The organism is Streptomyces lushanensis (assembly GCF_001700515.1).
Lineage (GTDB): Bacteria > Actinomycetota > Actinomycetes > Streptomycetales > Streptomycetaceae > Streptomyces > Streptomyces lushanensis.
In genome coordinates, this window is sequence record NZ_MAUD01000020.1 from 1 (window position 1) to 57,671 (window position 57,671).

Genomic DNA, 57,671 nt, shown 5'->3' on the forward strand with positions numbered 1-57,671 from the left:
GCCGGGGAGCTTGTACCCGGCGCGCAGCACTTCCAGCGCGCCCCAGCCGGAGCCCTCCGCGAGCCGCTCGCCCGGTTCGGCGTCGGCGTACGGCAGCCATGCCGTGTACGCGGCGTCGACGTCCGCGCGCGGGAGCGCCGCTTCGAGCCGGTCCGCGACCTCGCTCCTGGCCCTGCCCCAGTCGTCCGCGTGGACGGCCTCCGGATCCGCCGCGAGCGGTCCGTACGCCTCCAGCCAGCTCAGCTCGCCCTCGGCTTCGAGAGGGATGTGTTCGAGCTGGGTACGGGCGAGGCCGGCCTGGATCTCCGCGTATNNTCCACTTCCGTGCGCCGGCGGGCACCTCGTAGAAGTAGTCGGCCGGGAATTGGGCGCGCGTGGAGTACGTGTGGTCCGCGCCGCCGGACTCCGCCACCGGCACCGGCACCTCGCGCAGCCTGCGCTCGTACCCGAAGTGCCAGGCCGACTCCGCCGGCGCGAGCACCCGGGTGCCCTCGCTCTCCTCGACCGCGATGTTGGACCACCAGTAGACGGGCGCGGTCCGCTCGTGGGGATTGCGGATCCGTACGCCTGCGTAGAGGAAGTCGGAGCCGTCGGGCAGCCACAGATCGACCTGGAACGGCAGATCGCGCAGCCGCTCCCACTCCCAGAGCCTGAGCATCTCGCCGCCGTCGGGTGCCGGGACGAGCGCGGCGTGCACCGGCGCGCAGGAGAGGGTGGTGTGGCCGGTGGCGCCGATGTTCCACTCGACACCGCCGGAGAACCACGCCCCGTTGAGCGCGAAACAGGCGGGCTGCGACACCGGGTTGCGGTAGACCAGCTCACGCCCGGTCGGCTTGTGGTGGAGCGAGTGGATCCGGCCGCCGAGACCGGGCAGCACGGTGGCCCGCAGCCGGTCGTTCTCGATCACGATCACGTCGAGACCGGTCTTCTGGCGCTCCCGTCCGTAACCGTCCAGGATGCGGACGGGCAATGGCGTGCGCAGCGGCTCGTAGCCGATCTGCCGTGCCATGTCGCCCGGCAGTCTCCTTCTGTCGCGTTCGTCGACGGTGTGCGCCTCGTCGAGGGTCCGCAGGGCCGGCAGCGGATTCTCCGGCCCCAGGGGGGCGGCGGGCAGGGTCAGTACGGCACGTCGCACGGTCGTGGCCACGGCAACCTCGCTTCGTTCACACGGGCGGCCGACAGCTCCTTCGGCCGACGGCCCGATGACCATGGAACACGGCGAACGCCCGACTGACCAGGGTGACTCGGCGTGTCAGGCGTCGGGTCAGCCGTCGCTCCCGTGGCCGGGGTGGTCCCCGGAGCAGTCGTCGCCGAAGGCGCCGAGCCGCTGGACGATCCGCTGTTCACGCAGGGCGCCCGCGAGCTTGTGGCAGCCCGGCACCGCGCCGGGCGCCGGGGGGGCGCAGGCCCGGGTTGGAGGGGGCGTCGATCACCACGATATTCCGCATACGGACCATCCTCGCCGCCGTATTCTCCCTCTCCGACAGGTTTCGGCGAGCCGAGAGGTTTCGCCAAGAACGGAAGGCGGGCGGCGGGATGACCACACGGCACACCTACCGGGTGATCGTGCGAGGGACGTTCGAGGGGCTGACGGACGGGGCGAGGGCCCGGCTGGTCGGCGAGGTGGACCGGCACGGTCTCACGGAGATGCGGTTCACGCCGGAGGGCTCCCTCACCTATGACCGGACGCTCAGGCACTTCAGCTACCGGTACGTGGTCGTCTCGGACGCGGCGGACGGCGACGAGATGGCGGGAGCGCTCGCCGAGGACCGCGCCGAGACGGCGCTCAGGACATTGGGATACGGCCATGGCGAGCTCCGGTCCACCGTGACCGACATGGACACCATGAAGATCAACCGCAAGGGCCGCTGACCCACCGGGCGCGGGCACGGCGGGCGGCGGCCCGGCTCGTGGTCAGGTCAGCGCGGGTACCTCCAGGGTGAGGGTGCCGCTCTTCGCGTCCAGGACCGCCGGCACGCCCAGCGGCACGGTCAGCGCCGACTCCCCGTGGCCGAAGCCCAGTTCCTCCACGACCGGTACACCCAGCCCGCCCAGCCGGTCGAGGAACAGCGTCCGCACGGCGTCGTACGGTCCGCACTCCGTCCAGGATCCGAGCGCGACGCCCGCGACGCCGTCCAGCCAGCCGGAGCGTACGAGCTGGGTGAGGATGCGGTCGAGGCGGTACGGCTCCTCGCCCACGTCCTCGATCAGCAGCAGGCCCCCGGCCGCGGAGGGACGCCCGTGCGGAGTGCCGAGATCGGCGGCGAGCAGGCTGACGCAGCCGCCGAGCGTGACGCCCCCGGCCCGGCCGGGGACGAGCGAGCGGGCCGTGTCCCGGCCGAGGGTCCGTACCGACTCGGGCTCGAAGAGCGTGGCGCGCAGCGACTCCTGGGTGAGGGCGTCCTTCAGGAAGGCCACGGTGGCGACCATCGGACCGTGCAGGGTGACCAGGCCCATCCGCCGCGCGAACGCCTCGTGCAGCGCGGTGATGTCGCTGTAGCCGACGAAGACCTTGGGGCCCGCCGCCCGCATCGCCGTCCAGTCGAGCAGATCGGCCATGCGCTGGACTCCGTAGCCGCCGCGTGCGCAGAGCACCGCGGAGACGGACGGATCGCACCACGCCTCCTGGAGATCGCGGGCACGGTCCTCGTCCGTGCCCGCGAGATAGCCGAGCCGGGGATGGACGTCCAGGACATGCGGGGCGACGACGGGATCGAGGTCCCAGCCGCGCAGGATGTCGAGCCCCGCTTCGAGCCGGTCCGGCGCGACGGGCCCGCTGGGCGCCACCACCGCGACCCTGGCCCCCGGACGCAGCCGCGCGGGCCGGGTCAGCGGCAGCAGGCGCGTGAGCGGTGCCGGCGGGGCCGGTGTCGCGTGCGAGGGCGCCGGCGGCCGGGGGGTGGCGCTCACTTCATCAGCTCCAGCCTCGGGACGTCGGTTCGGTCGATGCCGAAGGTCCGCGCGTACAGCGACAGTTCGGCCTCCAGCGCGCGGATCATGGTGTCGGCCCTGCGGAAGCCATGACCCTCGCCCTCGAAGGTCAGGTACGCGTGCGGGATTCCCCGGCCGGCCGTCCGCTCCAGGAACCGCTCGCACTGCGCGGGCGGGCAGACCACATCGTCGAGCCCCTGGAGCAGCAGGAACGGCGCGGTGAGCCGGTCGACATTGTGCAGCGGCGAACGCTCGCGGTAGCGGTCGGGAACCTCGGCGAGCGGCCCGATCAGCGAGTCCAGATACCGCGACTCGAAGTCATGGGTCCCGTCGGTGACCCAGCCGAGCAGATCGAGGACGGGATAGATGATCGTGCCGCAGGCGTAGACATCCGTGGTGGTGAGCGAGGCAGCCGCCGTCCAGCCGCCCGCGCTGCCGCCGCGCACGGCGAGTCTGGCCCGGTCCGCGGTGCCCTCCGCGGCCAGCGCCTCGGCGACGGCCGCGCAGTCCTCGACATCGACCACTCCCCACTGCTCGCGCAGCCGCTCGCGGTAGGCCCTGCCGTAGCCGGTGGAGCCGCCGTAGTTGACCTCGGCGACACCGATGCCCCGCGAGGTGAAGTAGGCGATCTCCAGGTCGAGGACGAGCGGCACCTGGCTGGTGGGGCCGCCATGGGCCCGGATCACGTAGGGCGGCAGCTCGCCGTCGGGCGCGCGGTGGCCCGGATGGTGCGGCGGATAGATCTGGGCGTGGATCTCACGGCCGCCGGGCCCGGTGAAGGTACGGGCCTCGGGCTCGGGGCAGTACGCGGGATCCACCGCGTCCCGGTGCTCCGCGCCGATCACCCGGGCGCGGCCGGTGGCGGTGTCCAGCTCCACGATCTCGTAGGCGCTGCGCGGACTCGCGGCGACCCCGGTCACCCGGTCGCCCTGGACGGCCAGGGTCGGCGCCCACGCGGTCCAGGGGCCGGCGGCGTCGGCCAGTTCACCGGTCGACGGGTCGAGTATGCCGAGCGCGGTGGTGCCTCTGCCGTGCAGGACGGCGATCAGCCCGTTGTCCAGGGGATGGAACCACTGGAGGCCGATCTTCCAGAGCGGTCCGCCGAACTCCTCCCGCCGGCCGGGGCAGAGGCTGGTGCTCGGGATGACGTCCGGCGGGCCGTCCGGGCCCTGTACGAGCGCGTCGGGGCGGATGCGCCGAAGCTCCCACCAGCCGCTGGTGTCGGAGACGAAGAGCAGCGAGCCGTCCGGCGCCCAGTCGGCCTGCGCGACCGATTCGTCCGTGTCCCCGGCCACCGCCCTGATCCGCGTGAACGGGCCGGTCTCCGTCACCTCGCCCAGCATCACCACCGTGCCGTCCCAGGGCATCCTCGGATGGTCCCAGGCGAGCCAGGCGGCGAGGTGTCCGTCGGGCGAGAGCCGGGGTCCTGTGACGAAACGGTGCCGGTCGTCGGACAGCTCCCGTACGGCGGAGCGGTCCTCGGCGGCCGAGCCGTCCAGCGGAACGGCCGCGATCACCCGCCGTACGTCGCCGGGCCCTTCACCGGTGAACTCCTCCAGCACGCACCAGACTTCGTCCCGGTCCAGGAGCAGCCGCGGATCGGCCCAGCGCAGTCCGCCGCCGGTCGCCGACACGGGCGTGAGCGGCCGGGGCTCACCGGCGCCGTCCGGCTCGTACGCGTAGAGCCGCTGATCGGGGAGATGGACGAAGACGACCAGCGGGCCACGGCCCGGCCGGACGGCAGCGGCCCAGGGCAGACCGCCGTACTCGATCACGCGGCTGCGCACGTCCCAGGGAGCGGGCAGCACCGGCTCCTCGCGGCCGTCCGCCCGCCGCCGCACCAGCGCGCGCCGGCCCTCCTCCGCCGGACGCGGCTCCGTCCACCACACCTCGTCGCCGACGGCTCCCACGAACTCGGGGCGCCCGTCGTGCGAGGCGGCGAGCGTGGCGTCGATGGGGGACGGCCACGTCCCGTAGGGATCCACGGACCATGTGATCGGCATCGTCGGGCTCCTAAGCGGATTTCAGGTAGTGGTCGAGGACACGGACGCCGAAGTGCAGCGCCGAGACGGGCACCCGCTCGTCCACTCCGTGGAAGAGCGCCTGGTAGTCGAAGCCGGGAGGCAGCTTGAGCGGCGAGAAGCCGTAGCCGGTGATCCCGAGCCGGGAGAACTGCTTGGCGTCGGTGCCGCCCGACATGCAGTACGGCACGACATGCCCGTCCGGATCGAAGCGCTCGACGGCGGCGCGCAGCTTGGCGAAGGTCGGTGAGTCCACCGGCGCCTGGAGCGCGACCTCACGATGGTGGAACTCCCACTCCACATCCGGACCGGTGAGCTGGTCCAGGGTGGTGCGGAACTCCTCCTCACCGCCGGGCACCATCCGCCCGTCGACATAGGCGATGGCCTGACCCGGAATCACATTGACCTTGTAACCGGCCTCCAGGACGGTCGGATTGGTGCTGTTCCTCATCGTCGGCTCGACCAGTGCGGCGGCCGGGCCGAGCTTGCCCAGCAGCCCGTCCGGGTCGAAGCCCTCGGCATGGACGTCGACATGTATCCCGTACAGCGCGGCGAGTTCGGCGAGAGCCGCCCGCACCGTGGGGGTGAGCCTGACGGGCCAGGGGTGTTCGCTGATCCTGGCGACGGCGGCGGCGAGCCTGCTGACCGCGTTGGCCCGGTTCACCTTGGAGCCGTGGCCGGCCTTGCCATGGGCGGTGAGCTTCAGCCAGCCGGTGCCCCGCTCCCCCGCGGCGATCGGGTAGAGCGCCATGCCGGGCCCCGCGTGGAAGGTGAAGGCCCCCGACTCGCTGATGCCCTCCGTGCAGCCCTCGAACAGCTCGGCGTGCCGCTCGGCGAGGAAGCCCGAGCCGTCGGCGGCGCTGGCCTCCTCGTCGGCGGTGTAGGCGATCACGATGTCCCTGCGCGGCCGGACCCCCGACCGGGCCCAGGCCCGCACGACGGACAGGACCATCGCGTCCATGTTCTTCATGTCGACCGCGCCACGGCCCCACACCACACCGTCCCTGACCTCCCCGGAGAAGGGATGCGAGGTCCAGTCGGCGGGCTCCGCGGGCACGACGTCGAGATGGCCGTGGACCAGGAGCGCGTCGGCGGACGGGTCCGTGCCCTCGATCCTGGCGACCACATTGGTGCGTCCGGGAGTCCGCTCCAGCAGCGTCGGTTCGATTCCCGCGTCGGCGAGGCGCTCGGCGACATACTCGGCCGCGGGCCGCTCCCGGCAGTCCCCACCGCCTCTGTTGGTGGTGTCGATACGGATGAGTTCCGAGGTGAAGGTGACCACCTCGTCGAACGCCGCCGTATCAGGAACCACACTCGTGTCGATGGGCGTCATGTCAGCCATACTGCTCCTCCACCGCGGCCGAGACGATCGTCGTGACCGCTTTGAAGGTACGAATGGCCTCATACATCGTCCCGCTGGTGTACGTCACACGCCGCTCACCGCTCGGCGCCACTCCCGGCACGACCGTGGCGGCATCGGACAGGTGCGCGGCGTCGAACTCCAGCTCCAGGGTGAAGGGACCGCCCACGACCGGCGCGTACCGCCCGGCGAGCGTCGCGGCCTCCTTGGCGGCGGCGCGGATGTCGGCGGCCGTACGCGCCGGGGTCCGGCACACCGCCGCGTACCGCGAGACGTGGTCCTTCACGGCGACCTTGCGCGCCCGCGGCGCGTATCCGTCGGCGTCCGCGCAGGTCAGATCGTCACCGGTGACCAGCACCACCGGAACGCCGTACTCCGCGACCACTCGCGCGTTCAGCAGTCCCTCGCTCGCCCGTGCGCCGTTCAGCCATACACCGGTGAGCGAATTGGCCAGATAGGTGTGCGCCAGCACGCCCTCCGTACCGGCACCGGTGTGATAGCCGACAAAGGCGATCCCGTCCACGTCACCGTGCTGGACGCCCTCGACCATGGAGAGCGACTTGTGCCGCCCGGTGATCATCTGCGCGCGCTCGTCCAGCCGCTCCAGCAGCAGATTGCGCATGCTCCAGTGCGCCTCGTTGATCAGCACCTCGTCGGCGCCGCCGTCGAGAAAGCCGAGCACCGCCGCGTTGACATCGGATGTGAACAGGGAGCGGCACCGCTCCCACTGCGGTGTGCCCGGCAGGACGTCCGCCGGCCAGGTCACACCGGTGGCGCCCTCCATGTCGGCGCTGATCAAGATCTTCATGGCGAGAAACCGTACGCGTCCTCACGGCCCCCTGCCAGCCCTGTGGACAACCACCCGGCGGTCCCGGCCACCGAAGCGTGTCATACGCGCCATGCGCCCGCCGCGGCCTCCGTGCGCGCGAACTCCGCGAAGTCGCGCGGCGGCCGGCCCAGCGCGCGTACGACACCGTCGCGTACGGGCGCCTCCTGGTTCGTCCTGATCGGCTTCAGCGCGTCGACCCAGGTCGCCGTGTCGTCCTCGGCCACTCCCCGGGAGATCAGGCGGGCGCGGTACGCGGCCTCGTCCAGCGGGACATAGCGTGCCCGGTGGCCCGTGGCCCTCCCGATCTCGGCCAGGCAGTCGTCGACGGTCAGGGCGCGCGGCCCGGACAGTTCGTAGACCTGCCCCTCGTGGCCGGGTCCGGTGAGCGCGGCGACCGCCACCTCGGCGATGTCCTCGGCGTCCACGAAGGACGCCGCGCCGTCCCCGGCGAACAGCGCCAGTTCACCGGCGAGCACCTCGTCGCGGAACGCGCCCTCGCTGAAGTTCTGCGCGAACCAGCCCGGTCGAAGGATCGTCCAGGCCGCGCGCGAGGCGCGTACCGCCCGCTCGCCCTCGATGTGGGGTCCGCCGTCGAAGGCGGGGCCGAAGTAGCCGGGAACGTCGGCTCCCCGGGCCGAGAGGAGCACCAGCCGCATGACCCCGCCCGCCACGGCCTGCTCCACCAGGGCGGGCGTCCGGGACGGCGCGGTGTCCAGCGGGACGATGTACACGGCTCCCACGCCGTCCAGCGCGGCCTTCCAGGTGGCGCGGTCCTCCCAGTCGAACGGTGTCTCCCCGGAACGCGAGGCGGCGCGCGTGGGTACGCCCCGCTCGCGCAGCCGGGCCACGACCCGGCGGCCCGTCTTGCCGGAGCCGCCGATGACGAGTGTCGGTTGAGGTGTCATGACGGAAGTCTCACCCGCGACACCGCAGATCTCACTCCCGGCACCCGCCCGTCCACCCCGGCGACCACCTGTCCACCCCGAGGACCCACCCGTCCAACCGGGCGGCCTGCCCGCCCGCCCGTGTCACGGCGAGGGACCGCGCCCGGCGCCGGCGCTCACCCCCCGGCCAGCACGAACCATCTGGCCGGCAGGTCGATACGGCTCCCGTCCGGCATCCTCTCCGTCTGGGCGAGCGCGGTGTCGCCCGTCGCCAGGATCGTCAGACCCGCCGCCCTCAGCAGCGTGGGCACCTCCTCGTCCGTGGCGCTCGCCGGCTTGAGACCGTGGTCGAAGACCCGCCGCAGCTTCGCGGGCGGACCGTCCGGCCCCGACGCGGCCTGCTGGAGCACCGCCTTCGACGCCGGAGTCAGCTCCACCACGAAGGCCCTGCCCCGCTCGCCGAGCAGCTCCGCCACCGCTCCCGCGACCACCGGCCGGTCCCGGGGCTCACTCTGGTGGATCACCGCCCGCATATAGACATTGGTGTCGCCGATCCGGTCCCGCAGCGCCCGCACCGCGTCCCGGTCGACCAGATCGAGCTGTTCGAACTCGGCGCTCTTCGCGGTGTCCGCGCGGCGCGCGTGCTCGATCGCCGCATGGGACAGGTCGACTCCGATCGCACGGGCGAACCGGGTGGCCAGATAGCGGGTCTGGGTGCCGTTGCCGCACCCGAGGTCGACGACGGGCAGCGACAGATCCGCGTACGGCAGCAGCAGCTCGCTGTGGGGTCTCGCGGTCAGCGACGGATCGGAGTCCCAGATCGCCTCACCGGGCGTGTCCGAGGTCTCCCGCCAGTAACCTTCCCATGCCTCGCGATAGCGCTGTGACACGTCCATACGGTCCTCCCCGGGTCCGGCCCGCCGACGGCGGTGCCGCAGCGTCCGGACTACCGTCCGCGCAGGTCGGCGGGCAAGGGGACGGGAGATTTCTTTCATCAACCGTGGTAGCGGGTGGGCACCTTCCGCGTCAGGGACTGCTCGAACCAGACCGTCTTCCCCCGTGCCGTACTGCTCGTTCCCCACTCCCGCGCGAGGCTGCTCACCACGCGCAGACCACGTCCGGACTCGTCGCCCTGGCCCGCGTTCAGCAGGGTCGCGGGCGCCGGCTCGTCGTCGGTGACCTCGCACAGGAGGGCGTCCGTACGGACCAGGCGCAGCCCGACCCGATGGGAGTGCGCGTGGTTCATGGCGTTGGTGACCAGCTCACTGACCATCAGCTCGGCCACCTCCACCGCGTCCGGCAGCGACCAGCCGAGCAGCCGCTCGCGCACCATCCGTCGCGCCCTGCCCACCTCCCGTGGGTCCAGGGCGAGTTCGTACTCGGCCACATCACCGTCCGGGATGCCGTTCAGCCGGGCCATCAGCAGCGCCACGTCGTCCTTGCGGCCGTCACGGGTGTTCAGCGCGCGGATGATGGTGTCGCAGGCGTCGTCCATCGAGGCGGCGGGATGCGCGGCGGACGCGCAGAGCGCGGCCAGACCGTCGCCGATGTCCTCGCCGCGCACCTCGACCAGCCCGTCGGTGCACAGCACCAGCCGGTCGCCCGGCCCGACCCGTACCGTCAGCGTCTCGAAGGCCACGCCGCCCACTCCGACGGGCGCGCCGGTCGGGATGTCCAGCAGTTCGGCACTGCCGTCCTCGGCGCGTACGAGTACGGGCGGGATATGACCGGCGTTGGCGATCTGGAGCTGGGATCTGATCGGGTCGTACACCGCGTACAGACAGGTCGCCAGATACTGCTCACCGAGCCGCTGCGCCAAGTCGTCCAGACCGCGCAGCAGTTGGGCGGGCGGCATCTCCATGGCCGCCATCGTCTGGACGGCGGTACGCAACTGGCCCATCATCGCGGCCGAGTTGAGCCCATGTCCCATCACGTCGCCGACGACCAGCGCGGTACGCGATCCGGGCAGTTTGACCGCGTCGAACCAGTCGCCGCCGATACGGCCGAGCCGGGTGCCCGGCAGATAGCGGGTGGCGATGTCACAGCCGGCCATGTGCGGCGCGACCTGTGGCAGCATGCTGTCCTGGAGCGTCTCCGCGACATTCTCCTGGTACGTGTACATCCGCGCGTTGTCGAGTACGAGCCCGGCCCGCGCGGCGAGTTCGGCGCCGGTCGTCCGGTCCATCTCGTCGAACGGCTCACGGTCGGGCCGCCGCATCAGCACCATGAAACCGAGCACCACGTCCCGTGCCTTCAGCGGTACGAGCAGCATGGAGCGGTGGTTGATCAGCGGACGCAGGTCCCGTTTCTCGAACTCACCGGAGATACGATTCCCCATCTCCTCGCTCAGCCGGGGGATGAGCACGGGCTCTCCGGTGACCATGCACTGGAAGAACGGAGTGTGTTCCGGAAAGGCGATGGCCTCGCCGACCGGCACGGTGTCGTCCCACCGGCCCGGCTCGTCGTTGTGCTCGACCCACACCCGGTGCCAGATGGTGGTCACATCGGGCGGTCCGTCCGGGAATCCCTCACCGGCCAGGACCGCGGCCCGCAGATGCGTCCCCGCGAAGTCGGTGAAGCGGGGCACGGCGGCGCTGGTGACCTCGCGGATCGTCCGGGCCAGATCGAGCGACGAGCCGATACGGCCGCTGACGTCGTTCAGGAACTCCAGCCGCTCGCGCACCGCCGCGTATTCGAGGTCGAGTTCGGGACGGGGCACCGGGCCCCTTCCCGGCCGCGGCGCGTCCCGTGCCCCTTGTGCCGGTCCCGCCGTCGCCGGATCGGGCTCCGGACCGCCGAGCTGTCCCGGGGCCCTTCTGGGCACGCCCCAGTCGGGAGTGACCGGCACCCGGTCATGGCGGCTGAACTCCAGTACCGGATAGCCCAGTTCGAGGACCTGTGCGATGATCCGGCTGGACTCGGCCGGGCCCATGTTCGGCAGGATGTCCGGCAGCCGCCGGGCCAGTGCGTCCGACTGGGCGAACTCCGTGTGATGGGCGAAGCCCGGAGCGATCCGGAGGAAGTCCGCCTCGCTCGCGCCGTCCTCCGAGAGCCCGGGACGCAACTGGCCCGCGTCCGCGGCGAGCACGAGATGACGTCCCGGTCCCGGACCGATCAGCGGATAGGCCCACCAGAGAACATCGAGCCTGCCGCGCTCGGGATGGGAGACCTTCGCGCGGCCCGCGGTGGGATAGGAGCCACGGGCGTGCAGCTCGGGGCCCAGTTCGTCGTAGCCGTCGTACGTGCCGTGCGCCACCCCGTACTCTTCCTCGGCGAGCGCTCCGGCGACCGGCATCAGATCGTCCGCGTGCCGGCCGACGGCCTCTTCCTTGGGATGGCCGAAAAGCCGCCGTGCGCCCGACGACCAGTGCGATACGAGGCCGTCACCGTCCACGACGACCACGGCGAGCGGAATCCGGCCGGCCGCGGCGAACTGCCCCGGCAGTCCCGGCGGAACACCACTGTCCATGGGTGGAAGGCTCCTTCCCTGCCGCCAGGATCCGCGGCTCCGCCCTCCACGGTACGGCCCCTCACAGGGGTTGCGCCGGTCAATGAACTAATAGGTCGTGCGCCCGCGCACAACCTTCTATTGACTGAAATTCAGTCAATCTTCATGACCGAGCTGGAGATCGCGTTCGGTACGTCCGCCGCCCGCCACCTGGAGCACGGTGGCCACCGGCGGATACCCGGCCGCGATCACCGTGTACTCACCGGAGGAGAGATCCACGAACCGGAAGGTGCCGTCGGATCCTGTCGTCAGGGTGTCCACCACATTGCCCGCGGCGTCGAGCAGGGTGACCCGCGCGTCCTCGACCGGGCGGCCGCCGCCCGCACGCACCGTACCGCGCAGCACCGCTCCGCCGGCCAGCTCGATGTCCTGCCGTGTCTCGCGCGAGGCCTGCACACTGACCGGCAGCGCCGCGGGCCGGAAGGCGGGCGCGCTCGCGGCGAGGGTGTACTCCCCGGCGACCAGCTCCGAGATGACATAGGCACCCTCGCGTCCGCTGCGGGTGGACGCCACCACGTCTCCCCGTACGTCCGTGAGCGTCACGGCGGCGTCGCGCACCGGAGTGCCGTCGGCGGTGAGCACGGCCCCGGCCAGCCGGCCCGCGCCGCCGAGGACCACATCCAGCTCGACGGGCCGCTCGCCCACGGTCACCGTGACCGCCTGCGGCTGATGTCCCGGGGCCGCCGCGATCATCACGTACGAGCCCGCGCCCGGCACACTCAGCGCGTACCGCCCGTCGCTCCCGCTCGCTCCGCGCCCGATCTGCTGTCCGTGGACATCGATGAGGGTGAGCGCGGCGCGGGGCACGGTGGAGCCGTCGTGGTGGCGCACCGTGCCGCAGACGGCCACTCCCGAGATGTACGGGGCCGGCGCGGGCGCGGCGGCCGGGCCGCCGTCCGGTGCGGTCCGCGCGCCGGGGACGACCGGGGACTCGGCGGCTGAGGCGTTCTGGGACACCAGTGGTTTCTCCTTGAGGAAGAAGGCGATCAACAGGCCGAGGACGAGCACCGGCACGAGACAGAGGAAGATCCGCGGCATGGCGTCCGCGTACGCCTGGACATAGCCGTCACGGACGGCCGGCGGCAGCGCGTGGACCGCCTGCGGGGTGATGGACTCGGCGTCGGGCAGGCCCGCTCCGGCGGGAACGCGGTCGGCGAGGGCGTCGGTGAGCCGGTCGGCGAAGAGGGTGCCGAAGACGGCGGCGCCCACGCTGCCGCCGATCTGCCGGAAGTAGTTGTTGGCGCTGGTGGCGGTGCCGAGGTCGGCGGGCGGTACGGCGTTCTGCACGGCCAGGATGAGCACCGGCATCACCAGGCCCATGCCCAGACCCAGTACCGCCTGCGCGAATCCGCACTCGGCCATGGACGTGTCGGTCTCCAGCCGCGACAGCAGCCACATGCCCGCCACCGAGAGCGCGCTGCCGAGCACCGGATAGATCTTGTAGCGGCCGGTACGGCTGATGAGCTGTCCGGAGACGAGCGAGGCGACGACGATGCCGCCCATCATGGGCAGCGTCAGCAGCCCGGACTCGGTGGCGCTGGCTCCCTCGACCATCTGGAGGAAGGTCGGCAGATAGCTGGCCGCGCCGAACAGCGCCACACCGACGACCGCGCCGACCAGACTGGTGATGTTGAAGACGGAGTCGCGGAACAGCCGCAGCGGAATGATCGGTTCGGCCGCGAAGTGCTCGACGACGAGGAACAGCAGGGTCGTTGCGACGGTGCCGGCGGCGAGTCCGAGGACGACCCGGGAGTCCCAGGCGTACTCCGTCCCGCCCCAACTGGTCAGCAGGACCAGACAGGTGGACGCGGCGGTGAGCGTCAGCGCGCCGAGGATGTCGAGCCGCGCGCGAGCGGCGGGCCTGGGAAGTCTGAGCACCACGGTGACGACGGCGAGGGTGATCAGGCCGAAGGGGACATTGAAGTAGAAGCACCAGCGCCAGGAGACATGGTCCGTGAAGAAGCCGCCGAGCAGCGGTCCCGCCACCGAGGCGAGCCCGAACGCGGCGCCGATGAGTCCCATGAAGCGGGCGCGCTCACGGGCGGGCACGATGTCCGCGATGATCGCCTGGACGCCGATCATGAGTCCGCCGGCGCCGATGCCCTGGATGGCGCGGAAGGCGATGAGCTGGTCCATGGTGCGGGACCAGCCGGCCAGCGCGGAGCCGATCACGAAGACGACGATCGCGAACTGGAAGACGCCCTTGCGGCCGAAGAGATCCCCGAGCTTGCCGTAGATCGGCAGCCCGATGGTGGCGGTGAGCAGATACGCGGTGATCGCCCAGGACATCCGGTCCAGGCCCTGGAGTTCACCGACGATCTTCGGCAGCGCGGTGGCCACGATCATCTGTTCCAGCGCGGCCAGCAGCAGGGCGAGCATCAGCCCGAGGAAGACCAGCCGGACCCGGCGAGGGCTGAGAGGTTCGCCGGAGGCCGTGCCGCCGGCGGGCGGTGGTGGCGGAGGACCGGCGGTGGCGGACGGCGCCGTCGCCATGGCCGGCGCGGCGCCCTGTTCGTTCCCGGTGGCCCGCTCGCCGCCCTTGACCAGAGTGGTCCCGCCCACGTACTGCTCCCCTCGTCGCACCTGCGCGGCGTCATTCTTCACATTGCACGCCAAGCAGGAGCAAGCGGAAGGCTTTCCCTCCGAACGGGGTGGTGACGGGGGCGGGTTGAGCGGCAGAGCCTGCGCCATGGCGCTCATCAGGGGCTTTCCCGCGACGTGTCGCGCGGGGGGCGCGCAACGGCGTCGCGGGGAAACCACTCGAAACGGTGACCTCGGCGATGACGCGCCGGGACGGTCCGGGACGAGTCGTGCTGACGGTCGACCGGCTTCGGGAGGACCCGGAGAACCGGAAGGATCCGGAGAACCGGCGGAACCCGGAAAACCGGTAGGACCGGCAGGACCGGCAGGACCGGCAGGACCGGCAGGACGAGTACGGGAGGGCCGAGCGCTACTTCCCGGTTCCCGCGCCGTTCCCGGACCGCGGGGTCTCCGTCTCGGCGGCGAGCCGTTCCAGGATCACGTCGTAGATACGCCCCAGGCCCTTGGGCGCGAAGGTCCGCTCGAAGAAGCCGCCGATGCCGCCGGCGCCGTCCCAGACGGTGGTGACGACGGCCTTCGAACGGCCCTCTCCGGCCGGGGTCACGGTCCAGGTGGTGACCATCGAGGAATTGCGGTCCTTCTCCACGAGCCGCCCGTCGCTCGGCTCCGTCACCTCCAGCAGACAGTCACGTACCCGCTTGCTCGTGGCCTGGAGCTTCCAGTGGACCAGGCTGCCCTCGCCGTCGCCGCCCTCCCGCACCTCGTACTCGCTGAACTGCGAGGGCAGCAGCTTCGCGCGGGTGTTCTCGTAGTCGGCCAGCGCATCGAACACTGTCTCCGGGTCCGCCGCGATGATTCGCTCCGTCGTGGCCTCGACCTGCGCCATGGCTGTTCCTCCAGCACTCGATTTTCGGTGGGGTGCGGCCACCCAACCACCCTCCGGTCCACCTGCCCAAATCCAGGTCACATGCGATCAAGGGAACATGTGTTCTATTCTGAGACCAGTGCTACCGAGGAGGTACCCATGCGCTGGGACAATCTGGTCGAGAACACCTCAAGGCCGGGGGCGAACGGGGACATCGCGCTCTTCGGTACGGACGCGGTGACCACCCGGACCTTCGACACCCCCGAATTCCGCGGGATCACCTTTCACGAGGTCCGTGCCCGTTCGATCGTGAACAAGGTCCCGGGCGCGTCCCGTATGCCGTTCGAATGGACGGTGAATCCGTACCGGGGCTGTACACACGCCTGCGTCTACTGCTTCGCCCGCAAGACCCACAGCTATCTGGACCTCGACACCGGCCTGGGCTTCGACTCCCAGATCGTGGTCAAGATCAACGCACCGGAGCTGGTCCGCCGGCAGCTCGCCTCGCGCCGCTGGCAGGGCGCGCACATCGCGATGGGGACGAATGTCGACTGCTACCAGCGCGCGGAAGGGCGCTACCGGCTGATGCCCGGCATCATCACGGCCCTGCGCGATCACGCCAACCCGTTCTCCATCCTCACCAAGGGCACGCTGATCCTCCGCGATCTGGACCTGCTGCGGGAGGCGGCCTCCGTGACCGAGGTGGGCGTCTCGGTCTCGGTCGGCTTCATGGACCAGGAGCTGTGGCGCACGGTCGAACCCGGCACGCCCTCGCCCGAGCGCCGGCTCGATGTCGTGCGCGCGATGGCCGGCAACGGCATCGGCTGCGGAGTGCTGATGGCGCCGGTCATCCCCTTCCTGGGCGACCGGCCGGACCAGCTGCGGGCGACGGTACGGGCGATCGCCGCGGCCGGCGCCACCTCCGTGACGCCACTCGTACTGCATCTGCGACCGGGCGCGCGCGAGTGGTTCATGGCCTGGCTGGAGCGGCACCATCCGTATCTGGTGGCGCGGTACGAGCGGCTGTACGCGGAGGGCGCCTACGCGCCCAAGTGGTACCAGCGCCGGATCACCCGGCAGGTGCACGAACTGGCCGACGAGTTCGGGATCGGACCGACGAGCCGGGGCGGGGCCCGGCGCATCACTCCCGCCGGGGACGCGGACCGGCCCGCGGTGCCCCCTCTGCCGGTCAGGCCGGGCACCACCCAGCTCACACTGCTGTGACGGATCGGACGCGACGGACGGGTCGGTCGCGACGGACGGGTCGGTCGCGACGGACGTGGCGGACGGGTCGGTCGCGGAACCCGCTCGGCCGGCTGTCGGTGGCATGGGCAAGGATGGGCGCATGAGTGAACTCACGCATCTGCACGCTCCGGACGGTGTCGCTCCCGGGCACGGCTACAGCCAAGTCGTCTGGGGCACGGGCCGCTTCGTCGCCGTCTCCGGCCAGTGTGCCTTCGACACGGACGGCAAGGTGGTGGGCGAGGGCGATCCGGCAGCCCAGGCCCGTCAGGTCTTCGAGAATCTGCGCCGCTGCCTCGCCGCCGCCGGCGCCGGCTTCGACGATGTGGTCAAGCTGACGTACTTCGTGACGGATGTGGCCCATCTGCCGGCGGTCCGGGAGGCACGGGACGCGGTGATCGACACGACCCGCCCGCCGGCGAGCTCCGCGGTCCAGGTCGCGGCGCTGTTCCGGCCCGAACTGCTGGTGGAGATAGAGGCGTTCGCGATCGTCCGGGAGAGCGACGGCGGGACGGACTGAGCCCACGGCCTCCGGGTCCCGGGCGGCGCCCGCCGCGGCGCGCTACGCGAGGGCGCGGAGCGCGGCCTCGGCGGCGGCGCCGAGCCTCGGACGGTCGCGGGCCGCTTCCAGCACGGCGCGGGCCCGGCCGTCCCCGAGCCGGCCGAGGCCCTCGACACAGGCGAGGGCCACACGCCAGTGCGGCTCGTCGGGAGCCAGCAGCCGCTCCAGCGTGGCGATCAGCGCGGGTACGGACTCGACGGCCCGTAACTCGGTGAGCAGCCGCACGGAAGCGAGCGCGTAGGCCGTACGGAGCGCGTTGGTGGCGAGCGCGGCGGCTGCCCGGGGAGTCCGAGGATCACCGAGCCCGGCGAGGGCGTGGGAGGCGGAGACACAGCGCTCGGGGTCACGGTGGTTGAGCAGCAGCACCAGCGTCTCGAAGGCCCGCCGGTCACCGGCGCGACCGAGCCGGAACGCGGCGATCTCCCGTGCCCACAGCGGCCGTTCACGCTCGGTGAGGACGGCGGCCAGCTCTTCCCGGTCCTCGGTGGCGATGAGCCGCTCGCACGCCTCGGATCCACCGGACTCTTCCCGCACCCGGTCCACCAGCGAGCGGAAGTCCTCATCCATACGGCCCAGCGTATCGACGCCCGCGAGGCTCCACCGACCTCGCCGTAACGGCCCGTCCCCCCGCCACCGTCCGGCCCGCCACCGTGACGCAGCGCACAGGGGCCCAGCTATGGCGCGCTCGTTACCCGTCGGTTAATCTCAAATGAGCGGGAAACCCCCGTGGCTCCCGACGGCCTGGTGACGCAGCCGTCGTGAGCGCTGTCGGTTCAGCACCCTCGCGGTCCGGCCCGTCCGGACCGTCCGTACGGCGCGGCTCCGGAACAGGGTCCGCCGGCACCACCGCGATCCGCCTCGGCGTGAGCGCGCTCGCCGCGCTCCGGCGCCGCCCTCCGCGTGCCTCGCCGCCCGTGAGCCCTCGTGCCTCTCCTCAGTCGTCACTCATCCTCTGGAGTCCCGTGATGGACATCCCTCTCTCCACCATCGCCGTCGTCGGTCTCGGCACCATGGGGACCGGTATCGCCGAGACACTCGCCCGCGCCGGCCGTGAGGTCGTCGGCATCGACATCAGCGACACGGCCGCCGCCCACGCCGTGGCCTCGCTCGAAGCGTCCACCGCGCGGGCCGTGGAGCGCGGGCGGCTCACCGACGAGGAGCGGCGCACGGTCCTCGCGCGGTTCCGTACCTTCTCCGATCCGCACGCCGCCGCCGGCGCCGATCTGGTGATCGAGGTGGTCCCGGAGTCGTACGAGACGAAGCGGGAGGTCTTCCGCGCGCTGGACGGCATCGTCGGCCCCTCGACGATCCTCGCGACCGGCACCAACGCGCTGTCGGTGACCCGGCTGGCCGCGGACTCCGCGCGTCCCGAGCGCGTGCTCGGGATGCACTTCTTCAATCCGGCCCCGGCGATGAGGCTGGTCGAGGTGGTCTCCTCGGTCCTCACCGCGCCGCGTGCCGTGGCGGCGGTCACCGCGCTGGCGCGGGAGCTGGGCAAGGAGCCGGTCGCGGTGGGTGACCGGCCGGGCTTCGTCGCGGACGGTCTGCTCTTCGGCTATCTCAACCAGGCCGCCTCGATGTACGAGGCCAAGTACGCCTCCCGCGAGGACATCGACGCGGCGATGAGGCTGGGCTGCGGGCTGCCGATGGGCCCGCTCGCGCTGCTCGACCTGATCGGCGTGGACACGGCCCGTACGGTGCTGGACGCGATGTACGCGGCCTCGCGCGACCGGCTGCACGCCCCGGCGCCGGTCCTGAGACAGCTCGGCGAGGCCGGGCTGACCGGCCGTAAGTCCGGGCGCGGCTTCTACACGTACGAGGGTCCCGGCAGCGGCACGGTGGTGCCGGACGCGCTGACTCCAAAGGACGCGCCCGCCTCGCGGGACGCCACCCGGTCCGGCCGCCCCGCGAGCCCGGCCCGGCCCGTCCGCTCCGTGGGTGTCGCGGGCTCCGGCACCATGGCGAGCGGGATCGCGGAGGTCTTCGCCAAGGGCGGTTTCGACGTGGTGCTCGCGGCCCGCACCCCGGAGAAGGCCGCGGACGCCACGGCCCGGGTCGCGAAGTCCCTGGCCCGCTCCGTGGACAAGGGCAGGCTGACCGCCGAGGCGCGTGAGCGGGCCCTGGCGCGGATCACCCCGGCGGACTCCCTGGACGCCCTCGCCGAGGTGGATCTCGCCGTCGAGGCCGTGGCCGAGGACCTGGAGACCAAGCGGCGGCTCTTCGCCGCACTCGACAAGGTCTGCCGGCCGGGCGCGGTCCTGGCCACCACCACCTCCTCACTCCCGGTGGTCGCCTGTGCCCGCGCGACCTCCCGCCCGCGGGACGTGATCGGGATGCACTTCTTCAACCCGGCCCCGGCGATGAAGCTGGTCGAGGTGGTCCGTACGGTCCTGACCGCCGACGATGTCCACGCCACCGCCCGCGCGGTGGCCACGGCCGTGGGCAAGCACCCGGTGGACTGCGGCGACCGGGCCGGGTTCATCGTGAACGCGCTGCTCTTCCCGTATCTGAACAACGCGATCAAGATGGTCCAGGAGCACTACGCCACGCTCGACGACATCGACGCCGCCATGAAGCTGGGCGGCGGATATCCGATGGGCCCCTTCGAACTGCTCGACGTGGTCGGTCTCGATGTGTCACTGGCCATCGAGCGGGTGCTGCACCGCGAGTTCCGTGATCCGGGCCTGGCACCGGCACCGCTGCTCGAACATCTTGTGGCCGCGGGCTGTCTCGGCCGCAAGACCGGGCGTGGTTTCCGCGAATACGCACGGCGTTGATCATGTTCCCTGCGCCGGGAAGCGCTCTCCCGCGCCGATGCAGTACGTTCACCTCATGTCCCAGCCCGCCAAGTCCTCCCGTACGAGCACCAGGTCCGACGTTCCGGAGAGTGCCGCGGGCACCCGCGCCGCCGCCCAGCGGCTGAAGATGCGCCGGGAGCTGGCGGCGGCGGCGATGGAACTGTTCGCGACCAAGGGGTACGAGGCGACGACCGTCGACGAGATCGCCGCCGCGGCCGGGGTCGCCCGCCGCACCTTCTTCCGGCACTTCCGCTCCAAGGAAGAGGCGATCTTCCCGGACCACGACGACACGCTCGTACGGGCGGAGGCGGTGCTCAACGCCGCTCCGGCGCACGAGCATCCGCTGGACACGGTCTGCCGGGGCATCAAGGAGGTCATGCGGATGTACGCGGCCTCCCCGGCGGTGTCCGTGGAACGCTACCGCCTCACCCGTGAGGTGCCCACGCTCCGTGAGCGCGAGATCGCCTCGGTGGCCCGCTACGAGCGGCTGTTCACCCGCTATCTGCTGGGCCACTTCGACGAGCGCGACCACACCGACGGCAACGACGACCCGCTGCTGGCGGAGGTGGCCGCGTCCGCGGTCGTCACCGCGCACAACCATGTGCTGCGCCGCTGGCTGCGGGCCGGCGGCCGGGGCGATGTGGAGGCGCAGCTCGACCATGCCTTCGCCATCGTGCGCGAGACCTTCGGCGCGGGTATCGGCGCGGGCCGGACCATCGGCGGCAAGCCGCGGCACGCCGCGGCCTCCGCCCGTACCAGCGGGGATGTCCTGGTGACGGTGGCGCGCACGGACGCCCCGCTGGACGAGGTCATGCGCACCATCAAGCAGGCGCTCAGAGACGCGTAGCCGCGCCGCCGTCGCGCCGGAGTCCCGCCATGACCGTTCCTCGGCACACCATGCGCCCATATGGTCACATGAGGTGATACTCCCTGCCGAGGGAGCGGTAGACATTGCTCATGCGTGTCGCACCGATGACAAGTGAGAGAGATTTCTGGCACCCAGTGCCTTGTCATGTGTCACGGCGTGCCATACCGTGAGGTTGTCCGGCTGTTCCCGCAAGCCAGCCCGCTTGTGCGCCCGACGCCTGCGTCACAGGCAACCTCCGCGCCCACCCCGGCGCAGCACCCGCCGAACCGACGGCACCTCCACCGCACATCAGCAAGCAGCGAGCGGCCCTCGCGCATCTCGCTCCCTCAGCTTCGCCGGAGGCTCCACCGTGAAGGAAATCCTGGACGCGATCCAATCGCCGGACACCACGTCCGCGGACTTCGCCGCACTGCCCGTCCCCGGTTCGTACCGCGCGGTGACCGTGCACAAGGACGAGACGGAGATGTTCGCCGGTCTCCCCACCCGTGAGAAGGATCCCCGTACGTCGCTCCATCTCGACGAGGTACCGGTGCCCGAACTCGGCCCCGGCGAGGCCCTCGTGGCCGTCATGGCCAGCTCGGTGAACTACAACTCGGTCTGGACGTCGATCTTCGAGCCGCTGCCGACCTTCGGTTTCCTGGAGCGGTACGGCAAGGTCAGCGAACTCGCCAAGCGGCACGATCTGCCGTACCACGTCATCGGCTCCGACCTGTCCGGTGTCGTGCTGCGCACCGGACCCGGCGTCAACGCCTGGCGGCCGGGCGACGAGGTCGTCGCCCACTGTCTCTCCGTCGAGCTGGAGTCCTCCGACGGCCACAACGACACGATGCTCGATCCCGAGCAGCGGATCTGGGGCTTCGAGACCAACTTCGGCGGTCTGGCGGAGCTGGCGCTCGTGAAGTCCAACCAGCTCATGCCCAAGCCCCAGCATCTGACCTGGGAGGAGGCGGCGGCGCCGGGCCTCGTCAACTCCACCGCCTACCGCCAGCTCGTCTCCCGCAACGGCGCCGGGATGAAGCAGGGCGACAATGTGCTGATCTGGGGCGCGAGCGGCGGACTCGGCTCGTACGCGACGCAGTTCGCGCTCTCCGGCGGCGCCAACCCGGTCTGTGTGGTCTCCAGCGACAAGAAGGCGGAACTCTGCCGTCGGATGGGCGCCGAGGCGATCATCGACCGCACCGCCGAGGGCTACCGGTTCTGGAAGGACGAACACCATCAGGATCCGCGTGAGTGGAAGCGCTTCGGCAAGCGCATCCGCGAACTGACCGGCGGCGAGGACGTGGACATCGTCTTCGAGCACCCGGGACGCGAGACCTTCGGCGCGAGTGTGTACGTCACCCGCAAGGGCGGCACGATCGTGACCTGCGCGTCGACCTCCGGATACACCCACGAGTACGACAACCGCTATCTGTGGATGTCCCTGAAGCGGATCGTGGGCTCGCACTTCGCCAACTACCGCGAGGCGTGGGAGGCCAACCGGCTGGTGGCCAAGGGCCGGATCCACCCGACCCTGTCGAAGGTGTACGCCCTGGAGGACACCGGCCAGGCCGCGTACGACGTGCACAGCAACCGTCACCAGGGCAAGGTCGGTGTGCTGGCGCTGGCGCCGCGCGAGGGCCTGGGCGTACGCGACGAGGAGCTGCGCGCGCGGCACGTCGACGCCATCAACCTGTTCCGCGACGCGCCCGCCGAGCGGGACGGACACGCGGGGCAGGACGGACACGCGGGGCAGGACGGGCACGCCGGGCAGGACGGGCACGCGCGCGCCCAGGGCCGCCCGCGCGCCGTCTCCTCCTCCCCCGCGCCAACCGAGGCCTGAGGGCGGTGCCATGACAGACCGTCACAAGGACCGGCCCTGGCTCATGCGGACCTACGCCGGTCATTCGACCGCCGAGGCGTCCAACGAGCTGTACCGGCGCAATCTCGCCAAGGGACAGACGGGCCTGTCCGTCGCGTTCGATCTCCCGACACAGACCGGCTACGACCCGGATCATCCGCTCGCCCGCGGCGAGGTCGGCCGGGTCGGCGTGCCGGTCTCCCATCTCGGTGACATGCGGCGGCTGTTCCAGGACATCCCGCTGGAGCGTACGAACACCTCGATGACCATCAACGCCACCGCGATGTGGCTGCTGGCGCTCTACCAGGCGGTCGCGGAGGAACAGGGCGCGGACATCGCCGCCCTCCTGGGAACGACGCAGAACGACATCGTCAAGGAGTACCTCTCGCGCGGGACGTATGTCTTCCCGCCGGCCCCGAGTCTGCGGCTGACCACCGACACGATCATTTACACGGTGAACCACATGCCCAGGTGGAACCCGATCAACATCTGCAGTTACCACCTCCAGGAGGCGGGCGCGACCCCGGTGCAGGAGATCGCGTACGCGATGTCCACCGCGACCGCCGTGCTCGACGCGGTGTTCGCGTCCGGGCGGATCCCCGAGGAGCGCAGGGGAGACGTGGTCGGCCGGATCTCGTTCTTCGTCAACGCCGGTGTGCGCTTCATCGAGGAGATGTGCAAGATGCGGGCGTTCTCCCGTATCTGGGACACGCTCACCAGGGAGCGGTACGGCGTCGAGGACGCCAGGCAGCGCCGCTTCCGCTACGGGGTCCAGGTCAACTCGCTCGGACTGACCGAGGCCCAGCCGGAGAACAACGTCCAGCGGATCGTCCTGGAGATGCTGGCGGTGACCCTCTCCAAGGACGCCCGCGCCCGCGCCGTACAGCTCCCGGCCTGGAACGAGGCGCTGGGACTGCCCCGGCCGTGGGACCAGCAGTGGTCGCTGCGGATACAGCAGGTGCTGGCGCACGAGAGCGATCTGCTGGAGTACGAGGACATCTTCGAGGGCTCCCGTGTCGTCGAGGACAAGGTGGTGGCCCTGGTCACGGAGAGCCTGGCGGAGATCGGCCGTATCCAGGAGATGGGCGGCGCGCTGGCGGCCGTCGAGTCCGGCTATCTCAAGTCGCGGCTGGTCTCCTCGCACGCCGACCACCGGGCGCGGATCGAGTCGGGCGAGGACAGGATCGTCGGTGTCAACTGCTACGAGTCCACCGAGCCCAATCCGCTCACCGCCGATCTGGACACCGCGATCATGACGGTCGACCCGGCCGACGAGGCACGGGTGGTGGCGGCGCTGCACACCTGGCGGGACGAGCGCGACGAGGCCCGGGCCACCGAGGCGCTGGCCGCGCTGAAGAGGGCCGCGGCCGGCACCGCCGATCTGATGCCCCCGACCCTGGAGTGCGCACGGGCCGGAGTGACGACCGGTGAGTGGTCCTGGGCGCTGCGGGACGTCTTCGGCGAGTTCCGCGCGCCGACGGGGGTCGGCGGCGCGCCGGTCACGGTCGGCGCGGAGGCGGGCACCCCGCTCGCCGCCGTACGGGAGAAGGTGGCCCGCACCGCGGATGAACTGCGCTCGGGGCGGCTGCGGCTGCTGGTCGGCAAGCCCGGTCTGGACGGGCACTCCAACGGCGCCGAGCAGATCGCCGTCCGCGCGCGCGACGCCGGCTTCGAGGTGGTCTACCAGGGCATCAGACTGACACCGGAGCAGATCGTCGGTGCCGCGCTCGCCGAGGACGTGCACTGTGTGGGCCTGTCGATCCTGTCCGGGTCGCATGCCGCGCTGGTGCCCGACGTGCTGGCGCGGCTGCGCGAGGCGGGCGCGGGCGACATCCCGGTGATCGTCGGCGGGATCATCCCGAACGGCGACGCCGAGGAGCTGCGGGCGGCCGGAGTGGCCGCCGTCTTCACACCGAAGGACTTCGGAATCACCGAGATCGTCGGCCGTATCGTCGACGAGATCAGGAAAGCGAACAAGCTCGATCCCCTGGAGGTCCACGCATGACCGCGCCCGCCACGCACGCCTCGTCCGGCACGCCCGCCGCGTCCCCCACCCCGTCCGCCGCGCCGGGGACGGACGGAGCCGCCGCGAACCGGCTGCGTCCGCGCCGCTCCTGCCTCGCCGTACCGGGCTCGAACCCGCGCTTCCTGGAGAAGGCCCAGGGACTCCCGGCCGACCAGGTCTTCCTCGATCTGGAGGACGCCTGCGCGCCGCTCGCCAAGGAGGGCGCCCGGCACACCGTCGTCGACGCGCTCAACAAGGGCGACTGGAGCGGCAAGATCCGGGTGGTCCGGGTCAACGACTGGACGACGCACTGGACGTACCGCGATGTGATCACGGTGGTGGAGGGCGCGGGCCACAATCTCGACTGCCTGATGCTGCCCAAGGTCCAGGACGCCCAGCAGATCGTCGCCCTCGATCTGCTGCTCACCCAGATCGAGAGGACGATGGGCTTCGAGGTCGGCAGGATCGGCATCGAGGCGCAGATCGAGAACGCCAGGGGCCTGGTGAACGTGGACGAGATCGCCGGCGCGTCGCCGCGTCTGGAGACCATCGTCTTCGGTCCCGCCGACTTCATGGCCTCGATCAACATGAAGTCCCTGGTGGTCGGGCAGCAGCCGCCCGGCTACGGCGCGGACGCCTACCACTACATCCTGATGCGCATTCTGATGGCGGCCCGTACCTACGATCTCCAGGCGATCGACGGGCCGTATCTCCAGATCCGCGACGTCGACGGCTACCGCGAGGTGGCGGCGCGCGCGGCGGCGCTCGGCTACGACGGCAAGTGGGTGCTCCACCCGGGCCAGATCGAGGCGTCGAACGAGATCTTCTCGCCCTCCCAGGAGGACTACGACCACGCCGAGCTGATTCTCGACGCGTACGAGTACCACACCTCGGAGGCGGGCGGCAAGAAGGGCTCGGCGATGCTCGGCGACGAGATGATCGACGAGGCCAGCCGCAAGATGGCCCTGGTCGTCTCGGGCAAGGGGCGGGCCGCCGGGATGCGGCGCACCACCGCCTTCGAAGCCCCGGAGGCGTGAGCGATGCGGTTCGGCAGGACCTTCGAGGAGTTCGAGGTCGGCGCGGTGTACAAGCACTGGCCCGGCAAGACGGTCACGGAGTACGACGACCACCTGTTCTGTCTGCTCACCATGAACCACCACCCCCTGCACCTGGACAGCAACTACGCCCAGAGGACGACCGACTTCGGGAGGAACGTCGTCGTGGGCAACTACGTCTACTCACTCCTGCTGGGCATGTCGGTGCCGGACGTCTCCGGGAAGGCCATCGCCAATCTGGAGGTGGAGTCGCTCCGCCATGTCGCGCCGACCTTCCACGGCGACACGATCTACGGAGAGACGGCCGTGCTCGGCAAGACGCCGTCGAAGTCGAAGAGCGACCGCGGGATCGTGTACGTGGAGACCACGGGCTACAAGCAGGACTCCACGGTCGTCTGTGTGTTCCGCCGCAAGGTGATGGTCCCCACCGAGAAGTACGTCGAGGAGCGCGGCGGCGAGCAGCCCGGCCGCCCCGAGCCCCGGGAGAAGTGACAGAGCCATGAGCCGACTCGCCCAGACAGCCGGGCTGACCGACATCCAGCGGGAGATCCTGGCGACCGTCAGGGACTTCGTCGACAAGGAGATCCTGCCGGTCGCCACGGAGCTGGAGCACCGTGACGAGTATCCGACGCGGATCGTCGAGGGCCTCAAGGAACTCGGGCTGTTCGGACTGATGATTCCCGAGGAGTACGGCGGCCTGGGCGAGTCGCTGCTGACCTACGCGCTCTGCGTGGAGGAGATCGCCCGCGGGTGGATGTCCGTCTCGGGCATCGTCAACACCCACTTCATCGTGGCGTACATGCTCAAGCAGCACGGCACCCAGGAGCAGAAAGAGGCCTTCCTGCCCGAAATGGCGGCCGGTGAGGTGCGTGGCGCGTTCTCGATGTCCGAGCCCGGTCTCGGCTCCGACGTCTCCGCGATCACGTCCAAGGGGGTGCGGGACGGCGACACGTATGTACTGGACGGCCAGAAGATGTGGCTCACCAATGGCGGTACGTCCACTCTTGTGGCCGTGTTGTGCCGTACCGACGAGGGCCTTCCGGAGGGCACGGCCCGGCACCGGTCGATGACCACGTTCCTGGTCGAGAAGGAGGCCGGCTTCGGTGAGGTGCGGCCCGGACTCACCATCCCCGGGAAGATCGACAAGATGGGCTACAAGGGCGTCGACACCACCGAGATGGTCATGGACGGACTGCGCATTCCGGCCAATCGGGTACTCGGCGGCACCACCGGCCGAGGGTTTTACCAAATGATGGACGGTGTCGAGGTCGGGCGGGTCAACGTCGCCGCGCGGGGCTGTGGCGTCGCACAGCGCGCTTTCGAGCTGGGCGTGGCATATGCCCAGCAACGTCACACCTTCGGCAAGCCGATCGCCCAGCATCAGGCGATCCAGTTCAAGCTGGCCGAAATGGCGACCAAGGTGGAAGCCGCCCATGCGATGATGGTGAACGCGGCACGCAAAAAGGACTCCGGGGAGCGAAACGACTTGGAGGCAGGGATGGCGAAGTACCTCGCCTCCGAGTACTGCAAGGAAGTCGTCGAGGACGCCTTCCGGATCCACGGCGGTTACGGCTTCTCCAAGGAGTACGAGATCGAGCGCCTCTACCGCGAGGCACCGATGCTGCTGATCGGCGAGGGTACCGCCGAGATCCAGAAAATGATCATTGGCCGCCGACTGCTGGAGGAGTACCGAACGCAGGTCTGATTGTCGCTTTTGATCTTGTTTAGCCGCGAAGTGAACCACACCTCGGGGACAAGGGCCACCGGCTTCAAGCCGCTCGACTCGGCTGCTGGCTTGCTCAGTTGCTGCTCGCAACCGATACCATCGCTGGAAAGCCGCCGTCCCCCGTTTCCCGCGCGGCATCATCCGCTACGAAGGTCATCCATGCCCCACAGCCAAACCTCTGCACCACGCGGCCGGGTCCGCCTCGCGCGCGGAGCATCGCCGTGGCTCCTGCCCACCGTCGCCACCGCGGCGATCGGGCTGGTCCGTGCCCGCCGCTCCCGGCGTGCCGCTGTTCTCGCTGTGCCCGCCACCGCGCTCGCGGCGGGCATGCTGTGGTTCTTCCGCGACCCCGAGCGTGAGATCACTCAGGGCCGGGTCATCTCGCCGGCCGACGGTGTGGTGCAGAGCATCATGCCGTGGAAGGACGGGCGCACCCGGGTCGCCATCTTCATGAGTCCGCTGAACGTCCATGTCAACCGCGCCCCCCTCGCGGGGACCGTGACCTCCGTGGAGCACATCCCCGGCGGATTCGTTCCGGCGTTCAACAAGGAGAGCGAGAACAACGAGCGCGTTGTCTGGCACTTCGACACCGAGCTGGGCGATATCGAGATGGTGCAGATCGCGGGCGCGGTTGCCCGCCGCATCGTCCCCTATCTGCCCCAGGGAACCAAGGTCGAACAGGGAGAGCGCATCGGCCTGATCCGTTTCGGCTCGCGTGTCGACATCTACCTTCCGGAAGGTGTCGATGTCGCTGTCGAGGTCGGTCAGACCACGACCGCAGGGGTGACTCGAATTGACCGTGATTGATCCTGACACGCAAGCCGGCTGGGCCACCGAGGCCGAGGCCGAAGCGGAGGACGACGCGGAGGAGATGCCGCTGTCGCTGAGGCTGTCGATAGCGGACACCCTCACACTCGGTAATGCCACCTGTGGCTTCATGGCCGTCTACTTCACCACGACCGGCATCCTCATCCCGCATCTCACGGGCAGCGACGAGACCGGCATGGCACGGCACTCCGCGGCGACGGCCGTGATCCTGATGCTGTGCGCGGCGGTCTTCGATCTGTTCGACGGGCTCGTGGCACGCAAGCTGCGCAGCTCACCGATGGGCGCCGAGCTGGACAACCTCTCCGACCTGATCAGCTTCGGTCTCGCTCCCGCGTACTTCGTCCTGGTGTACGGGATGGTCGCGGACGACGCCCATCAGCGGGTCTCGGCGCTGGCGGCGGTGGTCGTGCTGCTCGCCGTCGTCCTGCGGCTGGCCAGATTCTCCTGTGTGACGATGAAGGACGGCATGTTCCAGGGCATGCCGAGCCCCTTCGGCGCGCTGACGGTCATCTCGATCGTGCTGCTGGAGCTTCCCTTCGTACCGACGCTGCTCGCGATCGTCGGAGTCGCGTGGCTGATGGTCAGCCGGGTGGAGTATCCCAAGCCGCGGGGAATTCTCGCGGTGGCGATGCTGAGCTGGATCGTGGCCGCGGTGGGGCTGCTGGCGGCGTGGGCGTTCGACGCCCCCGGCGGTCAGCTGCTGCTCCAGACGGGCTGTGCGCTCCAGGTCGTGACGGGCGCGGTCATTCCGCTCTTCGCCACGGCCCGGCGGGTGAACACCTTCCGTGACAACCGCCGCGAGGCGCGGGCGGCGCAGCTTCCGTAGTACGCAGTGAGCGTGTCCGTCGTGAGCATGTCCTGAGATACGTCCTGACCGCGAGGGCCCGGGTGCGCTGTGCACCCGGGCCCTCGCGCGTTGTCACGGTCCTGTGGAATCATCGGCGGGCATGACCGGGGGATTCATACATCAGTTGTTCGAGGACCAGGTCCGGCAGGCGCCCGACCAGGCCGCCGTGATCGCCGAGAGCGCGCGGCTGAGCTATCGGGAGCTGGACGGCTCGGCCAACCGGCTGGCGGCGTATCTCGTCGCGCGAGGCGGGGCGCCGGGGGCCGGTTCCACCGTGGCGATCTGTACGGAGCAGCCGCTCGACGCCCTGGTGGCGATGGTGGCCGCGCTCAAGGCCGGGTACGCGTACACCGTCGTCGCGCCGGGCACACCGCGCGAGGAGATGCGCCGGCTGCTCGGGCTCACCCGGGCGGAGGTTGTCATCACCCGTCGGAGGCTGCTGGCACGGATCGACGACGGCCGCCGCCGAACGGAGATCTGTCTCGACGGCGACGAGGAGGCGATCGCCGCCCAGTCCGACGCGGCACCGCAGGGAGGCGGGGCCGGGAACGGGCGGGCCACCCTGCTGTTCACGGCGGGCACCACGGGCGAGCGGCGGCCGGTCGTCTCCGGGCACGGCCGCTGGCTCGCCGCGTACACCGCCTGGGCCGAGGTCTACGCGCTGACGGCGCGGGACGGGCTGCTGGTGACGGCGGGGCCGGAGACCACCGAGTTCACGGGCGGATGGATACGCGCTCTGTGCTCGGGCGGCACGCTGGTGCTCTCCGAACGGGCCGCGGGGCCGGAGGACATCACCGTGGCGGAGGTGGACCCGGCGACCGCGGCCCGTCTGGCGGAACGCGAGCCGCCCGCGCTGCGGCTGCTGGCGGTGGGCGGCGGACCGCTGCGGCTCGACGAGCAGCTGCGGCTCGCAGGGCTGCTGCCGGCTCCGGGAGCCCGGGTGCTGAGTGTGTACGGTCCCGCGGAAGTCGTCGGGTGCGGCACCTGGTTCGAGGCCGAGCAGTTGCCGGGGCCCGTGGAGCATCCGGAGCGCGCCGCGTATCTCGGCCGTCCCTTCCCGGGCTGTGCGGCGGAACTGCGCAAGGGAGGCCTCTGGCTCACTCCGCCGGACGGAGGTGACGCCGTTCCCACCGGTGACATGGGACGGCGGCACGGCGAGGGACCGCTGGAGTTCCGCGGGCGGACCGCCGACCGGGTGGAGATCGGCGGCAGAACGGTCGACACCTACCGGGTGGAGTCCGCGCTGACCGGTCATCCGGACATCCGCGAGGTCGTCGTCACCGGCGATCGCGGCCGTACCGGCGGCGCACTGATCGCCTATGTGGTGGCGGGCCCCGGGGGTGCCGCGCCGGACGCCTCGTCGCTGCGGGCCCGGCTGACCGGACTGGTCCCGGCCGCCGACATCCCCCGAACGGTCGTACCGATCGCGTCGCTGCCGCGGAACACGGCCGGAAGGGTGGACCGCGCCGCCCTGCCGCTGCCACCGGTCCCCGAGGCCGTGCGCCACACCGGCAAGGGCGGGTTCACGGCGGAGGGGAGGTCGGCGGCCGTCGGCGGCTGTGCGGTGCCTTTCGCCGCGGGCGTCCTGGCCGCCTCCCTCACCGGTACCCTCTGGCCCGGATCCACCGATCTGACCGGTGTGCCGAGCCCGTGGAGCGGACTGTTCGGCCTCCTCTACGTCGTGGAGGTGCTCGCCTTCGCCGCCGGCGCCGGATTCCTGGTGGCCGGGCGGAAACCGATGCTGCGGCGGGGCGGCCGGCGCGGTCTGACCACCGCGGCCCATCTCGCGATCGTCTGGCTGCTGGTGGCGTGGTGGCCGCAGGACAATCTGTACCGGCTGGCGGCCAAGCAGGACTGGCCACGGCAGGCCGCGCTCGTCTACACGTTCAATGTGCCGCTGATGATCGCCGCCGGGATCGTGGTCGCCTGGGCGGTCACCGGCCCGCCGCCGGCGCGTCGGGGCGACTAGGGTCCGGTCGGCCGACAGGACCTGGGCACCGGACGGGGTCCGGCCGGGAGCGACCGGCCCGGAGTGAACAGCCGGCCGAGGTCCGCGCCCGCCGTTCGGACCAGTGTCTCGGCCGCGTCGAGACACCGGTCCGTACGGGCGGCGAGCAGGACGCCGATAAAGGGGGCCGGGTCGAAGGCCGCCGTGGGGATCGAGGGCACCAGCACCGCTCCGGTCCTGGCGCAGTCGGCCGTCAGCGCGGTCAGCCACGCGACGAGTTCGCCGTCCGGGAGCCTGGCACCGAGCGGGACGTGGTCCAGCGAACGTACGAGATGGTCGCCGCCCCGGGTCTCGTCCAGACGTGCCTTGACCATGAAGGCCACCGAGGGGCCGGTCAGCCGCAGATTGATCTCGGTCGGTGCGAGCCGGGGCGGTCCCGGCCCGTCGGCGGGTACCGACCGGTCGGCCGGGGCGGTCACGAAGTCGACGTCGTACCAGCCCCGGTAGCCGCTCGCGGCGAGCCGGAGCCCGACGTCGTGCCCGAAGCGCAGGGCGACGGCCGCCGCCCCGTCCGGAACGGCGCCGGGACCGACGGTCGCTCCCCGGTACGCGGTGCCCGCCACATCCATCCGCGCGGCGCCGACATCGTGCACCGCGCCCGCCGCGTCCACGAGACCGTCGTAGGTGAGATCGCGCGGAGTGGACGCGGCGGCGGGCCCGTCGGCGCTCAGGAACTCCTCGACGAGCAGCGGGCCCGGGGGCAGCGCGCGCAGTACCTGCGGCAGCCGCCGCAGGGAGGTGACCACATGCGTGCCCGAACCGCCCACGCCGTGCTCGGACTTGACGACACTGCCCGCGCCGGAACGGGCCCGCGCCACGATCAGCCGGGCCGCCGCACGGCGCGAGGCGACGGGCCACTGATCCGGCACGGCGATCCCGGGGTGCGCGGCGGCGAGCCGGTGAAAGAGGACATTGGCCGCGCGCTTGGACTCGTACCGCAGCGCGCCGGGCGGCAACGGCTCCCCGGACAGCTCGCCCGTCGCGCCGGTGCGGCCCCACGGTACGAAGGGCAGGCCGAGGCCGCGCAAATGGCGTACGAGAGCCGGGCGGTCGAGGATCTCGGCGGTGAGTCCAGCGGGACCGGTGCCCAGACCGTCGTACAACTCCACCGACTCCCAGGCGAGCCGGCGGCACAGCAGCTCCAGCCAGCCCTTGGGCACGGTCCCGGGCAGGACCACGGCGGCGGGGTACGGGCTGCCCAGCGCGGCCAGACACGAGTAGTGGACGCCGGCCCGGCGGGCGGCCTCGGCCCGGGAGGAGTCCTCGGGCCGCCGGGATCCCTCGGACGGACGGTCGGCCCCGGACGGGCGGGAGGGTGCCGCGAACTGCGCCTGGAACTCGGCGACATTGCCGAGCTGTACGGTCCGCCGGCCGCCCGTCCACGCCCGGACCCAGCTCGCGCGCGGAGGCAGGTCCACCCGCAGCCGGGACAGCGGTTCCGCGCCGCCGGGGACGGGCCGCGCGCCCAGCGCCCGGTAGAAGCCGACCGCGTGCGGGTCGGAGTCGATCGTCAGCCTCGCGAAGCCCTCGTCACGGGCGGCGTCCAGGACATGCGCGTACAGGGTCCGGCCGACGCCCAGGCCGATGGCGCGCGGTTCGACGAAGAGCAGTCCGAGCGTGCCGTCGGGAGCCTCGCCCTCCAGCGAGGCGACACCGAGGGCCGCGCCGGACTCCTCGTCCTCCGCGACGACGATCCGGCGCTCCGTCATATCCGTCGCGGAAAGCGTGAGTTCGGCACGGCAGGCGGCCAGGAAGGCGTCGTCGTAACCCCAGTGGGCCTTGGACCGCAGCACGAGTCCGCTCAGCTTCCGCGCCTCGTCGGGGCGCGCGTCCCGTATCCGCACGGCCCCGACTCTAAGGGTGGTGCCGGAGTCCCCGGCGCGTCGCTCAGCGTTTGCCCATGTAGAGGTCGAGCGCCTTGTGCAGCAGTTTGTTGAGCGGATAGTCCCACTCGCCCAGATACTCGGCGGCCTCGCCGCCCGTACCCGCCTTGAAGCGGAGCAGACCGAGGAGATGGTTGCTCTCGTCCAGGGTGTCGGTGATCCCTCGCAGGTCGTACACACGGGCGCCCAGCTCATGGGCGTCGCACATCATCCGCCACTGGACGGCGTTGTTCGGCTGCACCTCGCGTCGGCGGGCGGTGGAGGCACCGTACGAGTACCAGACATGGTCACCGACGGTGATCATGGTGGCCGCGGCGAGGACCTCACCGTCGTGATGGGCGAGATACAGCCGCATCCGGTCGGGATTCTCGCTGGTCAGCGCGGTCCACATACCCTGGAAGTAGGTCAGCGGGCGGGGCAGGAACTGGTCGCGCTCCGCGGTCTCCCGGTACAGCTCGTAGAAGGCGGGCAGATCCTCGTAGCCGCCTCGGTCCACCTTCACACCGGCCTTCTCGGCCTTCTTCACATTGCGCCGCCACTGCTGGTTGAAGCCGCGCTGGATCTCGTCCAACGACCTTCCCCCGAAGGGCACCTGGAAGACATACCGGGGCTGGCCGACGCTGAAGCCGTCACCCGTGCCGTCGTCGTTGCGCCGCCAGCCCATCCGCTGGAGCCGATCACTGACCGCGAACGCGCGCTCTTCGGTCGTGGTGGGCTCGACGTCCCGCAGCCGGCGGACCTCCGGGTCGGCGATGGCCGCCTTGACCACGTCCGCCGTCCAGCGGCGCGCGACGACGGGCGGTCCCATCTTCACCGAGAACGCGCCCCGGGACTTGAGATGGGCCAGCATCGGCTGGAGCCACCGGGCCAGGTCCGGGGCGAACCAGTCGATGGCGGGGCCCTCGGGCAGATAGGCGAGATACCTCTTGATCTTGGGTACCGGGCGGTAGAGGACGAGTCCCGCACCGATGATGCTCCCCCGCTCGTCGAACCACCCGAGGCTCTCCGCCCGCCAGTCCGGCTTCACGTCCCCCCACGAGGGGACCTGCATATGGCTGATCGAGGGTCTGGCTCCGACGAAGGCCAGATGTTCCTTGCGCTTGATCGTCTTCAGGCGGTAAGCCATGGGGAGTGCTCCTTCGCTCGGCGCGCAGGTCTGTGGTCAGCAGACCTCCAGTGCTGTGACCGGAAGGGTTCACCGGCTCGCGGCGCCCGGCAAAACCTTTCCGGCCACAGCACTAGTCATACGTGCCGTACGGGCGGGGGCGGGCCCGGACACGCGCGCGGGCCGGAGAGGACACACGTGAGGGCGGGCGGGACAAGACGGGAGAAGGCGGACAGCCCTGTGCCCCGGTGGCTGTTTCCCTCGCCCTCGCCGCCCTCGGGTGGGGTCCCCTGGTCAGGGTCCCTGGATCAGGCTCTCGGATCAGGTCCTTGGATCGGTCCTCGGGTCAGGTCCTCGGGTCAGGTCCTCGGGTCAGGTCAGGAGGTCCCGTGCGATGTTCGCCGCGAGGCGTTCCAGCAGCGGGCCCGCCTCCGCCATGCAGACCGCGGGATCCGGCTCCAGATCGGTCAGGGCGTACGCGCGCCGGATGCCCGCGCGGCCCAGGGCCTCCGGCGGCAGGGCCAGCCGGCCGCAGACCGCGATGACCTCGACGTTCCGCGCGCGGGCCGCCGCCGCGACACCCGCGGGGGCCTTGCCGTGGAGCGTCTGCTCGTCCAGCGAGCCCTCACCGGTGATGACCAGGGTCGCCCGGGACAGGGCGGAGGCGAAGCCCAGCACATCGAGCATCACCTCGATACCGGGACGGAAGGCCGCGCCGAGGCCGACCAGCGCGCCGTAGCCGATGCCGCCCGCCGCGCCCGCGCCCGGCGAGAGCGCCAGACCGGCGGCGCGGGAGCCGACGGCCGTCTCCAGGACGGTGGCGTAGTGGGCGAGTGCCGCGTCGAGCACGGCCACGTCCTCGGGGCTCGCGCCCTTCTGCGGACCGTAGACGGCCGGCGCGCCCTTGGGCCCGGTCAGAGGATTGTCGACATCGCTGGCGAGGACGATCTCCGTCGCACCGAGACGGGCGTCCAGGCCGGACAGATCGGCGGTGGCCAGATCCCGCAGACCGCCGCCGCCGGGCCCGACCGGCTGTCCGTCCGCGTCCAGGAAACGCGCGCCGAGCGCGGCGAGCATCCCCGCGCCACCGTCGGTGGTGGCGCTTCCGCCGACTCCGAAGACGATACGACGGGCGCCCGCGTCGAGCGCGGCGCGCAGCAGTTCACCGGATCCGCAGGTCGTCGCGGTCAGAGGGGCGAAGACTCCCGCCGGGAGGTGCTGAAGGCCGGACGCCTCCGCCATCTCGATCACGGCCATGCCGTCGCGAAGGGCGTAGGCGGCGGTCAGCTCCTCGCCGAGCGGCCCGGTGACCCGTACCTCGCGCCGTTCGAACCCGGCCGCCACGGCCGCCGCGACCGTACCGTCGCCGCCGTCCGCGACGGGCAGGGTCTCGACCTCCGCCCCGGGGGCGACCTGGCGCAGCCCTGCCGTCACCCGCTCCGCGACCTGCACCGCCGTGAGCGAGCCCTTGAACTTGTCCGCCGCGATCAGTACGCGGGCGACCTCGGTTACTGCTCCGTCCGTCACTTCGAATCCTCTGCTTTCGAACAGGCAGTCGCGCCGCCCCGACCCTATCCGCCCGCCGCCGGTCTGCCCATGCCCGCTGTCACAGGCATCGCTTCGCCGGCGGACGGCCCCATTCGCCGGACAGGCCCTAGGCTTCCCGTGTGACGGATACCGATACCGAATACGCCGCGTACATCGCAGGCCTCCCCCGAGTCCTGGCCGGCGCCGCCATGTTGTTCAGGGACGGCGGGGGGCGCGTACTGATCGTCGAGCCCAACTACCGGGAGGGCTGGGCGCTCCCCGGCGGAACGGTCGAGTCCGACGACGGCGAGACCCCGCGCTCGGGCGCCCGGCGCGAGACGCTCGAAGAGATCGGGCTGGACGTCGAGCCCGGACGGCTGCTGGCCGTGGACTGGGTGCCGGGCAAGGCCCGCCCGCCGATCGCGGTCTATCTCTACGACGGCGGAGTGCTGGACGAGGAGCAGCTCGCGGCCATCCGCCTCCAGGAGGAGGAGCTCCTGTCGTGGCGGCTGCTCGACCGCGAGGAGATCCCGGCGTATCTGCTGGGCTCGCTCGGGCTGCGGGTGCTGGCGGCACTCGACGTGGTGGAGTCGGGCGCGGGCACGGTGGAGCTGGAGAACGGCCGCCGGCCGTAGAACACGTCCGCCGGACGGGCGGCGCCCCCGCACCCTTCTCACCGGCCGGGGCACCGCAAACCGTTCGCCTCCCGCCGGCCGTGCTGCGTACGCTCGGACCATGACTCTCGTCGCGCTCCTGAGCGGTGCCGGCATCTCCACGGACTCCGGCATACCCGACTACCGCGGTCCGAACGGCCTGTGGCGACGCGATCCCGGGGCCGAGAAGCTGGTCACGTACGAGCTGTACATGACGGACCCGGAGATCCGGCGCCGGTCCTGGCGGATGCGCGGCGACAGCCCCACGCTGCGGGCCGAGCCCAATGCCGCCCATCGCGCGGTGGCGGAGCTGAGCCGGTCGGGCACGGCGGTCCGGGTGATCACCCAGAATGTCGACGGACTGCACCAGCTCGGCGGGATGCCGGACCGCAAGGTGCTCGAACTGCACGGCACCGCGCGGGAGATCATCTGCACCGGATGCCGGGTCAGGTCCTCGATGCGGGAGGCCCTCGGCCGGGTCGCGGCGGGCGAGGAGGATCCGCGCTGCCGGGAGTGCGGCGGGATCCTCAAGTCGGCGACGGTGATGTTCGGCGAGCGGCTCGACCCGGAGGTACTGGCCCAGGCGATGGCGATCGCCAAGGCGTGCGAGGTGTTCATCGCGGTCGGTACGACTCTCCAGGTGCAGCCGGCCGCCTCGCTGGCGGGAATCGCCGCCGACCACGGCGCGCGGCTCATCGTGGTGAACGCGGAGCCGACGCCGTACGACGACCGCGCGGACGAGATCATCCGCGAGCCGATCGGTACGGCGCTGCCCGCGCTGCTCACGCGATACCGCACAGGCTGACGCCGGTCTTCCGGCGAACCGTACGGGCGGCTCGCGCCAGGCGCGGGCGGAAGGTCCGTGCGGGCGAGGGCGGACCGGGCTCCCCGGGCGTCCGACGCGTCAGAAGAGCGTGGCGGGAGCCGGCGCCGGCGCCGGGGCGTCGGCCGCCGCGCCCTCGAAGACCAGCAGCCGCTGCTTGCGGTCGAGCCCGCCGCCGTAGCCCGTGAGGCCGCCGGTGGAACCGATCACCCGGTGGCAGGGCACGATGATGCCGATCGGGTTCTTGCCGTTGGCCAGTCCCACCGCGCGCGAGGCGCCCGGCTTGCCGAGGTTCTCGGCCAGTTCGCCGTACGAACGCGTCTCGCCGAACGGGATCTTCTGGAGCTGCTCCCAGACGCTGCGCTGGAACGGGGTGCCGTCGAGCCGCAGCGGCAGATCGAACTCCGTCAGCTCTCCCCCGAAATACGCGTCGAGCTGGCGCACCACCTCGGTGAAGGGCCGGGAGTCCGGGGCTCCGAAGTTCTCCTCCGGCGGGCGATGGCGCTGCCCGACCATGTAGAGGCCCTTCAGGACGTCGTCGGCGGCGACGAGGGTGAGTGGTCCGTACGGACTGTCGATCACGGTGTGCACGATGTGCTGCTGTCCGGTCATGAGGGAACTTCCTGGTGTGCTGGTCTGCTGATGTGCTGCGTGCTGCGTGCTGCGTGCTGAGGTGAACGTGCTTATACGGGAAGGCGGTTGATGGCGTGGTCGTCGGTCGCCCACAAATACTGCACGGCGTACGCGCGCCACGGCCGCCAGCCCGCGGCGCGCCTTGTGAGCGCGCTGGGGGTGGACGGCAGGCCGAGCCTTCCGGCGGCCCGGCGGATGCCGAGATCGGTCGGCAGGAACGCGTCGGGATCGCCGAGCGCGCGCATCGCGATCACCTCGATCGTCCACGGCCCGAACCCGGGCAGAGAGCCGAGCCGCTGCCGTACCTCGTCCCAGTCGCTGTCCGTGCCGAGCCGGAGCGAGCCGTCGGCGAGTTCCGCGATCAGACCGGTCAGGGTGGCGCGCCGGGTGCGCGGCAGCGCCAGCGCCTCCGGATCGAGCCCGGCCAGTGCCTCCGGGGCCGGGAAGAGATGCGTCAGACCGCCTTCCGGATCGTCGACCGGCACGCCGTGGGCGGTGACCAGCCGGGCGGCGTGCGTCCGTGCGGCGGCGGTGGAGACCTGCTGGCCGAGCACGGCCCGTACCGCGAACTCGGCGGCGTCGACGGTACGGGGCACCCGCCGTCCCGGCGCCTTGTCGACCAGGGGTGCCAGCAGCGGATCGGCGCGCAACTGCTCGTCGACGGCGACCGGATCGGCGTCCAGGTCGAGCATCCTGCGGCAGCTGCTGATGGCGAGTGTGAGATCGCGCGGATCGGTGAGGGAGAGCCGGCAGGCGATGTGGTCGGGGCGCGGTGAGAGCGCGACGATGCCGTGTCCGTACGGCAGGGAGAGCGTGCGCCGGTAGGCACCGTCGCGCCACTCCTCGACGCCGGGAACGGCGGTCGCGACGAGGTGTCCGAAGAGGTTGTCGGGATTGAGCGGCGTACGGAAGGGCAGCCGCAGCGAGATCGCCCCGGGGGTGCCGTGCTGTTCCGGTCCGCGCGCGTTGTGCGCACCCCGCGCGCCCTGTGCCTCACGTGCGGCGGACGGACCGCGTGAGGCGCGCGTGCGCAGCTCGCTCGGCGAGAGCGCGAAGACCTCGCGGACGGTGTCGTTGAAGGCGCGGATGGAGGCGAAACCCGCCGCGAAGGCGACCTCGGCCATCGGCAGCGCGGTCGTCTCGATGAGCACGCGCGCGGTCTGCGCCCGCTGCGCGCGGGCCAGCGCGAGAGGTCCCGCGCCCAGCTCGGCGAGGAGCTGCCGCTCGATCTGGCGGGCGGAGTAGCCCAGCCGCCCGGCCAGACCGGGCACGCCCTCCCGGTCGACGACCCCGTCCTGGATGAGCCGCATGGCACGGGCGACGGTGTCGGCGCGCGCGTTCCACTCGGGTGAACCGGGACTGGTGTCGGGCCTGCACCGCTTGCAGGCCCGGAAACCGGCCTGCTGGCAGGCGGCGGCGCTCGGGTAGAACGTCATGTTCTCGGCCTTGGGCGGTACGGCCGGACAGCTCGGGCGGCAGTAGATCCGGGTGGTCAGCACCGCGGTGAAGAACCAGCCGTCGAAGCGTGCGTCCTTGGACCTGACGGCCCGTACACAGCGCTCGGTATCGGTGTACATGGGTTCAAGCATCCGCCACGGACGACCTCCGGGCTGGCAGGAATACGACATCAGCGTTCCCTGGCCCCCGGTGGGACGGAACCACCTCCCACGCGCACCACCGCAGCGGTGTCAACCCATGGAAGTAGCATCGATAACCGAGGAATGTTAGCGTTGTTCTCGTCAGGTCACGCGTGGCGTTACCCGCCACAACGTCGGACCGACGCCGGAACAAGGAGCAGCACCATGGAACAGGGAGCAGCATCATGACCGAGCCGACCATGCCCCCGGACCGCGCGGCGCGGGTGGCGATCGTCACCGGAGGATCCCGCGGGATCGGCCGGGAGAGCGCCGAGCGGCTGGCCGCCGACGGTTTCGCTGTCGTCGTCGGCCACGCGGGCAACAGCACGGAGGCCGAGACGGCGGTCGCGGCCATCACGGCGGCCGGCGGACGGGCGACGGCGTTCCGTGCCGACGTGGCGGACGAGAGGGCCGTGTCGGCCCTCTTCGACGCCGCGGAGGCGACCTACGGCGGGATCGACGTGGTCGTGCACGCCGCGGGAGTCATGACACTGGCACCGCTGGCCGAGACGGACCTGGACGCCCTGGACCGTATGCACCGCACCAACATCCGGGGGACGTTCGTGGTCGACCAGCAGGCTGCGCGCAGGCTGCGCTCCGGTGGGGCGATCATCAACTTCTCCAGCTCCGTCGTGTCGCTGGCACTCCCCGGTTACAGCGCCTACGCCGCTTCCAAGGGCGCGGTCGAGGCCATGACCCTGATCCTCGCCCGTGAGCTGCGCGGACGGGACATCACCGTCAACGCCGTCGCTCCCGGGCCGACCGCCACCGCGCTGTTCCTGGACGGCAAGGACGAGCAGACCGTCGCGAGGATGGCCGGCCAGGCACCGCTGGAGCGCCTCGGCACCCCGCGGGACATGGCCGAGGTCGTCGCCTTCCTCGCCGGTCCCGCCCGCTGGGTCAACGGGCAGGTCCTGCGCGCCAACGGCGGCATCGTCTGACCTGCCCGGCTCCGTCGAGCCCGCCGGCTTCTTCCCGCATCCGCTTCCCGAGTCCGCTTCCCACGTCTGCGCGAGCGGAGCGCACCCAGGGGAGTGACGATGGAGGAGTGCCGGACCTTCGAAAGGAGCGCTCCCGTGTCCCACGCCCTGCCTCCCGTCCTGTCCGATCCGCTGACCAACCGCGGCACCGCGTTCACCGAGGAGGAGCGCGAGAGACTCGATCTGGTGGGACGGCTGCCCGACGCGGTCCTGTCCCTGGACGATCAGCTCCGGCGCGCGTACGAGCAGCTTCAGCGCCAGCCCGACGCCCTGGCCAAGAATGTGTATCTGGAGCAGCTGCACGACCGTAACGAGGTTCTGTACTACCGGGTGCTGGCCGATCATCTCGCCGAGCTGCTGCCGATCGTCTACGACCCGACGGTCGGCGACGCGATCAAGCGCTACAGCCACGAGTTCCGCCGCCCGCGCGGGGTGTATCTCTCCATCGACCACCCGCAGGACATCCGGGCCGCCCTCGCACACCAGGGGCTGGGATCCGACGAGGTGGACATGCTCGTGGTCACCGACGCGCAGGAGATCCTCGGCATCGGCGACTGGGGCGTCAACGGCGTGCAGATCTCGGTGGGCAAGCTCGCCGTCTACACCGCGGCGGCCGGTCTGCATCCCGACCGCTGCATCCCCGTCGTACTGGACGTGGGCACGGACAACGAGACCCTCCTCAACGATCCGCTCTATCTCGGCGTACGGCGCAGCCGCGCCCGGGGAAAGCCCTACGACGACTTCGTCGCCGCCTATCTGGCGACGGCGGCCGATCTCTTCCCGCACGCGCTGCTGCACTTCGAGGACTTCGGTCCCGGCAACGCCCGGCGCATCCTGGAGCAGAACGCCGACCGGTACCGGATCTTCAACGACGATCTCCAGGGCACCGGCGCGATCACTCTCGCAGCCGTCTTCTCCGCCCTCAAGGTCGCCGGGACGGCGTTCCGCGACCAGCGGGTGGTGGTCTTCGGGGCCGGCACCGCGGGGGTGGGAATCGCCGACCAACTGGTGGCGGCGATGGTCAGGGACGGTCTGGAGCCGGCCGAGGCGGCACGGCGGGTGTGGCTGGTGGACAAGCAGGGGCTGCTCACCGACGACATGGACGGTCTGCGGGACTACCAGCGCGACTACGCGCGCCCGGCCGCCGAGGTGCGCGGCCGGGGCGGTACCGGTCGGACCGATCTGCTGACCACGGTGCGCCGGGCGCGGCCCACCATCCTGATCGGCACCTCCACCGCCCCGGGCACCTTCACCGAGGAGGTGGTGAGCGCGATGGCCGCGCACGCCGAGCGGCCGATCGTCTTCCCGCTCTCCAATCCCACCGAGCGGATCGAGGCCATGCCCGCCGACATCCTCGCCTGGAGTGACGGCAAAGCGCTGACCGCCGCGGGCATCCCGGTCGATCCCGTCGAGCTGAACGGTGTCCGGCATGTCATCGGCCAGGCCAACAACGCCCTGCTCTACCCGGGGCTGGGGCTGGGCACCATCGTCTCCCGGGCCCGCCGGGTGACCCCCGGCATGCTGCTGGCCGCCGCCGAGGCGGTCGCGGGCCAGGCACGGGTCGGCGCTCCCGGCGCGTCGCTGCTGCCGCCGGTGTCGGACCTGCGCGCGTCCTCGGCCACCGTCGCCGTCGCGGTCGCACGCGCCGCGATCGCGGAGGGCGTCGCGGAGAACGCCCCGGAGGATCTGGTGCAGGCCGTGCAGGACGCGATGTGGCAGCCGCGGTACGGGCCCGTTCCCGGCCCCCCCGACCGTCCCGGCCATTCCGGCCATTCGCGCGAAGGGAGCGCGCGATGAGCGGGGCCCCGCCGGTGGTACGGGACCTGCCGATCGGGATCGACGCCCGCGGCACCCGTACCGAGCGCGACTCACTGGGCACGGTCGAGGTGCCCGCCGACCGGTACTGGGGCGCGCAGACCCAGCGCTCGCTGATCCACTTCTCGATCGGCGACGACCGGATGCCCAAGGCCGTCTATCACGCCTACGGCCGCGTCAAAAAGGCCGCCGCCCTGGTCAACGGCCGCGACGGCCGGCTGCCCCGCTGGCAGAGCGAGCTGATCGCCAGAGTCGCCGACGAGGTGATCTCCGGTGCTCTCGACGGGCACTTCCCGCTCTATGTCTGGCAGACCGGCTCCGGCACCCAGAGCAACATGAATGTCAACGAGGTGATCAGCAACCGGGCGATCCAGCTCGTCGGCGGCACTCTCGGCTCACGTACACCGGTCCATCCCAATGATCATGTCAACATGGGCCAGTCCTCCAACGACACCTTCCCCACCGCGATGCATCTCGCCACCGTGCGCGCCCTGCACGACGACGTACTGCCCTCCCTGGCCGCGCTCACCCAGGCCATCGAGGACAAGGCCGTCCGCTGGCGTGATGTCGTCAAGGTCGGCCGCACACATCTCCAGGACGCGGTCCCGCTCACCGTCGGCCAGGAGTGGTCCGGTTACGCCGCCCAGCTCGCGGACGCCCATGAGCGGGTCCGCGCCACTGTGCCCGCGCTGTACGAGCTGGCGATCGGCGGGACGGCGGTCGGCACCGGCCTCAACACGCCCGAGAACTTCGGCGCCGCGGTCGCCGCCGAACTGGCCCGCCAGACCGGTCATCCCTTCACGGTGGCGGCCAACCACTTCGCCGCCCAGGGCGGACTGGACGCGATGGCCGCCGCCTCCGCTGGACTGCGCGCGGTCGCCGTACCGCTGATGAAGATCGCCAACGATCTGCGCTGGCTGGCCTCCGGCCCGCGCTGCGGACTCGGTGAACTCGCCCTGCCCGCCAATGAGCCCGGCAGCTCGATCATGCCCGGCAAGGTCAATCCGACCCAGTGCGAGGCCATGGTCATGGTCTGTATCCAGGTCCTCGGCGAGGACAGCGCCGTCGCGCTCGCCGCCGCCCAGGGCAACTTCGAGCTCAACGCGATGCGTCCGGTCATCATCAGCGATGTGCTCCACTGCGCCCGGATCCTCGCCGACGCGAGCGAGAAGCTGCGGGTCTACTGCGTGGAAGGCACCGAGCTGCACCGCGACCGTATCGACGAGGACGTCTCGCGCTCGCTCATGCTCGTCACCGCCCTCTCCCCCGAGATCGGCTACGACCGGGCCGGCGAGATCGCCCACCGGGCTGCCGAGGAGGGCTGCACTCTGCGCGAAGCCGCTCTCGCCACCGGCTATCTCAGCGCGGAGGCGTACGACCGGATCATCGATCCCCGTGCGATGGCCGGACTCGCCGACCGAACCGCCTGAACCGCCCTGACCGACCGACTGAACCGACCGAACCGCCAGAGCTGCCCGAACTCCCCGGCTCCGGGGCCGGCGTCCGGACCCGGCATCGGTCCCCGGTCACCTGAACGGGTGTCACTCGCCGTCGGCCCGTGTCGCCGTACGACCGCGCCGACGGGCGCGTGGACGATGCAGGAATGCCATCCTCCACTCACGCGGCCGGGTTTCTGCTGCGTGCCGCCGCTTCCGCCGGTGACCCGCCACAGCTGCTGCCGGCCCGCGAGCAGATGGCCTTCACTCTCGGCTTCCACATCATCCTGGTGCCGTTCGGGGTGGCGCTCACCGCCCTGATGCTCATCGCCAACTACCGCGGTCTGCGCCACGGCGACGAGCAGGCGCTGCTGCTCGCCCAGCGCTGGTCGAAGGTCGCCGCGGTCCTGGTCGCCGTGGGGGCGATCACCGGTACCGTACTGAGCTTCGAACTCGGCATCCTGTGGCCGGGACTGATGGGCGGATACGGCGCCGCCTTCGGTTTCCCGTTCGCGATCGAAGGCATCTTCTTCTTCCTGGAAGCGATCTTCGTCTCGATCTATATCTACGGCTGGAAGCGGCTGCCGCCCTGGGCGCACTTCTGGACGGGCGTACCGGTGGTGCTGGCGAGCATGGGAGGCACCGCCTCCGTGGTGGCCGCGAACAGCTGGATGAACCAGCCGGGCGGTATCACCCTGTGCGACGGCCATGTGGTGGAGGTCCGGCCGGCCGAGGTGTTCTTCAACGGCGCCTTCTGGTTCGAGACGGTGCACATGCTGCTGGCCGCCTATGTCGTCGCCGGATTCACGGTGGCCGGCGTCTACGCGGCCGGCATGCTCCGAGGACGCCGCGACCACTACCACAGGACCGGCTTCCTCATCGGATTCGTCGTGGCCGCCGTCGTCCTGCCCGTACAGATCTACGTCGGTGACGTCGTCGCGCGCCAGGTCTTCCACAGCGAGCCCGCGAAGTTCGCCGCACTGGAACTGCTGCCCGACACCAGCACCCACGTCCCCGAGACACTGGGCGGCGTACTGATCGACGGCAAGGTGCGCTACGGACTCAGAATTCCCGACGTGGCCTCACTGCTCGCCGGATTCAGTCCGTCCACGCGGATCCGCGGACTCGACGCGATCGCGCCCGCGGTCCGTCCCGACGACGCCACGGTGAGCGTGGTCCATCTCGCGTTCGACATCATGGTGGGCACGGCCACCGCCCTGCTCGCCCTGGTCGTCTGGTTCGCCTGGCTGTGGTGGCGCCGGCGGCAGGTCCCGGCGAACCGCTGGTTCCTGGGCTGCGCCGCCCTCAGCGGGGTGGTCGCCGTGGTGTGCCTGGAGAGCGGCTGGGTGGTCACCGAGGTGGGACGGCAGCCGTGGACCGTGGTCGGTCTGCTGCTCACCAGGGACGCCGTGGCGACCCAGGGCAATCTCTGGCCGTTCTTCTCCGCCGTACTGGCCATCTACTGCGCTGTGGGCACCGGCGCGGTGCTGATCCTGCGGTCCCTGACACGACGATGGAGAGCCGGCGGGGACGAGGGGGAGGACGAGGGACTCGATGTTCCCTACGGTCCCAACCGGCCGCTGACCGACGCGCACACGGAAGAAGGCCGGCAGACATGAGTGACACCGTCGGGGTCATGGGCAGCAGCGTCCCGGTCCTGGGCGACACCGTCTCGGTCCTGCTGTTCATCGGCGTCATCGCCTACGCGCTCTTCGGCGGAGCCGACTTCGGCGCCGGCTTCTGGGATCTGACCGCCGGCGGGGCGGAGCGCGGCAGCGGGCCCCGCCGTCTCGTCGACGCGTCGATCGGCCCTGTCTGGGAGGCCAATCACATCTGGCTGATCTACTGCCTCGTCATGCTGTGGAGCGCCTTCCCCGCCGCGTTCACGGCCATCACCACGACGCTGTACATCCCGCTGGGGATCGCCGCGCTGGGGATCGTTCTGCGAGGCGCGGGGTTCGCCTTCCGCAAGACGTCGATGCGCACGCCCGAACAGCGCATCTACGGCGCGGCGTTCGCGCTGTCCTCGGTGCTCACCCCGTACTGCTTCGGCACTGTGGCGGGCGCCGTGGCGTCCGGCCGGGTGCCCACCGAGGGCAGGGGCGATCCGCTGGGGAGCTGGAACAACCCGACATCCGTCCTCGGCGGAATTCTGGCCGTGTCGGTGTGCGCCTACCTCGCCTCGGTGTTCCTGACCGCCTCGGCACGGCAGAACCGGAGTCCGCGGCTCGAACGGTGGTTCCGCCGCCGCGCGCTGCTCGCGGGAGTCGTCACCGGTCTGGTCGGCCTGGCCGGGATCTTCCTCCTCCGGGCCGACTCGCCGCGTCTGTTCCACCAGTTGAGCCACCGGGGACTGCCCCTGCTCATCATCTCGGCGCTCAGCGGGCTGATCAGTCTCCTGCTGCTCCGGCGCGAGACGCCTCACGCCCCGCGCGTGCTGGCCGCCCTGGCCGTGGCGACGGTCGTATGCGGCTGGGGCGTGGCCCAGTACCCGTATCTGCTGGGCACTCATCTCGGCATCGCCGAGGCGGCGGCGCCGGCGCCCACGCTCTGGGTGCTCACCGGTGTGGCCTGCGCCGCCGGGCTGCTCGTCGCTCCGTCGCTGGCCCTCCTCTACATCCTCCAGAACCGGGGGAGACTGGAGTCACGGACCTGAGGCGGGCCCGGGGCGGCTGGAGTCACAGACCCGGGGCGGCTGGAGTCACAGACCTGAGGCAGGCCGGAGGCGGGGTTGAGGCGGGCCCGGGGCGGGGCGGTCAGGGGCTCACCGCCACTCCGTACGGGCTGTTGCCGACCGTGACGGTCGCGGTGACCTTCATCGTCGTACGGTCGATGACCGAGAGGGTGCCCGCTCCCTGGTCCGTGACATAGACCGTGGCGGAGGTGACGGCGAGCTGGAACGGATCGGTTCCGGGCGGGCCCACATGGACCGTCCCCGTGACCCGACGGCTGCCGGTGTCGATCACCGAGACATCGCCTGGACCGAGAACGGCGACGTAGACCTTCTTCCCGTCGGGTGCGGAGGTCACGCCGAAGACACCCTCGCCGACCGGCACGGTGGCCGCGATCTCACCGGTGCCGGTCGAGAGGACCGAGACACGGGCCGTCACCTCGTTGGCCACGTAGACCGATCCGCCGTCCGGGGTGACGGCGACGCCCACGGGCGAGCTGCCCGCCGGAAGCGTCCGGACGGCCCGGTTGGTGCGGGTGTCGATGACCGACACGCTGTCCGACCCGGAGTTGGCGACATAGGCGGACCTGCCGTCATGGCTGACGGCCACACCGACCGGTGACACACCGACCGGGACGGTGGCGGTCACCCGGTCGGTACGGGTGTCGAGCACCGAGACACTGTTCGAGACGCCGTTGGTGACATAGAGGGATCCGCCGTCCGGGCTCAGCGCGACGGCGCCGGGGCTCCTGCCGACCGCGACGGCCTTGACGATCTTGTTCGTCCGTGTGTCGAGGACCGAGACCTTGGCCGACTCGCTGTTGGCGACATAGGCGTGCCTGCCGTCCGGGGTGACGGCGATGCCTTCGGGCCCCGTACCGGCGGGCACGGTGGCCACCACCTTGTGGGTGCCGGCGTCGATCACGGAGACCGTGTTGTCGAGCTGGTTGGTCACATAGACACGGCCGGCGGACCGCCGCGCGCTCGCGGAGGGCGCGGCGACCGGATCCTGCCGCGCGGATCCGGCCGGGGTGCAGGACACCAGCACCGGCGTGCAGGACATCAGCAGCAGAGCGGCGACCATCGCCGGTACGGGCAGCGGGGGAAGCGCCGGGCGTACGGGCGGCGCCGGACGGAGCGCGTTCCTCCGGTACCGGTCGGCGGTGCCGGCGCGGGCTCGGGTCTGTCCTGGGGAACGCATCGTGCCTCCTGCGCGCGTCGGGGGATCCGCCCTGTCAGGACAGGAGTCCACGGGCGTAGTGGTCCTGGGTGTCGCGCACACCGGGGAGCGCGAAGAAGTAGCCGCCGCCGCGCGGGCTGATGTACGGCACCAGCGCCTCGCCCTCCAGCCGGGTCTGCATGGCGACATAGGTGTCGAGTTCACGCTGGAAGCAGCAGAACGCGTGTCCCAGGTCGAGTCCGCCGCGTACGTCGGGGCTGCGGTCGTAGTCGTAGCTGCGGCGCAGAATGGCGCTGGTGGACGCGGTCTCCGGAGTCTGGGGATTGGCCAGCCGGACATGGCTGTCCAGCGGAGTGATCAGGCCCTGGGGGTCGTTGGTGTAGATGGGGTCGAGCTGGTCGGACGCGTCCGGGTCCTCGGCGTACATGGGCGCGCCGCTGACCTTGCGGCGGCCGAAGATCCGCTCCTGTTCCTCAAGGGGCACCTCCTGCCACTTCTCAAGGCGGAAGTGGACGATGCGCAGCACCTGATAGGTCCCGCCCGCCGCCCAGTCCGGCTCGCCGGTGTGCGGGTGGACCCAGACCTCCTGATCGAGCTGTGCCGTGTCGCCGAGGTCCGGGTTGGCGATGCCGTCCTTGAAGCCGAACCAGTCCCGGGGCACACCGACGGGCCGTGGCGGATTGCGCGTACCGTTGATCCGCCAGCGCTGCCTCATCGCGCCGCTCGTGTGGAACAGGATGTCGAGCAGCGCGTACACCGTGGTGTCACGGTTCCTGGCACAGATCTGTACGAGCAGGTCGCCCTGGGACAGCGCGGGATCGAGATCGTCGTGGGCGAAGGCCTTCATGGTGACGAGCTGGACCGGCTTGCGCGGCCCCAGTCCGAAGCGGTCGTCGAAGAGGCTCGCGCCGAGGGCGACGGTGACGGTGAGCTCGCCCGGCAGGACCTTGGGCCCCAGGACGCCGGTGTCGGACGGCGGTCTGTCCGGTGGTGTCCGCGGAGGTGTGCCGCCGGCGGTGAGGAAACGGGCCCGCGCGGTCAGCGTGCGGAACAGATCCGTGAGTGCCTTGCGGTCGGACGCGGTCACGTCGAACGCGACGAAGGTCGCGTCCCGCTGCGGGAGCGTGACGATGCCTGCCTGGTGGCGGCCGTGGAAGGGAATCGCCTCGGTGTCGTCGGCGGCCGGGGCGCCCGGCGCGCTGGCGTGGGCCCCACCGCCGGCGTCCAGCAGGCTCACTCCCGCCGCTCCGGCGAGTCCGGTGGCGACCGTGCCCTGGAGAAACGTACGCCGCGCGAAGAGACCCGCCGGACAGCCGTCGCCGTCCGACCCCTCCCCGTCCGCGTCCTCGCCCTTCGGGTCCGCGTCCTTGGGGCCGGGCGGTCTCTGCTCGCTCATGCGGCGTATGCCCTCTTTCGTCACGCTCTCTGCGCCGAAAGTACCCGCACCACCCGCCACTCGCCATCCGTGCGCGGGCAGCGGCCCGGCGGCCCGGCCTCGCGGCAGGCGCCCGACGCCGACACCAGGAACGCCGCTCGGCCGCCCGTACCTCCTCGCGCCCCCTCGCACCCTCGGCGTCAGCGGACGTCGCGGCTCCGCGGCGAGCCGCGTGAGGCGCGGGGCGCGCGCCTGACGCCCCACGCCCCGCGCCTGAAGAGGGCTGTGGGCAGGGCGCGGCGAGGACGGCCGCGAGGGGTCCGTCAGTGGAGCTGCCCGGCGAACGCCGCGTACGCCCGCTCGTCGAAGAGCACGAATCTGACCTCGGTGACCGCCGTCTCCGTGTTCCTCACGGTCTCCACGGCGATGCGGGCGGCGTCCTCCATCGGCCACCCGTAGGCGCCGGTGGAGATGGCGGGGAACGCGACCGTCCGCGCGCCGAGTTCATCGGCCACGCGGAGGGACTCCCGGTAGCAGGAAGCGAGAAGCGTGTGATCGCCGCCGGTGGAGACCTCGTACACCGGGCCCACCGTATGGATCACCCATCGGGCGTCGAGGCGGCCGGCCGTGGTGGCCACGGCCTGGCCGGTGGGGAGGCCGCGGCCGTACCGCGCGGCGCGCAGGGCGCGGCACTCGGCCAGGATCTCCGGGCCGCCGTTGCGGTGGATCGCGCCGTCGACACCGCCTCCGCCGAGCAGCGAGGAGTTCGCCGCGTTGACGATGGCGTCCACGCTCTGATCGGTGATGCTTCCCCGTACCAGCGTCAGCGGTGCGGTGGTCATATCGGCAGCCTCCCCCGGCCTAGTCGCCCGGCCCGCAGGTCCTCCTCGGGCTCCCGCAGCCGCCGCCAGACCGCCTTCGCCGCGTTGTGTCCGGACATGCCGTGCACACCGGGGCCCGGCGGGGTCGCGGAGGAGCAGATGAAGACGGCGGGGTGCGCGGTGGTGTACGGGGAGAGGGAGATCTTGGGGCGCAGCAGCAGCTGGAGCCCCGAGACCGCGCCGCAGGCGATGTCGCCGCCGACATAGTTGGGGTTACGGGCGGCCAGCTCGGGCGGACCGGCGGTGGCACGGGCCAGGACACGGTCGCGGAATCCGGGTGCGAAGCGCTCCAGCTGCCGCTCCACGGCGTCGGTGAGATCGCCCTGCCAGCCGTTGGGGACATGGCCGTACGCCCAGAAGACATGCTTGCCCTCGGGCGCGCGGGACGGGTCCACCAGACTGGGCTGGGCGGTGATCAGGAACGGTGTCACGGGCGGCTGCCCGCCCGCGACCTGGCGCAGCGCCGCGCCGATCTCCCCGCTGGTGGGGCCGATCTGTACGGTCCCGGCCCGGCGTGGCTCCTCGGCCGTCCAGGGCACCGGACCGTCCAGCGCGTAGTCGATCTTGAATACGCTCGCCCCGTAGCGGTAGCCGTCGTACACACGGCCCAGACCCGCGATACGGGCCAGGGCGGTCGGCGAGGTGTCGAAGACATAGGCGCGGGCGGGCGGCAGCTCGTCCAGCCGCTTGACCTCGTATCCGGTGTGGACCGAACCGCCCAGATCCTTGAGATACGCGGCGAGCGCGTCGGAGATCGACTGCGAGCCGCCGCGCGGCAACGGCCAGCCGCCCGCGTGCGCGGCGAGCGCGAAGAGCAGCCCGACGGCGCCGGTGGCGAGCCCGCTCAGCGGGGCTATGACATGGGCGACGAGCCCGGCGAACAGGGCACGTGCCTTCTCGTCCTGGAAGCGGCGCGTCAGCCATGTCGAGGGCGGCAGCCCGGCCAGTCCGAACCGGGCCAGGGTGACGGGATCGCGCGGCAGCGCCGTCGACGGCAGGGACATGAAGTCCCGGGCGAGCGTGTCCCATCTGCCGAGGAAGGGCGCGACCAGGCGGCGGTACGCGCCCGCGTCACGGGGGCCGAAGGACGCGGCCGTCTCGGCGACCGAGTGGGACAGCACCGCCGCCGTGCCGTCGTCGAAGGGATGCGCCATCGGCAGCTCGGGATGCAGCCACTCCAGTCCGTACCGGCCGAGAGGCATCGTCCCGAAGACCGGCGAACCGATGCCCAGCGGGTGCACGGCCGAGCAGGGGTCGTGCCGGAAGCCGGGCAGCGTCAGCTCTTCGGTCCTGGCGCCCCCGCCCACGGTGTCCCCGGCCTCGAACACGGCCACCGAGAAGCCCCGCCTGGCCAGCTCGACCGCGGCGGTCAGCCCGTTGGGTCCCGCTCCCACGACAACGGCATCGAGCATCGACGTCACCTTCGGACTCCTTCATGGCCGATGGCAAGAAACTCCAGGATATTCCCGGGCACCGACAGCCCGAGGGCGGGTACTGTCCGCGACGATGAACGCCCCACCCGTTGAGATCCGGGGGCCCCGGTGGGTGCCGCCGGCCCCGGTGAGTGGGGTCCCTGGGTGAACGGCGGGGCCTGGCTGCCGGTGGACGGCGTCGCGGTGGACCGGATCCTGCGTGATCCGGCCCGTGTGGAGCGGATCTGGAGCAGTGCCGCGAGGGCCGGTTCGGGGTGGGTACGCAACCGGGCCATCGGCTCGGGGGCCGGAACGCCGGTGATGCGGCCACTCGTGGTCCGGCCGTCCACGACCAGGCTGCCCGTGGCCGGACCGCCGATGTCCGGGCGCCCGGACCGGCGGTGGTCCTGCTGCACATGATCCGGGCGCACGCTGCCCGTGGCCGGACCGCCGACGTCCCAGCGCCCACGGCCGGACCGGCGGTGGTCCTGCTGCACATGGTCCTGCCGCACATGGTCCGGGCGTCCATGGTGTGGCCACCCGTGGCCGGACAACCAGGGGTCCGGCCGGCGCCGAGGCCCGATGGGCTCGCCGCCTCACCCCCTCACGCCCCCGTCAGCAGCCGCTCCCGTATCCGCCGCGCCGTGGCCTCGTCGCGGGCCGCGGTGAAGGGCAGCGCGTTCCCGCCCGTGATACGGAACGGCTCGCCCGTGAGCGTCCGCTGCGCCCCGCCCGCCTCCGTCACCAGCAACAGGCCCGCCGCGTGGTCCCAGGCCAGTTCCCAGTTGAAGGCCACCGCGTCGAGCGCGCCCCGCGCCACACCCAGGTACTCGAGCCCGGCCGAGCCGCACGCGCGGGCGTCGATGCCCTCGGTACGCAGTCCCAGGAGGGCATGCTTCTGGGCGTCCGTGGTGTAGTCCGGATGGGACATCGCGACTGTCAGCACCGCGCCGGGCTCGGGCGCGCCGGAACGCAGCGGAACGCCGTCGAGCCAGGCGCCCCGGCCCCGTACGGCGATCGCCATCTCGTCCAGCGCCGCCGCGTAGGTCCAGGACGCCAGCACCTCACCGCCCTGCGCGAGCGCGACGAGCGTGCAGAAACCGGGCTCGCCGTGGACGAACTGCCGGGTGCCGTCGACCGGATCGACGATCCATACGGGTTTCTCCCCGGCCAGCGCGTCGTACACCGCCGGATCCGCGTGGACCGCCTCCTCGCCCACCACCACCGAGCCGGGCAGCAGCGCGGTGAGGGCGGCGGTGAGGTGTTCCTCCGCGCGCCGGTCGGCGACCGTCACCAGATCGTGCGGGCCGCTCTTCTCGGCGATCTCGTGCGCGGCGAGCTGCCGGAAGCGCGGCATGATCTCGGCGGCGGCTGCGGCGCGTACCGCCTCCTCGACGGCGGACACACGGAGCCCATGAGGCATCTCCCGGGCTGTCCGCCCGTCCGCCGTCTCCCGCTCCCTCAGGTGAACCGTTCCGTACACAGCGTCATCGATCATGCCCACCAGCCAATCACGCCCCTGTGACACTCCGGAGGGCAGCCCGCGTGACGGCTCGGGGGACTCTCCGTGACGGCCCGGGGGACTCTCGGCGTCCTTCGTGGGACTCTCAGCGTCCTACGGCATAACCCTGCATGCCACGAGGGTTCGCCGCGGCCGACAGCACACCCGTCTCCGGATCCCTGGCGACCGCGCACAGCCGCCCTTCGGACCATGCCGCACCGACGGTCACCTCATGGCCGCGCCGGCGCAGCTCCTCGATGACGTCCGGGTCCATGCCCTTCTCCACGGTCACACTGCCGGGCCGCATCCCGCGCGGGTAGAAGGAGCCGGGAAAGCTGTCGTTGTGCCAGTTGGGAGCGTCGATCGCGCCCTGGAGGTCGAGCCCGCCCCGGACCGGTGCCCGCAGGGCGAGCGCGAGGAAGAAGTGGAACTGCCACTGGTCCTGCTGGTCGCCGCCGGGCGTGCCGAAGGCCAGCACCGGCACGCCCTCGCGCAGCGCGATCGACGGCGTGAGGGTGGTACGGGGCCGGCGGCCCGGCGTCAGCGAGTTCGGCAGCCCGGGATCCAGCCAGGCCATCTGGAGCCGGGTGCCGAGCGGAAAGCCCAGTTCCGGGACGACCGGGTTGGACTGGAGCCAGCCGCCGCTCGGTGTGGCGGCGATCATGTTGCCCCACCGGTCGACGATGTCGAGATGGCAGGTGTCGCCACGCGTGGCACCGTCCCTGGCGACGGTCGGCTCGCCGACCGTCGGCTCCCCCGCGCCCGCGGCCGGAAGGCCCAGCGGGTCGAAGCCGGGCTCGCCCGTGGAGACGCCCGTGGAGACGGCGGTGGCATGGGCGCTGAGGACCGGTTCGCGTCCCTCCGGGGTGCCGGGGCGCAGCTCGTACGAGGCACGCTCACCGATCAGCGCGCGGCGGACGGTGTTGTACGGCTCGGAGAGCAGGGCGGCCAGCGGTGCCTCGGCGGCGTCGCCGTACCAGGCCTCCCTGTCGGCCATGGCGAGTTTGCAGCCCTCGATGAGCTGATGAACGTACTCCGCCGAGCCGTACGCGGGCAGGTCGGCCGCGCGGGAGGGCAGCAGCGCCAACTGCTGGAGGAAGGCGGGCCCCTGACTCCAGGCGCCCGCCTTGCACAGGGTCCAGCCTTCCCACTCGTAGGTGGCGGGCGCCTCGTACACGGCCGACCAGCCGGCCAGATCCGCCGACGTCAGGGTGCCGGTGTGGTGCGTACCGCTGGTGTCCATGGTGGGCGTGGCGGACTGGCGCAGCAGCGCCTGGGCGATGAAGCCCTCGCGCCAGACCGTACGGGCGGCCTCGATCTGGGCCACCCGGTCCTCGCCGACCGACTCGGCCTCGGAGATCAGCCGCCGCCAGGTCGCGGCGAGCACAGGATTACGGAACAGCTCCCCCGGCACCGGTGCCTTGCCGCCGGGAAGATAGACATCGGCGGAGGATGTCCACTCGGTCTCGAAGAGTTCACGGACCGACTCGACGGTCTCACCGATCCGCTCGACGGGCGCGTGGCCGTCCTCGGCGTATCCGATGGCGTAACGCAGCACCTGCGCCAGGGACTTGGTGCCATGGTCACGCAGCAGCACCATCCACGCGTCGAAGGCGCCGGGCACGGCGGCGGCCAACGGACCGGTACCGGGGACCAGTCCGAGCCCGAGGGAACGGTAGTGCCCGATGCTCGCACCCGCGGGCGCCGGCCCCTGCCCACAGAGCACCCGGACCTCGCCGCCGGCGGGCGCGAGAATGATCGGCACCTCACCACCGGGCCCGTTGAGATGCGGCTCGACGACATGCAGCACGAAACCGGCGGCGACGGCGGCGTCAAAGGCGTTGCCCCCGTCCTCCAGCACGGCCATCGCGGACTGCGAGGCGAGCCAGTGAGTGGAGGACACCATCCCAAAGGTCCCCTGAAGGGTGGGCCGGGTCGTGAACATACGTACGCCACCTCACTGTTGAACCAAACCACCCACACCAACCACCACACACGAGCCCTCCGGGGTGACCCCGCGGAGTACACACCGGGACTCCCCCCATCCGACCACCAAGAAGCGTATCCTCCAAGGCCCCTTCCACGACCACGGCTACGCCGCTATGGCAGGCACCCGCCTGGTGGCAAGCCCGCCGTGCGGGACCTGCTCCATCTTGGTCGCCCTGCCCGACTTCGAGCGCGCACGACAGAAAACCGAACGCGTCGGTGGCTGGGCCGAACCCGTCCATCTGACCGGCCGGAGCACCACCGTCGACAACACAAGGGAGGTGCTGCGCTCCTACACCTCCTCGGACGAGCCCGTGAGCAGCCTGCTCACTACTTGTGGCAACCGCCGCTCCTCTCCGTTGTCGGCCTGCTCCCGTCTCTACGCCGCCGACACCTACCGCCTCATCCGCGCCGGCCAGTTCGACGGCAAGAACGCCCCCGACACCGTCCGCACCACCCCAGTGCCCTCGCCACCCTCACCGCCCTTTCCTGCGACCCTGTACACAACCGCCCCACAACGCCTAGCGGCGACATCCAGGCCTGCCGCTACGGCACCCTGCGGAGGTCCGACTCAGTACGCCGCTGAACCCCGCGATATACGACGCGGGCACGGTCTTGTTCAACGCCCATACCTCCGCCCTGTGGGCGCGCTTCACCATCTACCTGCGCTATGAGATCGCCGCACAGCTCGGTCTGACGCAGAAGGACACCCGCACGGTTCTGCGGGTGTCCTTCGCCGAGATCGCCGAGTACCAGAAGCGTGGTCTGGTCCACTTCCACGCCGTGATCCGACTCGACGGCCGGACGGCACCAGCCAGCCCCCGCCGCCGTACGCCACCGTCGCCATTCTCACCAACGCCGTACGCGCCGCCGCCGTACAGGTCCGCGTCACGGTCGAGTCAGATGCGGTCGGGGAACGCGAACTCACCTGGGGCGAACAGCTCGACGTACGCGAGATCGCCGCCTTCGGCGCTGACGCCGAATTCACCGATCAGGCCGTGGCCGCCTACGTGGCGAAGTACGCCACCAAGTCCGCCCCACGAATCCGGCGCCCTCGACCGCACCCTGTTCTGCCGCCCCTGCCAGGGCCGCGGCGCCACCCTCCTGCCCCACGGGACCCCGCTCCCGTGCACCGCCTGCGACGGCACCAGACAGGCCCGCCTGCTGCCCCGGCTCGCCGTCACCCGGCACGTGAGACGAATGATCCGCGCCTGCTGGGAGCTTGGCAATCTGCCGGAGTTCGCCGAACTCAAGCTCCGAAGCGGGCGCACATGCTCGGCTTGCGGAGCCACTTCTCCACCAAATCCCGCAGCTACTCCATCACCCTCGGCGCGCTCCGCGGCGCCCGCCGCACCTGGCGCACCAAACAGGCCCGCGCCCACTCCGACCTGCCCGAGCCGGACCCGACAACCACCCTCGTCGTCAGCCGGCCACTGGAACTACCAGGGCTCGGGCTACAGCTCCGGCGCGGAACTCCTCGTTGCCGCCCTCCGGCACCGCAGAGGCTTGGAACGGTAGTTCGCGGCAGAAGAGGGCACTGATGACCACAGGCTTCCGAGGGCGCACCACTCGGGAATCGGCGCGTGGCATCGGAGTCACGGCCACCGTCCACGCACACATCCGGCTCCGTCTCCAGCGCGACGCCATCCGTCACCTCGGCAAAACGCCCTGCGCGGACCCAGCACCACCGCAGCCCGGCCCGACGACGGCAACGAACCAGCCGTTCTGCAGCACCCGTCCGCTGACGTTGCCGTCAAGCACACGATATGCCCCGCCGGAAACACTCTCCGGTGGGGCATATCAGATCGGAAAATAAAACCTGCTCTCGCGCATCCCTCGCAGCCCAATATGGAGGTATTTCCATCCACCGCCAGAGCAGGTCGCTATTCGAGCGGCGGGACAAGCACAATTAGGGCTTCTGGGATCTCCACAGCCTCCAAATAGATACGCACGCGCGAAGCCCCTGGCGACAATCCGACCGTCACAAGGTTGTCCCCGGAGACGTCACGAACTCTGAGTCGACCGTGCTCGAACGTCAAAGTTCCGTCAAAGAACTCTGAAAGTCCGTCTGGCTCCATCTCGCCTTCCTGTACTTCGATCGAAACAAGGCCATCCATCGCGTGAACAACCCCGACAGTTACAGACCTGGTCGGGTCAGGATCCGCAAGTTCATCAGATGGGCCAAACTCTGCACTCAGAGGCCTGTCAGCATCTTCGACGAAGACAATACCGTTGGAGGCAGCAAACCGCAGGGCTGCGAGTTTTTCATTCATCGTTACTCCTCAGGGCCGAAAGGTTCGCGGGACATACGGGACCCCACTATTAGCTGGCATATGACCTACCAGCCCACCCTGCCGACTGGAACAGGCCATGCAGTGAGGATACAGTCGCTGCGGCGCTCCGGGCAGAACGAACCTGGACACCGGCTGGTGATCCGGCGTCCAATGCGGGCGCCCAGGGGAAGTGGTCCCGCAGCTGTGACAGCCAAACCAATCCCCGATTCGATCGATTTCAGCAATTTCAGATTTCGTAAAGCGCTGTGACTGAGAACGTGCAGGTATTGACTCGACTGCGTAGGGCCCCGGCTTAAGACGTCGTTTCTTATGGCTGACGCTCGCGCCGTTGACCGACTGCGCGGATGTCAGTGCGGTATGGGAGCCTCCCGGGCATGACTTACGACCTTGCTGTCTGGGAAGGCGAGGGACCAGCGGATGACAAGACCGCCGGCCTGATCTTCAGCGATCTGTACGACCGCTACATCGATGGGGAGGTGGAGGAGCCTCCCTCCGAACGCATTGCGGCCTACGTCGCTGCGTTGCTTGAGCGGTGGTGCGACATCACCGAGGACGACGAGGACACCTCGCCCTGGTCCACTGGTCCGTTGATCGACGAGGCAAGCGGTCCGCTGATCTACTTCGCCATGCGGTGGAGCATGGCTGAAGACGCATCGGCCTACGCGGCGGCCGTCGCGCAGTCCATGGGACTGATCTGCTTCGACGTTCAGCAGGACCAGCTCAGGCCGTGAGCGCAGTAACCAATCGGCGGTAGCCGATGAGGGTTGCGGCTATGCCGACGAAGGCGAGGAAACCAACGGTGATCAAGGTCACAGAGCGGAGCTTTATGCCCTTAATCACAGATTAATATCAAGTGAATAATAAGAATGCGCTCGACGGGTACGCGGAGTCGGTTTCCGCGGTTTATCGCCGACCGGAAATCGTGGCGGTTTGTGTGCGCAGGGCGCCGTGGCGGGTGGTGAGCCAGATCAGCAGTGCCACGGCGGACAGGGCGGCTCCGGTGGCGCAGACGGCCGGCCAGCCGCCCGTCGACCAGAGCAGCGCGGCGGCGAAGGAGCCGATGGAGCCTCCGACGAAGTTGCCCGCGATGTACGCCGTGTTGAGGCGGCTGCGCGCGGCGGCGGAGATCTGGAAGATCCTCGACTGGTTGAGGATGTTCTGGCC

45 protein-coding genes and 5 pseudogenes (1 of these 50 running past the window's edge) are annotated in these 57,671 nt (G+C 71.0%); 24 read left to right on the plus strand and 26 right to left on the minus strand.

The features are described from left to right. The 3 pseudogenes from BFF77_RS36465 to BFF77_RS34095 form a co-directional block, all read right to left on the minus strand. Positions 1-313: pseudogene (locus tag BFF77_RS36465) on the minus strand (DUF5107 domain-containing protein); the annotation flags it as partial. A 2-nt stretch (positions 314-315) separates the two neighbouring features. Then, a pseudogene (locus BFF77_RS01595) lies at positions 316-1,147 on the minus strand (DUF5107 domain-containing protein); the annotation flags it as partial. 168 nt (positions 1,148-1,315) lie between these two features. Beyond that, positions 1,316-1,448 (minus strand): annotated as a pseudogene (locus BFF77_RS34095) (arginase family protein); the annotation flags it as partial. Between the two features lie 88 nt (positions 1,449-1,536). On the opposite strand from BFF77_RS34095, the gene BFF77_RS01600 reads away from it, so the two are divergent. Then, on the plus strand, positions 1,537-1,872 hold the full coding sequence (locus BFF77_RS01600; protein ID WP_066942995.1) for a DUF6204 family protein: 336 nt from the start codon (positions 1,537-1,539) through the stop codon (positions 1,870-1,872). 42 nt (positions 1,873-1,914) lie between these two features. Here BFF77_RS01600 and BFF77_RS01605 read toward each other — a convergent pair whose 3' ends face one another. The 9 genes from BFF77_RS01605 to BFF77_RS01645 all read right to left on the minus strand — a co-directional run bounded on the left by BFF77_RS01605 (position 1,915) and on the right by BFF77_RS01645 (position 14,960). After that, a complete protein-coding gene (locus BFF77_RS01605; protein WP_066943074.1) occupies positions 1,915-2,841 on the minus strand; it encodes a S66 peptidase family protein in 927 nt (308 codons plus the stop codon). A 65-nt stretch (positions 2,842-2,906) separates the two neighbouring features. Beyond that, positions 2,907-4,934, minus strand: coding sequence for a prolyl oligopeptidase family serine peptidase (locus BFF77_RS01610; protein WP_066942997.1), 2,028 nt, complete (start codon positions 4,932-4,934; stop codon positions 2,907-2,909). Between the two features lie 10 nt (positions 4,935-4,944). Beyond that, on the minus strand, positions 4,945-6,285 hold the full coding sequence (locus BFF77_RS01615) for a M20/M25/M40 family metallo-hydrolase (RefSeq protein ID WP_107422039.1): 1,341 nt from the start codon (positions 6,283-6,285) through the stop codon (positions 4,945-4,947). A 1-nt stretch (position 6,286) separates the two neighbouring features. Continuing rightward, the gene (locus tag BFF77_RS01620; RefSeq protein ID WP_066943001.1) at positions 6,287-7,120 is read right to left on the minus strand and encodes a M55 family metallopeptidase; all 834 of its coding nucleotides are present in this window, start codon (positions 7,118-7,120) and stop codon (positions 6,287-6,289) included. A gap of 80 nt (positions 7,121-7,200) precedes the next feature. After that, positions 7,201-8,046, minus strand: a complete 846-nt coding sequence (locus tag BFF77_RS01625; protein ID WP_066943003.1) for an NAD(P)H-binding protein — start codon at positions 8,044-8,046, stop codon at positions 7,201-7,203. A gap of 155 nt (positions 8,047-8,201) precedes the next feature. After that, entirely contained in the window at positions 8,202-8,921 is a 720-nt protein-coding gene (locus BFF77_RS01630) for a class I SAM-dependent methyltransferase (RefSeq protein ID WP_066943005.1), read from the minus strand. A 98-nt stretch (positions 8,922-9,019) separates the two neighbouring features. Continuing rightward, positions 9,020-11,494 carry an ATP-binding SpoIIE family protein phosphatase gene (locus tag BFF77_RS01635; protein ID WP_066943007.1) on the minus strand — a complete coding sequence of 825 codons (2,475 nt, stop codon included), beginning with the start codon at positions 11,492-11,494 and terminating at the stop codon, positions 9,020-9,022. A 135-nt stretch (positions 11,495-11,629) separates the two neighbouring features. After that, positions 11,630-14,095, minus strand: a complete 2,466-nt coding sequence (locus tag BFF77_RS01640; protein WP_425424326.1) for an MFS transporter — start codon at positions 14,093-14,095, stop codon at positions 11,630-11,632. Positions 14,096-14,483: 388 nt separating this feature from the next. Further along, positions 14,484-14,960 (minus strand): SRPBCC family protein, encoded by a 477-nt coding sequence (locus BFF77_RS01645; protein WP_066943009.1) that lies wholly within the window; start codon positions 14,958-14,960, stop codon positions 14,484-14,486. 138 nt (positions 14,961-15,098) lie between these two features. On the opposite strand from BFF77_RS01645, the gene BFF77_RS01650 reads away from it, so the two are divergent. Together BFF77_RS01650 and BFF77_RS01655 are read left to right on the plus strand one after the other, a co-directional pair. Beyond that, the gene (locus BFF77_RS01650) at positions 15,099-16,163 is read left to right on the plus strand and encodes an Rv2578c family radical SAM protein (RefSeq protein WP_066943011.1); all 1,065 of its coding nucleotides are present in this window, start codon (positions 15,099-15,101) and stop codon (positions 16,161-16,163) included. A 121-nt stretch (positions 16,164-16,284) separates the two neighbouring features. Further along, positions 16,285-16,701 (plus strand): RidA family protein, encoded by a 417-nt coding sequence (locus tag BFF77_RS01655; RefSeq protein WP_066943013.1) that lies wholly within the window; start codon positions 16,285-16,287, stop codon positions 16,699-16,701. Positions 16,702-16,743: 42 nt separating this feature from the next. Here the strand turns inward: BFF77_RS01655 and BFF77_RS01660 are convergent, their stop codons facing one another. Continuing rightward, positions 16,744-17,310, minus strand: coding sequence for a HEAT repeat domain-containing protein (locus tag BFF77_RS01660; protein ID WP_066943015.1), 567 nt, complete (start codon positions 17,308-17,310; stop codon positions 16,744-16,746). A gap of 398 nt (positions 17,311-17,708) precedes the next feature. Here BFF77_RS01660 and BFF77_RS01665 point away from each other — a divergent pair, with 398 nt between their 5' ends. The 10 genes from BFF77_RS01665 (at position 17,709) to BFF77_RS01710 (ending at position 30,676) form a co-directional block, all read left to right on the plus strand. Then, positions 17,709-19,520, plus strand: a complete 1,812-nt coding sequence (locus BFF77_RS01665) for a 3-hydroxyacyl-CoA dehydrogenase family protein (RefSeq protein WP_066943017.1) — start codon at positions 17,709-17,711, stop codon at positions 19,518-19,520. 37 nt (positions 19,521-19,557) lie between these two features. After that, positions 19,558-20,388 carry a TetR family transcriptional regulator gene (locus BFF77_RS01670; RefSeq protein ID WP_066943019.1) on the plus strand — a complete coding sequence of 277 codons (831 nt, stop codon included), beginning with the start codon at positions 19,558-19,560 and terminating at the stop codon, positions 20,386-20,388. A gap of 370 nt (positions 20,389-20,758) precedes the next feature. Beyond that, positions 20,759-22,228, plus strand: coding sequence for a crotonyl-CoA carboxylase/reductase (gene ccrA, locus BFF77_RS01675; RefSeq protein WP_079124728.1), 1,470 nt, complete (start codon positions 20,759-20,761; stop codon positions 22,226-22,228). 10 nt (positions 22,229-22,238) lie between these two features. Beyond that, the gene (locus BFF77_RS01680) at positions 22,239-24,251 is read left to right on the plus strand and encodes a protein meaA (RefSeq protein ID WP_066943021.1); all 2,013 of its coding nucleotides are present in this window, start codon (positions 22,239-22,241) and stop codon (positions 24,249-24,251) included. Further along, positions 24,248-25,288, plus strand: a complete 1,041-nt coding sequence (locus BFF77_RS01685) for an HpcH/HpaI aldolase/citrate lyase family protein (RefSeq protein ID WP_245703051.1) — start codon at positions 24,248-24,250, stop codon at positions 25,286-25,288. The genes BFF77_RS01680 and BFF77_RS01685 overlap by 4 nt, the downstream gene beginning before the upstream one ends. Positions 25,289-25,291: 3 nt before the next feature. Continuing rightward, positions 25,292-25,798: a MaoC family dehydratase gene (locus BFF77_RS01690; protein WP_066943023.1), complete on the plus strand. Its 507-nt coding sequence runs from the start codon at positions 25,292-25,294 to the stop codon at positions 25,796-25,798. A 7-nt stretch (positions 25,799-25,805) separates the two neighbouring features. Next, a complete protein-coding gene (locus BFF77_RS01695; protein ID WP_066943025.1) occupies positions 25,806-27,011 on the plus strand; it encodes an acyl-CoA dehydrogenase family protein in 1,206 nt (401 codons plus the stop codon). Positions 27,012-27,191: 180 nt separating this feature from the next. Continuing rightward, entirely contained in the window at positions 27,192-27,839 is a 648-nt protein-coding gene (locus BFF77_RS01700) for a phosphatidylserine decarboxylase (protein WP_066943027.1), read from the plus strand. Continuing rightward, positions 27,826-28,686, plus strand: a complete 861-nt coding sequence (gene pssA / locus BFF77_RS01705) for a CDP-diacylglycerol--serine O-phosphatidyltransferase (RefSeq protein ID WP_211280130.1) — start codon at positions 27,826-27,828, stop codon at positions 28,684-28,686. The genes BFF77_RS01700 and pssA overlap by 14 nt, the downstream gene beginning before the upstream one ends. A gap of 121 nt (positions 28,687-28,807) precedes the next feature. Further along, a complete protein-coding gene (locus tag BFF77_RS01710; protein ID WP_066943031.1) occupies positions 28,808-30,676 on the plus strand; it encodes an AMP-binding protein in 1,869 nt (622 codons plus the stop codon). Here the strand turns inward: BFF77_RS01710 and BFF77_RS36475 are convergent. The 3 genes from BFF77_RS36475 to BFF77_RS01725 form a co-directional block, all read right to left on the minus strand. Then, positions 30,673-32,559 carry a GNAT family N-acetyltransferase gene (locus BFF77_RS36475; RefSeq protein ID WP_066943033.1) on the minus strand — a complete coding sequence of 629 codons (1,887 nt, stop codon included), beginning with the start codon at positions 32,557-32,559 and terminating at the stop codon, positions 30,673-30,675. The two genes, BFF77_RS01710 and BFF77_RS36475, sit on opposite strands and share 4 nt — an antisense overlap. Positions 32,560-32,602: 43 nt before the next feature. Then, on the minus strand, positions 32,603-33,724 hold the full coding sequence (locus BFF77_RS01720) for a lipid II:glycine glycyltransferase FemX (RefSeq protein ID WP_066943035.1): 1,122 nt from the start codon (positions 33,722-33,724) through the stop codon (positions 32,603-32,605). A gap of 351 nt (positions 33,725-34,075) precedes the next feature. Beyond that, positions 34,076-35,230, minus strand: a complete 1,155-nt coding sequence (locus BFF77_RS01725; protein WP_066943037.1) for a glycerate kinase — start codon at positions 35,228-35,230, stop codon at positions 34,076-34,078. A 140-nt stretch (positions 35,231-35,370) separates the two neighbouring features. Here BFF77_RS01725 and BFF77_RS01730 point away from each other — a divergent pair, with 140 nt between their 5' ends. Next, positions 35,371-35,865 (plus strand): NUDIX domain-containing protein, encoded by a 495-nt coding sequence (locus tag BFF77_RS01730; RefSeq protein WP_066943039.1) that lies wholly within the window; start codon positions 35,371-35,373, stop codon positions 35,863-35,865. Between the two features lie 100 nt (positions 35,866-35,965). Next, the gene (locus BFF77_RS01735; RefSeq protein ID WP_066943041.1) at positions 35,966-36,688 is read left to right on the plus strand and encodes an SIR2 family NAD-dependent protein deacylase; all 723 of its coding nucleotides are present in this window, start codon (positions 35,966-35,968) and stop codon (positions 36,686-36,688) included. A gap of 99 nt (positions 36,689-36,787) precedes the next feature. Here the strand turns inward: BFF77_RS01735 and BFF77_RS01740 are convergent, their stop codons facing one another. Next, on the minus strand, positions 36,788-37,318 hold the full coding sequence (locus BFF77_RS01740; protein ID WP_066943043.1) for a methylated-DNA--[protein]-cysteine S-methyltransferase: 531 nt from the start codon (positions 37,316-37,318) through the stop codon (positions 36,788-36,790). A gap of 71 nt (positions 37,319-37,389) precedes the next feature. Then, positions 37,390-38,916, minus strand: a complete 1,527-nt coding sequence (locus tag BFF77_RS01745; RefSeq protein WP_066943045.1) for an AlkA N-terminal domain-containing protein — start codon at positions 38,914-38,916, stop codon at positions 37,390-37,392. Between the two features lie 245 nt (positions 38,917-39,161). Here BFF77_RS01745 and BFF77_RS01750 point away from each other — a divergent pair, with 245 nt between their 5' ends. The 5 genes from BFF77_RS01750 to BFF77_RS01770 all read left to right on the plus strand — a co-directional run bounded on the left by BFF77_RS01750 (position 39,162) and on the right by BFF77_RS01770 (position 45,863). Beyond that, a complete protein-coding gene (locus BFF77_RS01750) occupies positions 39,162-39,917 on the plus strand; it encodes an SDR family oxidoreductase (protein WP_066943047.1) in 756 nt (251 codons plus the stop codon). Between the two features lie 99 nt (positions 39,918-40,016). After that, positions 40,017-41,753, plus strand: coding sequence for an NAD-dependent malic enzyme (locus tag BFF77_RS01755; RefSeq protein ID WP_066943080.1), 1,737 nt, complete (start codon positions 40,017-40,019; stop codon positions 41,751-41,753). Next, positions 41,750-43,201, plus strand: coding sequence for a class II fumarate hydratase (fumC, locus tag BFF77_RS01760; RefSeq protein WP_066943049.1), 1,452 nt, complete (start codon positions 41,750-41,752; stop codon positions 43,199-43,201). Before BFF77_RS01755 ends, fumC begins: the two co-directional genes overlap by 4 nt. A 173-nt stretch (positions 43,202-43,374) precedes the next feature. Further along, on the plus strand, positions 43,375-44,826 hold the full coding sequence (locus tag BFF77_RS01765; RefSeq protein ID WP_066943051.1) for a cytochrome ubiquinol oxidase subunit I: 1,452 nt from the start codon (positions 43,375-43,377) through the stop codon (positions 44,824-44,826). Further along, positions 44,823-45,863 carry a cytochrome d ubiquinol oxidase subunit II gene (locus BFF77_RS01770; RefSeq protein WP_245703055.1) on the plus strand — a complete coding sequence of 347 codons (1,041 nt, stop codon included), beginning with the start codon at positions 44,823-44,825 and terminating at the stop codon, positions 45,861-45,863. The genes BFF77_RS01765 and BFF77_RS01770 overlap by 4 nt, the downstream gene beginning before the upstream one ends. Before the next feature lie 100 nt (positions 45,864-45,963). Here BFF77_RS01770 and BFF77_RS01775 read toward each other — a convergent pair whose 3' ends face one another. The 4 genes from BFF77_RS01775 to BFF77_RS01790 all read right to left on the minus strand — a co-directional run bounded on the left by BFF77_RS01775 (position 45,964) and on the right by BFF77_RS01790 (position 50,735). Beyond that, positions 45,964-47,079 (minus strand): YVTN family beta-propeller repeat protein, encoded by a 1,116-nt coding sequence (locus BFF77_RS01775; RefSeq protein WP_066943054.1) that lies wholly within the window; start codon positions 47,077-47,079, stop codon positions 45,964-45,966. A 34-nt stretch (positions 47,080-47,113) separates the two neighbouring features. Continuing rightward, the gene (locus BFF77_RS01780) at positions 47,114-48,454 is read right to left on the minus strand and encodes a Dyp-type peroxidase (protein WP_066943056.1); all 1,341 of its coding nucleotides are present in this window, start codon (positions 48,452-48,454) and stop codon (positions 47,114-47,116) included. Positions 48,455-48,756: 302 nt separating this feature from the next. Further along, positions 48,757-49,275, minus strand: coding sequence for an O-acetyl-ADP-ribose deacetylase (locus BFF77_RS01785; RefSeq protein WP_066943058.1), 519 nt, complete (start codon positions 49,273-49,275; stop codon positions 48,757-48,759). Beyond that, entirely contained in the window at positions 49,272-50,735 is a 1,464-nt protein-coding gene (locus BFF77_RS01790) for a phytoene desaturase family protein (RefSeq protein WP_066943060.1), read from the minus strand. The genes BFF77_RS01785 and BFF77_RS01790 overlap by 4 nt, the downstream gene beginning before the upstream one ends. Before the next feature lie 111 nt (positions 50,736-50,846). On the opposite strand from BFF77_RS01790, the pseudogene BFF77_RS32700 reads away from it, so the two are divergent. Continuing rightward, positions 50,847-51,031 (plus strand): annotated as a pseudogene (locus BFF77_RS32700) (DNA polymerase subunit beta); the annotation flags it as partial. 299 nt (positions 51,032-51,330) lie between these two features. Here the strand turns inward: BFF77_RS32700 and BFF77_RS01800 are convergent. Both BFF77_RS01800 and BFF77_RS01805 read right to left on the minus strand, forming a co-directional pair. Continuing rightward, entirely contained in the window at positions 51,331-52,149 is an 819-nt protein-coding gene (locus BFF77_RS01800; protein WP_066943084.1) for an inositol monophosphatase family protein, read from the minus strand. A 184-nt stretch (positions 52,150-52,333) separates the two neighbouring features. Next, positions 52,334-54,172 carry a gamma-glutamyltransferase family protein gene (locus tag BFF77_RS01805; RefSeq protein ID WP_066943064.1) on the minus strand — a complete coding sequence of 613 codons (1,839 nt, stop codon included), beginning with the start codon at positions 54,170-54,172 and terminating at the stop codon, positions 52,334-52,336. Positions 54,173-54,329: 157 nt separating this feature from the next. Here BFF77_RS01805 and BFF77_RS37840 point away from each other — a divergent pair, with 157 nt between their 5' ends. Both BFF77_RS37840 and BFF77_RS38030 read left to right on the plus strand, forming a co-directional pair. Further along, complete coding sequence (locus BFF77_RS37840) at positions 54,330-54,887, plus strand: replication initiator (RefSeq protein WP_342671200.1); 558 nt, start codon at positions 54,330-54,332, stop codon at positions 54,885-54,887. Then, a pseudogene (locus tag BFF77_RS38030) lies at positions 54,829-55,754 on the plus strand (replication initiator). The gene BFF77_RS37840 and the pseudogene BFF77_RS38030 overlap by 59 nt, the downstream one beginning before the upstream one ends. Positions 55,755-56,096: 342 nt before the next feature. Here the strand turns inward: BFF77_RS38030 and BFF77_RS35020 are convergent. Next, complete coding sequence (locus BFF77_RS35020) at positions 56,097-56,486, minus strand: hypothetical protein (RefSeq protein ID WP_141698328.1); 390 nt, start codon at positions 56,484-56,486, stop codon at positions 56,097-56,099. Positions 56,487-56,881: 395 nt separating this feature from the next. Between BFF77_RS35020 and BFF77_RS01815 the strand changes: the two genes are divergently transcribed. After that, entirely contained in the window at positions 56,882-57,238 is a 357-nt protein-coding gene (locus tag BFF77_RS01815) for a hypothetical protein (protein ID WP_066943068.1), read from the plus strand. Positions 57,239-57,410: 172 nt separating this feature from the next. On the opposite strand, the gene BFF77_RS01820 is transcribed toward BFF77_RS01815, so the two are convergent. Beyond that, positions 57,411-57,671 carry the final stretch of an MFS transporter gene (locus tag BFF77_RS01820; RefSeq protein ID WP_211280131.1) on the minus strand. Its footprint extends 981 nt past the window's final position, so the window shows 261 of its 1,242 coding nt (coding positions 982-1,242); its start codon lies off the right edge, out of view; the stop codon is at positions 57,411-57,413.

Bases quoted from the DNA above. Each gene is read 5' to 3' on its own strand.
- BFF77_RS01600 (WP_066942995.1), top strand. From the start codon at position 1,537: ATGACCACACGGCACACCTACCGGGTGATCGTGCGAGGGACGTTCGAG.
- BFF77_RS01610 (WP_066942997.1), bottom strand. From the start codon at position 4,934: ATGCCGATCACATGGTCCGTGGATCCCTACGGGACGTGGCCGTCCCCC.
- BFF77_RS01615 (WP_107422039.1), bottom strand. From the start codon at position 6,285: ATGACGCCCATCGACACGAGTGTGGTTCCTGATACGGCGGCGTTCGAC.
- BFF77_RS01620 (WP_066943001.1), bottom strand. From the start codon at position 7,120: ATGAAGATCTTGATCAGCGCCGACATGGAGGGCGCCACCGGTGTGACC.
- BFF77_RS01625 (WP_066943003.1), bottom strand. From the start codon at position 8,046: ATGACACCTCAACCGACACTCGTCATCGGCGGCTCCGGCAAGACGGGC.
- BFF77_RS01630 (WP_066943005.1), bottom strand. From the start codon at position 8,921: ATGGACGTGTCACAGCGCTATCGCGAGGCATGGGAAGGTTACTGGCGG.
- BFF77_RS01635 (WP_066943007.1), bottom strand. From the start codon at position 11,494: ATGGACAGTGGTGTTCCGCCGGGACTGCCGGGGCAGTTCGCCGCGGCC.
- BFF77_RS01645 (WP_066943009.1), bottom strand. From the start codon at position 14,960: ATGGCGCAGGTCGAGGCCACGACGGAGCGAATCATCGCGGCGGACCCG.
- BFF77_RS01650 (WP_066943011.1), top strand. From the start codon at position 15,099: ATGCGCTGGGACAATCTGGTCGAGAACACCTCAAGGCCGGGGGCGAAC.
- BFF77_RS01655 (WP_066943013.1), top strand. From the start codon at position 16,285: ATGAGTGAACTCACGCATCTGCACGCTCCGGACGGTGTCGCTCCCGGG.
- BFF77_RS01660 (WP_066943015.1), bottom strand. From the start codon at position 17,310: ATGGATGAGGACTTCCGCTCGCTGGTGGACCGGGTGCGGGAAGAGTCC.
- BFF77_RS01665 (WP_066943017.1), top strand. From the start codon at position 17,709: ATGGACATCCCTCTCTCCACCATCGCCGTCGTCGGTCTCGGCACCATG.
- BFF77_RS01670 (WP_066943019.1), top strand. From the start codon at position 19,558: ATGCAGTACGTTCACCTCATGTCCCAGCCCGCCAAGTCCTCCCGTACG.
- BFF77_RS01680 (WP_066943021.1), top strand. From the start codon at position 22,239: ATGACAGACCGTCACAAGGACCGGCCCTGGCTCATGCGGACCTACGCC.
- BFF77_RS01685 (WP_245703051.1), top strand. From the start codon at position 24,248: ATGACCGCGCCCGCCACGCACGCCTCGTCCGGCACGCCCGCCGCGTCC.
- BFF77_RS01690 (WP_066943023.1), top strand. From the start codon at position 25,292: ATGCGGTTCGGCAGGACCTTCGAGGAGTTCGAGGTCGGCGCGGTGTAC.
- BFF77_RS01695 (WP_066943025.1), top strand. From the start codon at position 25,806: ATGAGCCGACTCGCCCAGACAGCCGGGCTGACCGACATCCAGCGGGAG.
- BFF77_RS01700 (WP_066943027.1), top strand. From the start codon at position 27,192: ATGCCCCACAGCCAAACCTCTGCACCACGCGGCCGGGTCCGCCTCGCG.
- BFF77_RS01710 (WP_066943031.1), top strand. From the start codon at position 28,808: ATGACCGGGGGATTCATACATCAGTTGTTCGAGGACCAGGTCCGGCAG.
- BFF77_RS01720 (WP_066943035.1), bottom strand. From the start codon at position 33,724: ATGGCTTACCGCCTGAAGACGATCAAGCGCAAGGAACATCTGGCCTTC.
- BFF77_RS01735 (WP_066943041.1), top strand. From the start codon at position 35,966: ATGACTCTCGTCGCGCTCCTGAGCGGTGCCGGCATCTCCACGGACTCC.
- BFF77_RS01740 (WP_066943043.1), bottom strand. From the start codon at position 37,318: ATGACCGGACAGCAGCACATCGTGCACACCGTGATCGACAGTCCGTAC.
- BFF77_RS01745 (WP_066943045.1), bottom strand. From the start codon at position 38,916: ATGTACACCGATACCGAGCGCTGTGTACGGGCCGTCAGGTCCAAGGAC.
- BFF77_RS01750 (WP_066943047.1), top strand. From the start codon at position 39,162: ATGACCGAGCCGACCATGCCCCCGGACCGCGCGGCGCGGGTGGCGATC.
- BFF77_RS01755 (WP_066943080.1), top strand. From the start codon at position 40,017: ATGGAGGAGTGCCGGACCTTCGAAAGGAGCGCTCCCGTGTCCCACGCC.
- fumC (WP_066943049.1), top strand. From the start codon at position 41,750: ATGAGCGGGGCCCCGCCGGTGGTACGGGACCTGCCGATCGGGATCGAC.
- BFF77_RS01765 (WP_066943051.1), top strand. From the start codon at position 43,375: ATGCCATCCTCCACTCACGCGGCCGGGTTTCTGCTGCGTGCCGCCGCT.
- BFF77_RS01770 (WP_245703055.1), top strand. From the start codon at position 44,823: ATGAGTGACACCGTCGGGGTCATGGGCAGCAGCGTCCCGGTCCTGGGC.
- BFF77_RS01775 (WP_066943054.1), bottom strand. From the start codon at position 47,079: ATGCGTTCCCCAGGACAGACCCGAGCCCGCGCCGGCACCGCCGACCGG.
- BFF77_RS01780 (WP_066943056.1), bottom strand. From the start codon at position 48,454: ATGAGCGAGCAGAGACCGCCCGGCCCCAAGGACGCGGACCCGAAGGGC.
- BFF77_RS01785 (WP_066943058.1), bottom strand. From the start codon at position 49,275: ATGACCACCGCACCGCTGACGCTGGTACGGGGAAGCATCACCGATCAG.
- BFF77_RS01800 (WP_066943084.1), bottom strand. From the start codon at position 52,149: ATGCCTCATGGGCTCCGTGTGTCCGCCGTCGAGGAGGCGGTACGCGCC.
- BFF77_RS01805 (WP_066943064.1), bottom strand. From the start codon at position 54,172: ATGTTCACGACCCGGCCCACCCTTCAGGGGACCTTTGGGATGGTGTCC.
- BFF77_RS37840 (WP_342671200.1), top strand. From the start codon at position 54,330: ATGGCAGGCACCCGCCTGGTGGCAAGCCCGCCGTGCGGGACCTGCTCC.
- BFF77_RS35020 (WP_141698328.1), bottom strand. From the start codon at position 56,486: ATGAATGAAAAACTCGCAGCCCTGCGGTTTGCTGCCTCCAACGGTATT.
- BFF77_RS01815 (WP_066943068.1), top strand. From the start codon at position 56,882: ATGACTTACGACCTTGCTGTCTGGGAAGGCGAGGGACCAGCGGATGAC.